At 69.3% G+C, this 55,152-nt stretch carries 58 protein-coding genes and 1 tRNA gene (2 of these 59 only partly in view); 27 read left to right on the forward strand and 32 right to left on the reverse strand.

Translation table 11 applies throughout. The features are described from left to right. Nucleotides 1-37, reverse strand: the beginning of a protein-coding gene (locus RIN46_RS04545; protein ID WP_309079770.1) for an alpha/beta hydrolase. It extends 1,256 nt beyond the left edge of the window; only the first 37 of its 1,293 coding nucleotides appear in the window; it begins with the start codon at nucleotides 35-37; its stop codon lies beyond the left edge, outside the window. A gap of 54 nt (nucleotides 38-91) precedes the next feature. Between RIN46_RS04545 and RIN46_RS04550 the strand changes: the two genes are divergently transcribed. Further along, on the forward strand, nucleotides 92-1,171 hold the full coding sequence (locus tag RIN46_RS04550; protein WP_309079769.1) for a quinone-dependent dihydroorotate dehydrogenase: 1,080 nt from the start codon (nucleotides 92-94) through the stop codon (nucleotides 1,169-1,171). A gap of 174 nt (nucleotides 1,172-1,345) precedes the next feature. Here the strand turns inward: RIN46_RS04550 and RIN46_RS04555 are convergent, their stop codons facing one another. Beyond that, nucleotides 1,346-1,942, reverse strand: a complete 597-nt coding sequence (locus RIN46_RS04555) for a DUF3043 domain-containing protein (RefSeq protein ID WP_309079768.1) — start codon at nucleotides 1,940-1,942, stop codon at nucleotides 1,346-1,348. Nucleotides 1,943-2,012: 70 nt separating this feature from the next. Here RIN46_RS04555 and RIN46_RS04560 point away from each other — a divergent pair, with 70 nt between their 5' ends. The 6 genes from RIN46_RS04560 (at nucleotide 2,013) to RIN46_RS04585 (ending at nucleotide 7,978) form a co-directional block, all read left to right on the forward strand. After that, a complete protein-coding gene (locus RIN46_RS04560) occupies nucleotides 2,013-3,416 on the forward strand; it encodes a dipeptidase (protein ID WP_309079767.1) in 1,404 nt (467 codons plus the stop codon). A 76-nt stretch (nucleotides 3,417-3,492) separates the two neighbouring features. Then, nucleotides 3,493-3,867, forward strand: a complete 375-nt coding sequence (locus RIN46_RS04565; RefSeq protein ID WP_309079766.1) for an iron-sulfur cluster assembly accessory protein — start codon at nucleotides 3,493-3,495, stop codon at nucleotides 3,865-3,867. Nucleotides 3,868-4,093: 226 nt separating this feature from the next. Continuing rightward, complete coding sequence (gene coxB, locus RIN46_RS04570) at nucleotides 4,094-4,966, forward strand: cytochrome c oxidase subunit II (protein ID WP_309079765.1); 873 nt, start codon at nucleotides 4,094-4,096, stop codon at nucleotides 4,964-4,966. A gap of 5 nt (nucleotides 4,967-4,971) precedes the next feature. Further along, nucleotides 4,972-6,693, forward strand: coding sequence for a cytochrome c oxidase subunit I (gene ctaD / locus RIN46_RS04575; RefSeq protein WP_309079764.1), 1,722 nt, complete (start codon nucleotides 4,972-4,974; stop codon nucleotides 6,691-6,693). A gap of 3 nt (nucleotides 6,694-6,696) precedes the next feature. After that, nucleotides 6,697-7,098: a cytochrome c oxidase subunit 4 gene (locus RIN46_RS04580; protein ID WP_309079763.1), complete on the forward strand. Its 402-nt coding sequence runs from the start codon at nucleotides 6,697-6,699 to the stop codon at nucleotides 7,096-7,098. A gap of 148 nt (nucleotides 7,099-7,246) precedes the next feature. After that, nucleotides 7,247-7,978, forward strand: coding sequence for a GntR family transcriptional regulator (locus RIN46_RS04585; RefSeq protein WP_309080118.1), 732 nt, complete (start codon nucleotides 7,247-7,249; stop codon nucleotides 7,976-7,978). Between the two features lie 48 nt (nucleotides 7,979-8,026). Here the strand turns inward: RIN46_RS04585 and trpD are convergent, their stop codons facing one another. Continuing rightward, on the reverse strand, nucleotides 8,027-9,079 hold the full coding sequence (gene trpD / locus RIN46_RS04590; RefSeq protein ID WP_309079762.1) for an anthranilate phosphoribosyltransferase: 1,053 nt from the start codon (nucleotides 9,077-9,079) through the stop codon (nucleotides 8,027-8,029). Between the two features lie 147 nt (nucleotides 9,080-9,226). On the opposite strand from trpD, the gene RIN46_RS04595 reads away from it, so the two are divergent. From RIN46_RS04595 to RIN46_RS04610, 4 genes are all read left to right on the forward strand, one after another. Then, complete coding sequence (locus RIN46_RS04595) at nucleotides 9,227-9,865, forward strand: heme-copper oxidase subunit III (RefSeq protein WP_309079761.1); 639 nt, start codon at nucleotides 9,227-9,229, stop codon at nucleotides 9,863-9,865. 67 nt (nucleotides 9,866-9,932) lie between these two features. Beyond that, nucleotides 9,933-10,721, forward strand: coding sequence for a c-type cytochrome (locus tag RIN46_RS04600; protein WP_309080117.1), 789 nt, complete (start codon nucleotides 9,933-9,935; stop codon nucleotides 10,719-10,721). Between the two features lie 73 nt (nucleotides 10,722-10,794). Continuing rightward, nucleotides 10,795-11,838 (forward strand): Rieske 2Fe-2S domain-containing protein, encoded by a 1,044-nt coding sequence (locus RIN46_RS04605; protein WP_309079760.1) that lies wholly within the window; start codon nucleotides 10,795-10,797, stop codon nucleotides 11,836-11,838. A 5-nt stretch (nucleotides 11,839-11,843) separates the two neighbouring features. Beyond that, nucleotides 11,844-13,514 (forward strand): cytochrome bc complex cytochrome b subunit, encoded by a 1,671-nt coding sequence (locus RIN46_RS04610; RefSeq protein ID WP_309079759.1) that lies wholly within the window; start codon nucleotides 11,844-11,846, stop codon nucleotides 13,512-13,514. Between the two features lie 317 nt (nucleotides 13,515-13,831). Here RIN46_RS04610 and RIN46_RS04615 read toward each other — a convergent pair whose 3' ends face one another. After that, complete coding sequence (locus RIN46_RS04615) at nucleotides 13,832-14,110, reverse strand: Lrp/AsnC ligand binding domain-containing protein (protein WP_309079758.1); 279 nt, start codon at nucleotides 14,108-14,110, stop codon at nucleotides 13,832-13,834. Nucleotides 14,111-14,166: 56 nt separating this feature from the next. Continuing rightward, entirely contained in the window at nucleotides 14,167-14,571 is a 405-nt protein-coding gene (locus RIN46_RS04620) for a DUF3054 domain-containing protein (protein WP_309079757.1), read from the reverse strand. A 99-nt stretch (nucleotides 14,572-14,670) separates the two neighbouring features. Between RIN46_RS04620 and RIN46_RS04625 the strand changes: the two genes are divergently transcribed. The 8 genes from RIN46_RS04625 (at nucleotide 14,671) to RIN46_RS04660 (ending at nucleotide 20,421) form a co-directional block, all read left to right on the forward strand. Further along, nucleotides 14,671-15,321: a hypothetical protein gene (locus RIN46_RS04625; RefSeq protein ID WP_309079756.1), complete on the forward strand. Its 651-nt coding sequence runs from the start codon at nucleotides 14,671-14,673 to the stop codon at nucleotides 15,319-15,321. Next, entirely contained in the window at nucleotides 15,318-15,866 is a 549-nt protein-coding gene (locus tag RIN46_RS04630) for a hypothetical protein (RefSeq protein WP_309079755.1), read from the forward strand. The genes RIN46_RS04625 and RIN46_RS04630 overlap by 4 nt, the downstream gene beginning before the upstream one ends. A 190-nt stretch (nucleotides 15,867-16,056) precedes the next feature. Then, nucleotides 16,057-16,632 (forward strand): dihydrofolate reductase family protein, encoded by a 576-nt coding sequence (locus RIN46_RS04635; RefSeq protein ID WP_309079754.1) that lies wholly within the window; start codon nucleotides 16,057-16,059, stop codon nucleotides 16,630-16,632. 54 nt (nucleotides 16,633-16,686) lie between these two features. Beyond that, on the forward strand, nucleotides 16,687-17,322 hold the full coding sequence (locus RIN46_RS04640) for a peptide deformylase (protein ID WP_309079753.1): 636 nt from the start codon (nucleotides 16,687-16,689) through the stop codon (nucleotides 17,320-17,322). 55 nt (nucleotides 17,323-17,377) lie between these two features. Then, entirely contained in the window at nucleotides 17,378-18,301 is a 924-nt protein-coding gene (locus tag RIN46_RS04645) for a putative RNA methyltransferase (protein WP_375164260.1), read from the forward strand. Nucleotides 18,302-18,460: 159 nt separating this feature from the next. Next, on the forward strand, nucleotides 18,461-18,913 hold the full coding sequence (locus tag RIN46_RS04650; protein WP_309079751.1) for an NfeD family protein: 453 nt from the start codon (nucleotides 18,461-18,463) through the stop codon (nucleotides 18,911-18,913). Nucleotides 18,914-18,975: 62 nt separating this feature from the next. After that, nucleotides 18,976-19,932, forward strand: a complete 957-nt coding sequence (locus tag RIN46_RS04655; protein WP_309079750.1) for an SPFH domain-containing protein — start codon at nucleotides 18,976-18,978, stop codon at nucleotides 19,930-19,932. A gap of 132 nt (nucleotides 19,933-20,064) precedes the next feature. Beyond that, complete coding sequence (locus tag RIN46_RS04660) at nucleotides 20,065-20,421, forward strand: RNA polymerase-binding protein RbpA (RefSeq protein WP_309079749.1); 357 nt, start codon at nucleotides 20,065-20,067, stop codon at nucleotides 20,419-20,421. Nucleotides 20,422-20,525: 104 nt separating this feature from the next. Here the strand turns inward: RIN46_RS04660 and RIN46_RS04665 are convergent, their stop codons facing one another. From RIN46_RS04665 to RIN46_RS04740, 16 genes are all read right to left on the reverse strand, one after another. After that, a complete protein-coding gene (locus tag RIN46_RS04665) occupies nucleotides 20,526-21,263 on the reverse strand; it encodes a polyprenol monophosphomannose synthase (RefSeq protein WP_309079748.1) in 738 nt (245 codons plus the stop codon). A 388-nt stretch (nucleotides 21,264-21,651) separates the two neighbouring features. Continuing rightward, nucleotides 21,652-23,289 carry an amidohydrolase family protein gene (locus tag RIN46_RS04670; protein ID WP_309079747.1) on the reverse strand — a complete coding sequence of 546 codons (1,638 nt, stop codon included), beginning with the start codon at nucleotides 23,287-23,289 and terminating at the stop codon, nucleotides 21,652-21,654. Between the two features lie 42 nt (nucleotides 23,290-23,331). Beyond that, complete coding sequence (locus RIN46_RS04675; RefSeq protein WP_309079746.1) at nucleotides 23,332-26,151, reverse strand: DEAD/DEAH box helicase; 2,820 nt, start codon at nucleotides 26,149-26,151, stop codon at nucleotides 23,332-23,334. Between the two features lie 34 nt (nucleotides 26,152-26,185). Beyond that, a complete protein-coding gene (gene tatC / locus RIN46_RS04680) occupies nucleotides 26,186-26,950 on the reverse strand; it encodes a twin-arginine translocase subunit TatC (protein WP_309079745.1) in 765 nt (254 codons plus the stop codon). A gap of 60 nt (nucleotides 26,951-27,010) precedes the next feature. After that, nucleotides 27,011-27,244, reverse strand: a complete 234-nt coding sequence (gene tatA / locus RIN46_RS04685; protein ID WP_309079744.1) for a Sec-independent protein translocase subunit TatA — start codon at nucleotides 27,242-27,244, stop codon at nucleotides 27,011-27,013. 35 nt (nucleotides 27,245-27,279) lie between these two features. Further along, nucleotides 27,280-27,663, reverse strand: coding sequence for a hypothetical protein (locus RIN46_RS04690; protein ID WP_309079743.1), 384 nt, complete (start codon nucleotides 27,661-27,663; stop codon nucleotides 27,280-27,282). Beyond that, complete coding sequence (locus tag RIN46_RS04695) at nucleotides 27,660-29,885, reverse strand: WYL domain-containing protein (RefSeq protein ID WP_309079742.1); 2,226 nt, start codon at nucleotides 29,883-29,885, stop codon at nucleotides 27,660-27,662. The genes RIN46_RS04690 and RIN46_RS04695 overlap by 4 nt, the downstream gene beginning before the upstream one ends. Nucleotides 29,886-29,970: 85 nt before the next feature. After that, nucleotides 29,971-30,366 (reverse strand): FKBP-type peptidyl-prolyl cis-trans isomerase, encoded by a 396-nt coding sequence (locus RIN46_RS04700; RefSeq protein WP_309079741.1) that lies wholly within the window; start codon nucleotides 30,364-30,366, stop codon nucleotides 29,971-29,973. Nucleotides 30,367-30,436: 70 nt separating this feature from the next. Continuing rightward, nucleotides 30,437-31,393 carry an FKBP-type peptidyl-prolyl cis-trans isomerase gene (locus RIN46_RS04705; RefSeq protein ID WP_309079740.1) on the reverse strand — a complete coding sequence of 319 codons (957 nt, stop codon included), beginning with the start codon at nucleotides 31,391-31,393 and terminating at the stop codon, nucleotides 30,437-30,439. A 99-nt stretch (nucleotides 31,394-31,492) separates the two neighbouring features. Next, on the reverse strand, nucleotides 31,493-32,860 hold the full coding sequence (gene pafA, locus RIN46_RS04710) for a Pup--protein ligase (RefSeq protein ID WP_309079739.1): 1,368 nt from the start codon (nucleotides 32,858-32,860) through the stop codon (nucleotides 31,493-31,495). Nucleotides 32,861-32,862: 2 nt separating this feature from the next. Next, nucleotides 32,863-33,087, reverse strand: a complete 225-nt coding sequence (locus tag RIN46_RS04715) for a ubiquitin-like protein Pup (RefSeq protein ID WP_309079738.1) — start codon at nucleotides 33,085-33,087, stop codon at nucleotides 32,863-32,865. Between the two features lie 91 nt (nucleotides 33,088-33,178). Continuing rightward, nucleotides 33,179-34,798 (reverse strand): depupylase/deamidase Dop, encoded by a 1,620-nt coding sequence (dop, locus tag RIN46_RS04720; protein WP_309079737.1) that lies wholly within the window; start codon nucleotides 34,796-34,798, stop codon nucleotides 33,179-33,181. Continuing rightward, nucleotides 34,795-36,594, reverse strand: a complete 1,800-nt coding sequence (gene arc, locus RIN46_RS04725) for a proteasome ATPase (RefSeq protein ID WP_375141826.1) — start codon at nucleotides 36,592-36,594, stop codon at nucleotides 34,795-34,797. The genes dop and arc overlap by 4 nt, the downstream gene beginning before the upstream one ends. Before the next feature lie 108 nt (nucleotides 36,595-36,702). Continuing rightward, complete coding sequence (locus tag RIN46_RS04730; RefSeq protein WP_375141825.1) at nucleotides 36,703-37,878, reverse strand: tRNA (adenine-N1)-methyltransferase; 1,176 nt, start codon at nucleotides 37,876-37,878, stop codon at nucleotides 36,703-36,705. A gap of 107 nt (nucleotides 37,879-37,985) precedes the next feature. Continuing rightward, nucleotides 37,986-39,182, reverse strand: a complete 1,197-nt coding sequence (locus RIN46_RS04735; protein WP_309079736.1) for a site-2 protease family protein — start codon at nucleotides 39,180-39,182, stop codon at nucleotides 37,986-37,988. A 4-nt stretch (nucleotides 39,183-39,186) separates the two neighbouring features. Continuing rightward, nucleotides 39,187-39,969 (reverse strand): HAD family phosphatase, encoded by a 783-nt coding sequence (locus RIN46_RS04740; RefSeq protein WP_309079735.1) that lies wholly within the window; start codon nucleotides 39,967-39,969, stop codon nucleotides 39,187-39,189. A 114-nt stretch (nucleotides 39,970-40,083) separates the two neighbouring features. Between RIN46_RS04740 and RIN46_RS04745 the strand changes: the two genes are divergently transcribed. Then, a complete protein-coding gene (locus RIN46_RS04745) occupies nucleotides 40,084-40,989 on the forward strand; it encodes a PAC2 family protein (protein WP_309080114.1) in 906 nt (301 codons plus the stop codon). On the opposite strand, the gene mshC is transcribed toward RIN46_RS04745, so the two are convergent. The 3 genes from mshC to RIN46_RS04760 form a co-directional block, all read right to left on the reverse strand. After that, nucleotides 40,986-42,245 carry a cysteine--1-D-myo-inosityl 2-amino-2-deoxy-alpha-D-glucopyranoside ligase gene (mshC, locus tag RIN46_RS04750; protein WP_309079734.1) on the reverse strand — a complete coding sequence of 420 codons (1,260 nt, stop codon included), beginning with the start codon at nucleotides 42,243-42,245 and terminating at the stop codon, nucleotides 40,986-40,988. The two genes, RIN46_RS04745 and mshC, sit on opposite strands and share 4 nt — an antisense overlap. Nucleotides 42,246-42,304: 59 nt before the next feature. Further along, nucleotides 42,305-43,141, reverse strand: a complete 837-nt coding sequence (locus RIN46_RS04755; RefSeq protein ID WP_309079733.1) for an undecaprenyl-diphosphate phosphatase — start codon at nucleotides 43,139-43,141, stop codon at nucleotides 42,305-42,307. Between the two features lie 95 nt (nucleotides 43,142-43,236). Continuing rightward, on the reverse strand, nucleotides 43,237-43,515 hold the full coding sequence (locus RIN46_RS04760) for a hypothetical protein (protein WP_309079732.1): 279 nt from the start codon (nucleotides 43,513-43,515) through the stop codon (nucleotides 43,237-43,239). 125 nt (nucleotides 43,516-43,640) lie between these two features. Between RIN46_RS04760 and RIN46_RS04765 the strand changes: the two genes are divergently transcribed. Then, nucleotides 43,641-43,895: a DUF5703 family protein gene (locus tag RIN46_RS04765; RefSeq protein WP_309079731.1), complete on the forward strand. Its 255-nt coding sequence runs from the start codon at nucleotides 43,641-43,643 to the stop codon at nucleotides 43,893-43,895. 24 nt (nucleotides 43,896-43,919) lie between these two features. Here the strand turns inward: RIN46_RS04765 and RIN46_RS04770 are convergent, their stop codons facing one another. Both RIN46_RS04770 and RIN46_RS04775 read right to left on the reverse strand, forming a co-directional pair. Next, the gene (locus RIN46_RS04770) at nucleotides 43,920-45,086 is read right to left on the reverse strand and encodes an acyl-CoA dehydrogenase family protein (RefSeq protein ID WP_309079730.1); all 1,167 of its coding nucleotides are present in this window, start codon (nucleotides 45,084-45,086) and stop codon (nucleotides 43,920-43,922) included. Nucleotides 45,087-45,133: 47 nt separating this feature from the next. After that, nucleotides 45,134-46,453, reverse strand: a complete 1,320-nt coding sequence (locus tag RIN46_RS04775; protein WP_309079729.1) for a M20/M25/M40 family metallo-hydrolase — start codon at nucleotides 46,451-46,453, stop codon at nucleotides 45,134-45,136. Between the two features lie 159 nt (nucleotides 46,454-46,612). On the opposite strand from RIN46_RS04775, the gene RIN46_RS04780 reads away from it, so the two are divergent. Continuing rightward, nucleotides 46,613-46,697, forward strand: a tRNA-Leu gene (locus RIN46_RS04780). 544 nt (nucleotides 46,698-47,241) lie between these two features. Here the strand turns inward: RIN46_RS04780 and RIN46_RS04785 are convergent. Further along, nucleotides 47,242-47,547: a hypothetical protein gene (locus RIN46_RS04785; protein ID WP_309079728.1), complete on the reverse strand. Its 306-nt coding sequence runs from the start codon at nucleotides 47,545-47,547 to the stop codon at nucleotides 47,242-47,244. A 103-nt stretch (nucleotides 47,548-47,650) separates the two neighbouring features. Beyond that, nucleotides 47,651-47,962 (reverse strand): hypothetical protein, encoded by a 312-nt coding sequence (locus RIN46_RS04790; RefSeq protein WP_309079727.1) that lies wholly within the window; start codon nucleotides 47,960-47,962, stop codon nucleotides 47,651-47,653. 127 nt (nucleotides 47,963-48,089) lie between these two features. On the opposite strand from RIN46_RS04790, the gene RIN46_RS04795 reads away from it, so the two are divergent. The 3 genes from RIN46_RS04795 to RIN46_RS04805 all read left to right on the forward strand — a co-directional run bounded on the left by RIN46_RS04795 (nucleotide 48,090) and on the right by RIN46_RS04805 (nucleotide 50,271). Then, nucleotides 48,090-48,362, forward strand: coding sequence for a glutaredoxin domain-containing protein (locus RIN46_RS04795; protein ID WP_309079726.1), 273 nt, complete (start codon nucleotides 48,090-48,092; stop codon nucleotides 48,360-48,362). 173 nt (nucleotides 48,363-48,535) lie between these two features. Further along, a complete protein-coding gene (locus tag RIN46_RS04800; RefSeq protein ID WP_309079725.1) occupies nucleotides 48,536-49,639 on the forward strand; it encodes an S-(hydroxymethyl)mycothiol dehydrogenase in 1,104 nt (367 codons plus the stop codon). Between the two features lie 2 nt (nucleotides 49,640-49,641). Continuing rightward, entirely contained in the window at nucleotides 49,642-50,271 is a 630-nt protein-coding gene (locus RIN46_RS04805; protein WP_309079724.1) for an MBL fold metallo-hydrolase, read from the forward strand. Between the two features lie 36 nt (nucleotides 50,272-50,307). Here the strand turns inward: RIN46_RS04805 and RIN46_RS04810 are convergent, their stop codons facing one another. Beyond that, nucleotides 50,308-51,051, reverse strand: coding sequence for a lipoate--protein ligase family protein (locus RIN46_RS04810; protein WP_309079723.1), 744 nt, complete (start codon nucleotides 51,049-51,051; stop codon nucleotides 50,308-50,310). Nucleotides 51,052-51,075: 24 nt separating this feature from the next. On the opposite strand from RIN46_RS04810, the gene RIN46_RS04815 reads away from it, so the two are divergent. Further along, nucleotides 51,076-51,678, forward strand: a complete 603-nt coding sequence (locus RIN46_RS04815) for a uridine kinase (RefSeq protein WP_309079722.1) — start codon at nucleotides 51,076-51,078, stop codon at nucleotides 51,676-51,678. 41 nt (nucleotides 51,679-51,719) lie between these two features. On the opposite strand, the gene RIN46_RS04820 is transcribed toward RIN46_RS04815, so the two are convergent. Next, complete coding sequence (locus RIN46_RS04820) at nucleotides 51,720-52,541, reverse strand: thioesterase family protein (RefSeq protein ID WP_309079721.1); 822 nt, start codon at nucleotides 52,539-52,541, stop codon at nucleotides 51,720-51,722. A 98-nt stretch (nucleotides 52,542-52,639) separates the two neighbouring features. Between RIN46_RS04820 and RIN46_RS04825 the strand changes: the two genes are divergently transcribed. Next, entirely contained in the window at nucleotides 52,640-53,056 is a 417-nt protein-coding gene (locus RIN46_RS04825) for a DUF2809 domain-containing protein (protein WP_309079720.1), read from the forward strand. A gap of 84 nt (nucleotides 53,057-53,140) precedes the next feature. On the opposite strand, the gene nrdF is transcribed toward RIN46_RS04825, so the two are convergent. Beyond that, nucleotides 53,141-54,115, reverse strand: coding sequence for a class 1b ribonucleoside-diphosphate reductase subunit beta (nrdF, locus tag RIN46_RS04830; RefSeq protein WP_309079719.1), 975 nt, complete (start codon nucleotides 54,113-54,115; stop codon nucleotides 53,141-53,143). 91 nt (nucleotides 54,116-54,206) lie between these two features. After that, nucleotides 54,207-55,152: the end of a class 1b ribonucleoside-diphosphate reductase subunit alpha gene (gene nrdE / locus RIN46_RS04835; RefSeq protein ID WP_309080113.1), read on the reverse strand. It continues 1,196 nt past the right edge of the window; 946 of the gene's 2,142 nt are visible here — the last part of the coding sequence; its start codon lies off the right edge, out of view; the stop codon is at nucleotides 54,207-54,209.

The following is a 55,152-nucleotide window of genomic DNA, read 5'->3' on the forward strand; positions in this document are numbered from 1 at the left end:
GCGGGTATCGCTGCGCGGCCGCGTGCTTGGAAGACATGGGACGAGCATAGCGATTCGCCCGCGCGGCTCCCGGTGGGCGAAAATACAACCCATGCGCATCTATCCCGCCGTCTTCCGGCTCGTCTTCACCCGCATGGACCCGGAGACCGCCCACCGCCTCGCCTTCCACGCCGTCCGCCTGGCCGAACGCGCGCGACTCTCCTCCGTGTACCGCGGGCGCGTCCGGCCGGCACCGCAGTTGGCGCGGACCGTCATGGGCCTCGACTTCCCCTCCCCGTTCGGTCTGGCCGCCGGGTTCGACAAGGAGGGCCACGGGGTCGCCGCGCTGTGCGATCTGGGCTTCGGCCACGTCGAGGTCGGCACCATCACCGGGCAGGCGCAGCCGGGCAACCCGAGGCCGCGCCTGTTCCGCCTCGTGGACGACCGTGCGGTGATCAACCGGATGGGATTCAACAACGACGGCGCCGCGGCGGTCGCGCCGCGGGTCGCCGCGGTCCGCGAGGTCCTCGGACGCCGCTTCGGCCGGCGCCGCCCGATCGTGGGCGTGAACATCGGCAAGACGAAGGCCGTCGAGCTCGAGGACGCCGTCGAGGACTATCGCGTCAGCACCCGGCTGCTCGCCCCCCACGCCGACTACCTGGTGGTGAACGTCAGCTCCCCGAACACGCCGGGGCTCCGGCTGCTGCAGAGCGTCGACACGCTGAGGCCCCTGCTGACCGCCGTGCGCGAGGAGTCCGCCGCGGCCGCCGGCCGGACCGTGCCGCTGCTCGTCAAGATCGCCCCGGATCTCAGCGACGAGGACGTCTCCGACGTCGCCGCACTGGTGCGGGACCTCCGTCTCGACGGGGTGGTGGCGACCAACACCACCATCGGGCGCGACGGGCTGCGCGCCGACCCCGCGCGGGTCGAGGAGATCGGTGCAGGCGGCCTGTCCGGGGCGCCGCTGAAGAAGCGGTCGCTCGAGGTGCTCCGCCGTCTCCGCTCCGAGCTCGGCAGCGACGTCGCCGTCATCTCGGTCGGCGGGGTCGAGTCCGGGGCGGACGTCCTCGAGCGCATCCGCGCCGGCGCCGACCTGGTGCAGGGGTACACGGCCTTCCTCTACGAGGGTCCGCTCTGGGCGGCGCGGATCAACCGCTACCTCGCCGAGCACCTCCCGGTCCGACCGGTCTAGACACTAGGGAGTGAGGGCTCGGCTCCAGGACTCCGGAAGGCCCGGCACAGCAGAAACGACGGCGGCTCCCCCTCCGCGCCGGTGAGCGCGGGCGGGGAGCCGCCGTCGTCTGTCGATCCACCGGAGCCGGCCGCCGGCCCTTCGCGGGGGCGGGAGCGGCACCGGCTGCCCGACTCAGTCGCGGGGCGCCCCGCCGCGCTTGACCATGGGCTTGGGCAGACGCATCTTGCGGAACTGCAGCCCCCGCATCGCTGCGTACCAGAGGACGCCGCGCTCGCTCTCGCCGAATTCCGCGACCAGGCGCTTCTTCAGCTGGCGGGTCATGATGAACGCATCCAGGATCGTCACGAGCAGGACCACCCAGAGCGCGATGGTCACGTTGGCCTGCACCGCCAGATTGTCGACGAAGGCGAAGGACACGATCAGGAAGGCGAAGATGATGATCATCAGGAACTCGCCGATCATCCAGCGTGCGTCCACGAAATCGCGCGCGAACCGCTTCTGCGGACCCTTGTCGCGCGGCATCATGTAGCGATCGTCACCGGTCTCGTTGGCCAGGCGGAGCCGCTCCTGGGCCTCGATGCGGCGCTGCCGCTCCAGCTCGCGGCGCTCCTTCTTGTCCGAGGAGACCAGGGGCCGCTTGTTGCGGGCGACCTGCTCGCTGCGCCGCGGCGTCGGGGCGCCCTTGCCCCCACTCGGCGGCTCGTTCGATGCCGGGGCTTCAGCGGCCGTGGGCTCGGCTGTGACCTTGTTCCTATTGCGTCCAAACACCCCAGAAGTCTAGCGGCACCGGAGCGTGAGGTAGAAAACAGCCGGGCGCGAGCGGGGATAGTCTGAAGCCATGACTTCGTACAATCACGTCGACGTGGCAGCCATCGCCGCACGCGTCGAGCAGGAATTCCAGCAGACCGTCGCGGAGCTCAAGGAGCTGGTCGCGATCCCGGGCATCGCGTGGGAGGCGTTCGACGCCCGCGAGCTCGACCGCAGCGCCGAGGCGGTGCGGGAGCTGATCCGGACCACCGGCATCAAGGACGTCCGTGTCCTCACCGCGCCCACGCCCTCGGGAGTCGCGGGCAGTCCGGCCGTCGTCGCGCGTCGCCCCGCCGCGCCGGGCAAGCCCACCGTCCTGCTCTATGCGCACCACGACGTGCAGCCGCCGGGGGACCCGGCGCTCTGGAACACGCCCGCCTTCGAGGCCACCGAGATCGACGGGCGGCTCTACGGGCGAGGCGCGGCGGACGACAAGGCCGGGATCATGGCCCACGTCGCCGGGCTGCGCGCGGTGCTGGACGTCGTCGAGGACTTCGGGGTCGGCGTCACCTTCTTCATCGAGGGGGAGGAGGAGCACGGCTCGCCGAGCTTCCGGAACTTCCTGGAGGAGTACCGGGACCTGCTGGCGGCCGACGTCATCGTCGTCGCGGACTCGAGCAACTGGCGGATCGGCACGCCTGCGCTCACCACCAGCCTGCGGGGGATGACTGCCGCCGAGATCGAGGTCCGGGTGCTGGACCACGCGGTCCACTCCGGCATGTTCGGCGGCCCCGTGCTGGATGCGCCGACCATCGCCGGCCGTCTCATCTCCACCTTCCACGACGCCGACGGCAGCGTCGCCATCCCCGGCCTCGTCGCGGAGGAGAACGCGACCGTCGACTACCCCGAGGTGGACTTCCGCCGCGACGCCTCGACGGTGGACGGGCTGCGTCTCGCGGGGACCGGGCCGCTCACCGACCGGCTCTGGAACAAGCCCGCACTGTCGGTCATCGGGATGGACATCCCGACCGTCGCGGTCTCCTCCAACACCCTCGTCCCCGTCACGCGGTTCAAGGTCAGTCTCCGCCTCGCGCCCGGGCAGGACGCCGAGGCGGCGGGCGAGGCCCTGCGCCGCCACGTCGAGCAGCAGGACCTCTTCGGAGCGGCCGTCACGGTGGAGGTGACGGAGCGGGGGAGCGCCTTCTCCACGGACACGACGACGCCGGCCGCCCAGGCGTGCCTCTGGGCCCTCGAGCATGCGTGGGGGACCTCGGCGGTGGAGACGGGCATCGGTGGCTCGATCCCGTTCATCGCCGATCTGACCGAAGTCTTCCCGGAGGCCTCGATCCTGGTGACCGGCGTCGAGGACCCCGACTCGCGAGCGCACAGCGCGAACGAGTCCCTGCACCTGGGCGAGTTCCAGCGGGCGGTCACGGCGGAAGCACTGCTGCTGGCCCGCCTGGACGCGGCGGACGCCGGGCCGACGACGGCTTGATCCCCGGCGTAGAATGGACGTCGAAGGGAACCCGGCAGCAACGCCGGCACCCGACACCATCAATGGAGGACTGATTATGACCACCACCGCAAACGAGGCCGCGGCGGACGCGACCGAGATGCCGACCCACGGCGTCGAGCTCTCCGATGTCGCCGCCGAGAAGGTGCGCAGCCTGCTGGAGCAGGAAGGGCGCACCGACCTCCGACTGCGCGTCGCCGTACAGCCGGGCGGTTGTTCGGGCCTCATCTACCAGCTCTACTTCGACGAGCGCATCCTCGACGGCGACGCCGTGCGCGACTTTGACGGCGTCGAGGTCGTCATCGACAAGATGAGCGTGCCGTACCTCAACGGGGCCTCCATCGACTTCGAGGACACCATCTCGAAGCAGGGGTTCACGATCGACAACCCGAATGCGGGCGGGTCCTGCGCCTGCGGCGACTCGTTCCACTGAGCCGCCCCGCACAGCGACCAGAACAGCACTGAAACTCCGGCGTGACCTCGGATTGGCGACATATCCGGGCCGCCGGAGTTTCTTTCTGCAAAGACGGCCCTCACGCGGTAAGCTCTACAGCGAGTAGTAGAACTAGGCTTCCTTCGTGCGTGCCCTCATCCGGCGTCGGATGGACGGGTCCAGACGAAGAATCATTCAGCACTAAAACAAAGAGGAAGGGCCGTCTGTGAGTTCGCAAGACCGAACCAACAGCCGCCGGCGGACAAGGACCCAGGTCCTGGCGCTCGCCGCGACGGGTGCGCTGTTGTTGACGGGGTGTTCGGAGCAAGCCCAGCGGGGCTGGCTGCCGAACGAGGATCGTGACACCACCAATCACACCGGGATGCTGCAGGATCTCTGGGTCAACTCCTGGATCGCAGCGCTCGCCATCGGCCTTCTGACGTGGGCGCTGATCATCTGGTGCATCGTCGCCTACCGTCGTCGCAAGAACGACACCGGTTACCCGCGCCAGCTCAGCTACAACCTGCCGCTGGAGATCTTCTACACGGGCGTGCCGCTGATGCTGGTCCTGACGCTCTTCTTCTTCTCCGACAACACCCAGCGGACCGTCAACGAGCCCGTCGACTCGCCGCTCGTCGTCGACGTCCGCGCCAAGCAGTGGGCGTGGGACTTCAACTACTCGTACGAGGGCCAGGAGAACTACTTCGCCGGCAAGCAGGCCCACCTCACCGGCGAGACCGGCGTGGAGGAGGAGCTCCCGACGCTGTACCTGCCCGTCGATGTGCCGGTGGAGTTCCAGCTCAACAGCCGCGACGTCATCCACAGCTTCTGGATCCCGGCCTTCCTGCAGAAGCTGGACATGATCCCTGGACGTACCAACTACATCCACCTCACCCCCCAGGTGGAGGGGACGTTCCAGGGCAAGTGCACCGAGCTCTGCGGTGAATACCACTCCGAGATGCTCTTCAATGTCGAGGTCGTCTCCGAGGCCGAGTTCACGGACTACCTGGCCACGCTCCCCGAGGGCCACCTCGGCGAGGAATACGACCGGAAGCCCGACGAGATCGCCCGGCTGTCCAGCCACGGCGAAGGGGAGTAGGACCAATGACCACCTACGAATACGCCACGGACGAGGCCAAGTCCCTCGCGCCGCGAGTCGTCCCGGTGTCCAAGGGACGCATCGTCGTCAACTGGATCACGTCGACGGACCACAAGACCATCGGGTACATGTACCTGATCGCCTCGTTCATGTTCTTCTGCATCGGCGGCGTCATGGCGCTGCTGATCCGCGCCGAACTCTTCGAGCCGGGCATGAACATCCTGCAGACGAAGGAGCAGTACAACCAGCTCTTCACGATGCACGGCACGATCATGCTGCTCATGTTCGCGACACCGCTCTTCGCGGGCTTCGCCAACGTGATCATGCCGCTGCAGATCGGTGCGCCCGACGTCGCGTTCCCGCGTCTGAACGCGCTGGCGTTCTGGTTCTTCCTGTTCGGCTCCTCCATCGCCGTCGCCGGCTACCTCACCCCGCAGGGTGCCGCCTCCTTCGGCTGGTTCGCGTACGCGCCGCTCTCGAGCACCACCTTCAGCCCGGGCGTCGGCGGTGACCTCTGGGTCTTCGGCCTGGCCCTCTCGGGCTTCGGCACGATCCTCGGCGCTGTCAACTTCATCACGACCATCATCTGCCTGCGCGCACCGGGCATGACCATGTGGCGCATGCCGATCTTCACGTGGAACACGCTGATCACGGCGATCCTCGTCCTGATGGCTTTCCCGCCGCTGGCCGCAGCCCTCTTCGGGCTCGGCGCCGACCGCCGCTTCGGCGCGCACATCTTCTCGCCCGACGCCGGCGGACCGGTCCTGTGGCAGCACCTGTTCTGGTTCTTCGGCCACCCAGAGGTCTACATCATCGCCCTGCCGTTCTTCGGCATCGTCTCCGAGATCTTCCCGGTGTTCAGCCGGAAGCCGATCTTCGGCTACAAGGGCCTCGTGTACGCCACCATCTCCATCGCCGCGCTGTCCGTCGCCGTCTGGGCGCACCACATGTACGTGACCGGCGCCGTGCTGCTGCCGTTCTTCGGCTTCATGACGATGCTCATCGCGGTCCCGACCGGTGTGAAGTTCTTCAACTGGATCGGCACGCTCTGGCGCGGTTCGATCACGTTCGAGACCCCGATGCTCTGGAGCATCGGCTTCATGGCGACGTTCCTGTTCGGCGGCCTGACCGGCATCATCCTGTCCGCCCCGCCGCTGGACTTCCACCTCTCGGACACCTACTTCGTGGTGGCGCACTTCCACTACGTGGTGTTCGGCACCGTGGTCTTCGCGATGTTCGCCGGCTTCTACTTCTGGTGGCCGAAGTGGACCGGGCGCATGCTCAACGAGCGCCTGGGCAAGATCCACTTCTGGCTCCTGTTCCTGGGGTTCCACGGGACGTTCCTCATCCAGCACTGGCTCGGTGTCATCGGCATGCCGCGACGCTACGCCGACTACATGGTCGAGGACGGGTTCACCACCATGAACCAGTTCTCCACGGTCTTCGCCTTCGTGCTGGGCGCGTCCATGATCCCGTTCTTCTGGAACGTCTGGGTGACCGCCCGGCATGCCAGGAAGATCGAGGTCGACGACCCTTGGGGCTTCGGCGGTTCGCTCGAGTGGGCCACGTCCTGCCCGCCGCCGCGCCACAACTTCCATTCGATCCCGCGGATCCGCTCTGAGCGCCCGGCGCTCGATCTGCACCACCCGGAGCTGACCGGCCGCTCCACGCCGGACAGCGTGGCGGGGCGGGTCTTCGGTCCGGCCGACCAGAAGGACAAGGGCTAAACCATGAAGATTGAATCCTGGCTGTTTCTGGGCGGCGTCTTCTTCTTCCTCCCCGTCGCGATCGTCTACGGCGTGATGACCGAGTGGAACGAGTGGGTCGGCTTCCCGGCCCTGCTCATGCTGGTCGCCCTGTCCATGATGATCGGCGGCTACCTGCTCTTCACGGCGCGACGCGTGGGCCCGCGCCCCGAGGACCGCCTCGACGGCGAGATCCACGAGAACGCCGGCGTCATCGGCGCCTTCTCGCCCTGGAGCTGGTGGCCGATCTTCCTGGCCGCCGCCTGCGCGATCAGCTTCCTGGGCCTCGCGGTCGGCTGGTGGGTCCTCTACATTGGCGCCGGCTTCGCCGTCGTCGGTGTGATCGGCTGGACCTACGAGTACAGCCGCGGCGACCACGCCCACTAGCACCACGTAGCGCCGCATCGAGCGGGGCGGCGGCTCCCCATCGGGAGCCTGCCGCCCCGCTCTTCGCATCCCCGGACGGAGGAGGACAGCCCCAGTGGCGAAGATCAGGGCCGCCGCCATCAGCGGCGACATCGACGCGGACTCCCGGATGCCCAAGCACCTGCAGCTGCGGGAGATCCTCCATGAGTACGTCCGGTCGGCCTGCAAGCCGGGTGACCTCCTGCCCTCCGAGCGCGAGCTCACGGCACGCTTCGGCGTCGCGCGGATGACGCTCCGCCAGGCGATCGATGCGCTCACCGCTCAGGGGGTCCTGGAGCGTGTGGTCGGGCTGGGCACGTTCGTCGCCCGGCCGAAGATGGACCTCCAGGTCAAACTCACGTCCTACAGCGAGGAGATGCAGCGACGCGGCATGGTGCCCGCGGCGCGTGTGCTCCGCTTCGACGAGGTCCCGGCGGCCGGCGGGCTCGCCCGCGAGATGGAACTGGCCGACGGGACCCCCGTGGTGCGTTTCCGGCGCCTGCTCCTGGCCGACGGGATGCCGATGAGCCTGGACGAGAACTATCTGCCCAAGCACCGCGTACCAGGCTTCCTCGACGAACCGGCGCCCACGAGCCTGTACAGCAGCCTGGAGGAGCGTTACGGCCTGGTCATGGAGTGGGGAGAGGACCAGATCGAGGCCACAGCCGCCACCGCCGGGAACGCACAGCTCCTGGCCGTCGACGTCGGCTCGCCCCTCCTGAAGATCCAGCGGCACGCGTATGTGCGCAGAGAGCTCGTCGACTACTCGATCTCCTACTACCGCGCCGACCGCTACAAGCTCTGGGTGCCGCTGCAGCGCCCCGGAGTTCGGCGCACGCCGGGGCAGGAGCACCCGCAGTAGGCGAGCGGCCTGCCATGGCGCGGGGGAGCCGTTCGTTCCGCAGGGCCCTCAGCGGGTCGCGTCGATCCAGCGCTCGAGCGCGCCTGCGGCCGCCCCGGAGTCGATGGACTCCTCCGCCCGACGCAGGGCCGCCGCCAGACGCGTCTCCAGCGGTCCCTGCGCGGCGTCGTCGTACGCGAGGAGGCCCGCGGCCGCGTTGAGCACGACGGCGTCCCTCACGGGGCCTCTGGCGCCCTCCAGGACCCGTCGGACCACCTGGGCGTTGAAGGCCGAGTCGCCGCCGCGCAGATCCTCGATCGTCACTCGTCCCAGGCCGAGCTCCCGGGGGTCGAGCGTCGACTCGGTGACCTCCCCGGAACGGACCTCCCAGACGCGGTTGCCCGACGTCGTCGTCAGCTCGTCGAGCCCGTCGTCGCCACGGAAGACCAGACCTCGACGGCCCCGCGAGGCGAGGACGCCGGCGATCAACGGTGCCATGCGGGTATCGGCGCAGCCGATCGCCGACGCCGTGGGGTTGGCCGGGTTCGTGAGCGGGCCGAGGAAGTTGAAGACCGTGGCCGTGCCGAGCTCGCGGCGGGGGACTGCCGCGAAGCGCATCGACGGGTGGAAGACCTGCGCGAAGCAGAACGTGATGCCGGCGGCGTCCAGGACGCCCGCCAGGGCCTCGACCGGGACGTCCAGGCGCACTCCGAGGGCCTCCAGGACGTCAGCCGACCCCGAGGCGGAGGAGGAGGCACGATTGCCGTGCTTGACGACGCGCGCGCCGGCCCCGGCACTGACGAGCGCCGCCATCGTGGAGATGTTCACCGTGTTCTGCCGGTCGCCGCCGGTGCCGACGATGTCGAGCTTCTCGCCCGGGATCTCCAGCGGTCGGGCGACGCCGAGCATAGACTCGACCAGGCCCGCGAGCTCCTCCACCGTCTCGCCCTTGGCACGGAGCGCCACGAGGAAGCCGGCCACCCTCACGTCGGAGGTGTTGCCGGCCATGATCTCGCTCATCGCCCACGCCGCGTCGGCCTGGGAGAGGTCCTGTCCGGCGAGCAGCGAGGAGAGGATCGACGGCCAGTTTCGGAACTCTGGGGCGGCGCTGAACGTTGACACGCCAACAGGTTATCTACGTTTTGTAGAAAGCGCGCAAATGTTTCTGCCCCGTCATTCCGCGGATGTAGCGCCTGACCGGCGGAAAAACGGGGCTGTCGGGCCCTGCCGCATTGGTGCGGAGGCCCTCCGGATAGGCATAATGGGGCTGTGACAACTGCGACTCATGCCCTCAATGCCCCGGTGCACGCTGCACCGAACCGTCCCAACATGGTGTCGGTGGGAACTGTCGTCTGGCTTGCCAGCGAGCTGATGTTCTTCGCCGCGCTCTTCGCCATGTACTTCTCGCTGCGCGCAGCAGTGCCCGAACTGTGGGCGACCGAGAGCGCCAAGCTCAACGTCCCGTTCGCTCTGATCAACACGATCATCCTCGTCTCGAGCTCCTTCTCCTGCCAGTTCGGCGTCTTCGCCGCTGAGAACCTTCAGCCGCGCCGCACCGGTGGACTGATGAACCTCAAGAAGTGGGGCATGGTCGAGTGGTTCATCCTCACGTTCATCCTGGGCGCCATCTTCGTCTCGGTTCAGGCGTACGAGTACACCGAGCTGGTGCACCACGGCGTCTCGCTGAGCTCCAACGCGTACGGCTCGGCGTTCTACATGACCACCGGCTTCCACGGCCTGCACGTGACCGGCGGCCTCATCGCCTTCCTGCTGATCATCGGCCGCGCGTACATCGCGAAGAAGTTCGGTCACTTCGAGGCCACCTCGGCGATCGTGACGTCCTACTACTGGCACTTCGTCGACGTTGTCTGGATCGCGCTGTTCGCGATCATCTACTTCCTGAAGTAGCCGGCCCCGGCCTCCCGGCCGGACACGCTCCACCAACTTCCAAGAAAATTTAGTGAGGAACCAGCAAGTGAAGGCACTTTCGCAAAAGCGCCGGCATCCGCTCGCCGCTGTAGCGCTGCTCCTGATGGGTCTGCTTGTCACCGGTGGCCTGTACGCCGCCGCCAGCAGCGTCAATGAGGCGCAGGCCGCCAGCGCCTACAGCGCGAGCGACGTCGAGGAGGGCAACAAGCTCTTCCTCGCCAACTGCGCCACCTGCCACGGCCTGAACGCCGAGGGCACGGACTCTGGTCCCTCGCTGATCGGTGTGGGTGCCGCGTCGGTCGACTTCCAGGTCGGCACCGGCCGTATGCCGATGCAGATGCAGGGCCCGCAGGCGCAGGCCAAGCCGGTCCAGTTCGACGAAGAACAGACTCGCCAGCTCGCCGCGTACGTCGCGTCCCTCGCTCCCGGCCCCGCAGTGCCGGAAGCCGAGTGGCTCGACGCCAGCCTGGGCAATTCGGCCGAGGGCGGGGAGATCTTCCGCGTCAACTGCGCCATGTGCCACAACGCTGTCGGCGCCGGCGGTGCGCTGACCCGGGGCAAATTCGCCCCGTCGCTGGGCGGCGTCTCGGAGAAGCACATCTACGAGGCCATGGCCACTGGTCCCCAGAACATGCCGGTCTTCAACGACTCGAACATCACCCCCGAGGACAAGCGCGACGTGATCACGTTCCTCAAGGAAGTCGAGGCGAACGGCTCGCCAGGCGGTGCCCAGCTGGGCTCGCTCGGGCCGGTTTCCGAGGGCCTCTTCGTGTGGACCGCCGGCCTGGGCATCATCATCGCCTTCACCATCTGGCTGACCTCGCGTCCCTCCTGAGCCGTGGCGACGGGCCTAAGCGCCGCCTCACTACGTACCGAGAACATTTTTGAGATAAAGGATGAGAGACAACATGGGCGACCAGAGTCACGGCAGTCCGCAGGGAGCGGGTGCCGTCGCTAAGGCTCAGGCCGGCTCCGTGGACACGATCCAGGATCCGGGCCTTCCGCCGCACCGACCCCGTTTGACGGATACTGAGCCGCGGGCTGCCAAGCGAGCAGAGCGCCAGGTCGGCATTCTGTTCGCGATCTCCATGATCGGGACGATCCTGTTCCTCGTCGGCTACTTCGCCGTCGGGCACCCGGAGTCGATCGCCGAGACGCGACTGCAGAACATGCTGCTGGGCCTCGGCACGGCCTTCGCCATGCTGGGCATCGGCGTGGGCATCGTCCACTGGGCCCGTACCCTGATGCCCGATCACGAGATCGCCGAGTCCCGGCACGAGGTGCGTACCGAGGAGGACCGCCGCGACGCCGAGGAGATCATCGACACGGTTCTCGAGGAGTCCGGCATCAAGCGCCGCCCCCTGATCCGCAACACCTTGATCGGTGCGATCGCGCTGGCACCGCTGCCCGCGCTGTTCATCCTCCGCGACCTGGACCTCACGAAAGCCTCCGCCGGTGAGATCGTCGAGCGCCTGCGCCACACCGCCTGGGACGAAGGCGTCCGCCTGACCCGCGACCCCGTCGGCACGCCGATCAAGGCCTCCGACGTCCAGATCGGCTCCGCCTTCCACGTGATCCCCGAGGGTCTCAACGAACTCGAGGATCCGCTGAACGAGAAGGCCAAGGCCGTCGTCCTCCTGATGCGCCTGAACCCGGAGGATCTGAACATCTCGCCCGAGCGCGAGGACTGGCACTACGACGGCATCGTCGCCTACTCCAAGATCTGCACGCACGTCGGCTGCCCCGTGGCCCTCTACGAGCAGCACACGCACCACCTGCTGTGCCCGTGCCACCAGTCGACCTTCGACCTCACCGAGGAGTGCAAGGTCATCTTCGGCCCGGCCGCGCATCCGCTGCCTCAGCTGCCGATCACTGTGGACGACGAGGGCTACCTCGTCGCGCGCAGCGATTTCCATGAACCTGTCGGACCCGGCTACTGGGAGCGTGGTTAATCCTCATGAGCACCCCTTCACATCAGTACCGGCCGGCGACCCGGACGGGTCGTATCGCGGACTTCGTCGACCAGCGCGTCGGCGCGTCCGGCATGGTCAAGGAGTTCGGCCGCAAGATCTTCCCGGACCACTGGTCCTTCATGTTCGGCGAGGTGGCGCTGTACACCTTCGTCATCCTCCTGATCTCAGGGACGTTCCTCACGCTGTTCTTCGATCCGTCGATGGCGCACACGACGTACACGGGCTCCTACGATCCGCTGAAGGGCGTCGGCATGTCCGTCGCCTACCACACCGCCCTGGACCTGAGCTTCGACATCCGCGGCGGCCTCTTCATGCGCCAGCTCCACCACTGGTCGGCGCTGCTGTTCGTCGCTGCCGTCTCCGTGCACATGCTGCGCGTCTTCTTCACGGGCGCCTTCCGCAAGCCGCGCGAGCTGAACTGGGTCGTCGGCGGCGTGCTGCTGGTCCTGGCGATGGCCGCCGGCTTCACCGGCTACTCGCTTCCGGACGACCTGCTCTCCGGTAACGGCCTGCGGATCATCGACGGCATCATCAAGGCGATCCCGGTCGTCGGCACCTACGTCTCGGCGTTCATGTTCGGCGGCGAATTCCCCGGCACCGCGATCGTCGGCCGTCTCTACATGCTGCACATCATGCTGATCCCCGCCCTGATCCTGCTCATGGTCGCGGTGCACCTCTTCATGGTCGTCGTGCACAAGCACACGCAGTGGGCCGGTCCGGGTCGCACCGAGGACAACGTCGTCGGCTTCCCGGTGGGCCCGGTCTACGCTGCCAAGGCCGGTGGATTCTTCTTCATCGTCTACGGCGTGGTCGGTCTGATCTCCGGGTTCTTCACCATCAACCCGATCTGGAACTACGGCCCGTACGACCCGTCGCCGGTGTCCGCGGGTACGCAGCCCGACTGGTACATCGGCTGGGCTGACGGCGCGCTCCGACTGATGCCGGGCATGCTGGGCGACTTCAGCTTCGACTGGATCATCCCGTTCCCGTGGGGTGACAACACCCTGGCCATGGGTGTCCTGGTTCCCGCGCTAGTCCTGGTGGGCCTGCTCGGCGCCATGTTCGCGTGGCCGTGGGTCGAACGCTGGGTCACCAAGGACGACCGCGAGCACCACCTGCTCGACCGTCCGCGCAACGCCCCGTTCCGCACGGGCGTCGGCGTCGCCGGCGTGGTCTTCTACTGCGTGCTCTGGGCCGCGGCTTCGTCCGACCTCATCGCAACGCACTTCCACGTCGCGCTCAACGACGTCACCTACTGGCTCCGGACGCTCTTCTTCCTGGGTCCGATCCTCGGGTTCATCGTCGCCCGCCGCATCGCCCTGGCGCTCCAGCGCAAGGACCGCGAGATCGTCCTGCATGGCCGTGAGGCCGGCATCATCGAGATGTCCCCGGAGGGCGCCTTCTCCGAGCGCCACGAGCAGATCGACGACTACAAGCTCTACAAGCTCACGTCGTTCGAGTCGTACGAGGTGCTGCCGCCGCAGGCCGACCGGGCCGGACACGTCAGCCGCTCGGAGAAGCTCCGCGGCAAGGTCTCGAAGTTCTTCTTCGAGGACCGTGTGGCACCAGTGACGCGCGCCGAGCTCGAAGAGGCACGGTCGCACCACGGTCACCACGCCGTGGCCGCGGGGTCTCACGAGGAGCTCGGCCAGTAGTCCGAGGCTCCACGGCACGGAGAAGGCGGTGGGCGGCCGGGTCTAGAACCCGGCTGCCCACCGCCTTCGTCGTCCCGCGGTTCGAGTGACCGGTGGATAAGCTCCCCGGCGCTGGACCTCGGCGGGGGGAGTGGTGGCTCCGCCGGGCGACCCTCTCGGGCATCGCAGGCACGGGGCAGCTGCGGCCATGGCTCGGCCGGGCAGTCTGGGAGACAGGCAAGGGGGCGTTCCGCCGTGATGCGGCGGAACGCCCCCTTGCCTCGTGGGACGAGGACTGGACGGACGCCGAGCGTCCGTCGTTCGGCAGCGGGAGTGCGTTACTCGAGCCCGAGGGAGAAGGCAGCATCCAAGTCGTGCTGCGAGAAGGCACGGAAGGCAAGGTGCGTCGTGGTCTCCACGACGCCGTTGGCCTTGTTCACCCGGTTGGAAATCACCTCGGCCAGATTCTCATAGTGACGGATCCTGACAATGGCGATAAGGTCCCAGTCGCCGGAGACGGAGTAGACCTCGCTGACGCCGTCGATCTCCGAGAGCTCCTGAGCACATTCCGGGATGCTGTCGGTCCGGGCCTTGATCATGACAAAAGCGGTAACCATCTCAACCTCGATCTCGTCGGTACCCCGTGTTCGGGGGCGGTTCGTCTCCGCCTATCCTAGGCGTCCGTGCGGGGGAGTGCCCGACGACGAACGGACGTCGGCTCCGCGGATCCACGGCGCAGGGCGAACCCCGAGAGCGCACGCCGGCCGAGGAGGAGGACTCCGAGGGTGATCGCGGCGACGACGATGAACGCGACGGCAGCAGTGTCGCCGAAGAGGAGACGAAGAGAGATGCCGAAGGACACGGTGCCGGCCCAGACCAGCACGCCCTGGGGCCAGAGGCGCGAGTGCGTCCTCGGAAAACGGCTCAGAGCCGACATCGCGAGGAGCGCGATCAGGAACGGGGCCGCCGTGGAGAGGAGGCCCAGCGGGGTCAAGGGTAGGTCGTGCTGCTGTCGTCCCAGCGCCGCGAAACCGACGACGAGTGCGAGATCGACGAGCAGGAGCCAGGCGGAGCGCATGCCTTCAGTCTAGTTGCGACGGCGACGGGTCCGCGGCGCGGGGGAGCAAGACAAACTCAGGGTCTTGTCGGCCGCTATACAAATTGTTATCCTTGTGGGATGTACGTGATGACGATCGACCAGCGGCGTTCCCGGCGGGGTCCGGATCGTGTGGCCGAGCTTCTCTCGACGTTGGCTTCGCAACGGACGCGCCGCTCGTTCGAACGGACGGCCGGCGACGAGATCCAAGGCGTCCTGGACGATGCCGAGACTGTTGTCCGGATCGCCCTGGATCTGGCCTCCGGCGAGGCCTGGAGCGTGGGGATCGGGGTCGGTTCCGTTGAGACGCCGATGCCGGAGCAGACCCGTGCCGGCAGGGGCCCCGCGTTCGAGTATGCGCGGGAGGCCGTCGAGCGCGCCAAGACGTCCGGCGGGCACATCGCAGTCGCGGGGGAGTCGCCGGAGCTGGAGCGAATCGAGGCGGAGCTCCAACTGATGGGAGCAGTCGCGGCCCGGCGCACCCAGACCGCCGTCGAGGCGGGCCTGCTCGTCCGGTCCGGGAAGACGCAGAGCGATGTGGCGCAGGCCCTGGGCATCAGCCAGCAGGCCGTCTCCAGCCGTCTGGCTCACGGACTCTGGTACGAGGTCGAGCATCTCCGCCGGTTGACCGTCCTCGCGCTAGAGGACGTACACGCCACGCTGGAACGCCCGGTGACCACTGCGGCCACCGGGCGAGACACGCCTTTCCGAGAAGCAGGGGAGACCCTGTGATACTGACCGCCGCCCTCTTGATGCTGGTCATCTCCCTGATCGGCGTCGTCTTGTTCCTACCGCCAGGCGCAGCGCTCTTCAGGCGCCAGCCGACGGCCTGGGCCATCGCACTGATCGGCCTCTTGGCAACCTCCGGTGTCCTCGCCGCCGCGGGTAGCGTCGACGGCCCCGGGCTCAATTTCGTGGCGGCGATCCTCGTGAGCGTCTCAGCCGCCCTGTTCGGCGGCAGCCATGTGACCGAGGCCGTCTTCCGCTGGGCATCGTTCAAGGGGCCCGACGGGACCCCGCATCCGGTCGGCGAGCCGAGCAATCCCGGGATCCTGCAGGGCGGGCTGTGGATCGGGCTGCTCGAGCGTGTGGCCATCGCGGCGACCCTCTGGGCCGGCTGGCCGGAAGGCCTGGCTGTGGTGCTGGCCGTCAAGGGGCTCGGACGCTTCGCCGAGCTCAAGGACCATGCCGCGGCGGAGCGTTTCATCCTGGGCACGTTCGCCAGCGTGCTCTGGGCTGCCGGTTGCTACGGCATCGGTCGTCTCCTCGGATCCTGACGGGGGGGGCCGCGGTCGCCTCGACGCTCACCGCGGTCGGGGACCGTGGGTCGCGAGACCGGCGCCAACCCAACATTCAAGTTGACATAATGTACATTATCGGCGGCAGATGTCTGGGCTGAGAGGGAGGCCTTCCACACTGTTCCGCACCCGACTAGTCTGGCTCTCGGTCGACAACTCGAGGAGAGTCATGGGACAGCTGATTGCCACTGCCTTCGTCTCGCTGGACGGCGTCATGGAGGCACCGGGCGGCGAGGACGGGTATCGAAATGCCGGGTGGACGTTCGATGGGATCGACTTCGTCGAGGAAGCCTACGAGCTCAAAGCGGCCGAACAGGCGCAGGCCGGTTCGCTCATGCTGGGCCGTCGCAGCTACGAGGCGTTCGCACCGGTCTGGCCCTCCATGGAGGATGAATTCCCGCGCTACAACGCCATGCCGAAGTACGTCGTCTCCACGACGCTCGATCCCGGGCAACTCGTCTCCGACTGGGGTCGCATCGAGATCCTCCGCAGCGCAGACGACGTCGCGGCCGTGAAACAGTCATCGATCGATCCGATCATCATCCATGGCAGCGGCGAGCTCGTGCGCAGCCTGACGGATGCCGGCCTGGTGGACAGGTTCCACCTGCTGGTCTTCCCGAAGCTGCTGGGCGCCGGCAAGCGGTACTTCAGCGAAGCGGACAAGGCTGCCCAGAATCTCCGGCTCGTCGAGAGCACCGCCTATTCGAACGGCGTCCAGAAACTGATCCTCGACCTCGTGCACTGAGCCCTGCGAGCGACTGAATCCGCGGTGCACGTGCGAGTCCGGCAGAATGGGCGTGTGAGCCCTGCACCCTGGATCGACCCAGCCCGCCGACTGATGGACGCCTACGATTCGGGCGAGCTGCCGACCATCGTCCAGCTAGGGCACCCAGTTCTCCGTGCCCCAGCACTCCCCTACGACGGCGAGCTCGACGCCGGGGGCCTCGCCCATCTGTTGGAGATGATGCGCGCGACGATGCACGAGGCGCCCGGCGTCGGCCTGGCTGCACCGCAGCTCGGCCTCGGAGTGCGCATCGCCGTCCTCGAGGACCCGGCCGTCCTGGCCGATCCCGACGTCGGACGCCAGCGCGAACGCTCGCCGCTGCCGTACTTCGCCGCAGTGAACCCGGCCTACGACGCGGCCAGCGATCGCCGGGCGGTGTTCTTCGAAGGCTGCCTGTCCTTCGCCGGCTACCTCGGCGTCGTCGATCGACCGGCGGACATCCAGGCGCGGTACACCACTCCTTCCGGCGAATCCGTCGAGCGGGAGCTGCGCGGCTGGCCCGCCCGGATCTTCCAGCACGAGACGGACCACCTCGACGGCACGGTGTACGTCGACAGGGCCATCACGCGCAGTCTCACCTGCACGGCAGAGTATGCCGACCGATGGGCCGCCCCGGGCATCGAGCCGGCGCGCCGGGGCTTGGGCTTCTGACATGACCGACTCCACGCCTCAGCCGGCCGCCATCCAGCCACGGCCGCGGCAGACGATGCTCGCCTGCCCCGTGTGCCGGGAGTCACTCCTCTGCGCGGAGGAGCCCCGCCGCTTGATCTGTCCGACGGGACACCGCTACGACGCGGCCAAACAGGGCTACTTCAACCTGCTCACCGGTCGGGGCACAAAATTCCGCGAGGACACCGCGGAGATGGTCGCGGCGCGAGCCTCCTTCCAGACCGCGGGCCACTACGAAGCTCTCGCCGCTCAGGTCGCGGCCACGGTCGTCCGCCACCTCGACCCGGTTGGCGCGACGGACGCGGAGGCGGTGCGGATCGTCGACGCCGGTGCCGGGACGGGCTACTACCTCGACCGGGTGATCGGAGCCCTCGAGTCCACGGCCACCCGTCGGGATCATCCCGAGCAGCGGCAGGGGCAGGAGCACTGCGGGTCGGCCGTGCGCGTTCCACCACAGCTGGAGGTCCAGGCCATCGCCCTGGACATTTCGCGCTACGCGATGCGTCGGGCGGCCCGGATCCGGCGCACGACCGCCCTCGTCTGCGACCTCTGGCAGCCACTCCCCCTGCACGATGCCGGCGTGGACGTCCTGCTCAACGTCTTCGCTCCGCGCAACGGCGCCGAGTACGGACGCGTCGTGCGTCCCGGCGGCCTCGTCGTCGTCGTCACGCCGCTCCCCCATCACCTCGGCGAGGTCCGCGCCGTGCTCGGCCTCCTCGGGATCGCCGAGGGCAAGGAGAACGCGGTCGCCGAGCGCCTGACCGGCGCGTTCGAGGAATGTGGTTCGCTCACCGTGGAGACGGCACTGGAACTGGGCGCGGACGACGCCGTCGACTTGGCGATGATGGGGCCTGCAGGTCACCACAGTGACCGGGCGGGGATCCGGGCGCGGATCGATCCGGCGGCGGCGCCGTTCCGGACGACGGCGGCGTTCCGGGTGCAGGCCTTCAGACGTCGGTGACCGTGCGACCGAGGACGGCGACGACCGCTGGCGACGGGTCCACGCGACACGGCACCCGAAGATCGTCCTCAGGACGGAGAGACGAGGGGGTCGCCATGCGGCAAGATGGTGGTATCGAGGGCGGCGAGTGCCCTCCCGAACGCGATGCGGTGACGAGCGATGCTTGAATGGATTGTCGCCAACAGCTGGGCCTTCTGGCTCTCGATCTTCCTGATCCTGGCGGTCATCGAAGTCATGTCCCTGGACCTGTACTTCATCATGCTGGCCACCGGCGCCCTGGGGGCGGTGTTCGTCGACCTCGCCGGCGGCCCCTTCTGGCTGCAGACACTGGTGTTCTGCGTGCTCTCCGCCGTCACCATCCTCTTCATCCGGCCCATCGCCATCCGACATCTGCGGCGGAGTCCGGCCGACCAGCTCACCAACGTCGACCGGCTGATCGGCCAGGACGCGCTCGTGCTCGAACCGACGTCGCGCCTGAGCGGCCGCGCCAAGATCGGCGGCGAGACCTGGACCGCTCGCATCGAGGGCGACACCACGCTCGAGCCGGGGGCCTATGGGCGGGTCATCCGGATCGATGGCGCGACCGCCTACATCGTGGAGCGCCGAGCATGAACACCCGGCGTCCGGTCCGCGGCCGCAGGCCGTCGTGCACTCCATCCAGAAAGAGGTAGACCATGTCCAACTCGAACAGTCTGGGGACATCGATCGTCCTGATCGTCCTCGCGATCTTCGTGATCGTGATCCTCATCCGGTCGATCCGGATCGTGCCGCAGGCGCGCGCCGGGATCGTCGAACGGCTCGGCAAGTACCAGCGGACCCTCGGGCCCGGACTGACGATCCTCATCCCGTTCGTGGACCGGCTCCTGCCGCTCCTGGACCTCCGCGAGCAGGTCGTCAGCTTCCCGCCGCAGCCCGTCATCACCGAGGACAACCTCGTGGTGTCCATCGACACTGTGGTGTATTTCCAGATCACCGAGCCGCGCGCCGCCACCTACGAGATCGCGAACTACATCCAGGCGGTCGAGCAGCTGACCACCACGACGCTGCGTAACGTCGTCGGCGGCCTGAACCTCGAGGAGGCGCTCACGAGCCGCGACCAGATCAACGGGCAGCTGCGCGGCGTGCTCGACGAGGCCACCGGCAAGTGGGGCATCCGCGTCTCGCGCGTGGAGCTCAAGGCGATCGATCCGCCCCTCTCGATCCAGGACTCGATGGAGAAGCAGATGCGTGCCGAGCGCGACCGTCGCGCGGCCATCCTCACCGCGGAGGGCACCAAGCAGTCGCAGATCCTCACCGCCGAAGGCCAGCGGCAGGCGGCCATCCTGGCGGCCGAGGGCGACGCGAAGGCATCGGTCCTGCGCGCCGACGGCGAGGCGCAGGCCATTCAGCGCGTCTTCGACGCGATCCATGCCGGCAACCCGGACCAGAAGCTGCTGGCCTACCAGTACCTGCAGACGCTGCCCAAGATCGCCGAGGGCGACAGCAACAAGCTCTGGATTATCCCGAGCGAGGTGGGCGAGGCCCTCCGCGGCATCGGGGGCGTGCTCGGGAACATCCAGCCCGACGCCGAGGGGACGCCGGGCCGTGGCGGAACCGCGCCGTCCGCGGGCCAGCCGAGTCCCGGGGTCTGACTCCCGGCGCGACCCGCGGGCGGCCCAGCCCGTATACTGGTGCGCTGGACAGAAGCCGGTGGGGAATTCCATCTCTCCCCCGGCCGTTAACTCCATCGTCGTCAAGCGTTCCTAGACGCAGTAGGGAGAAAAATGAGCGATCGCAGTCTGCGCGGTATGCGCCTGGGCGCACAGAGCATGGAGTCCGAATCCGGTGTCGAGCCGGCGCCGCGCCAGCGTGTCGAGTACCGCACCGAGGATGGCGAGCAGGTCTTCGTGACCTTCGCTGCCGAGGCCGAGATCCCCGCCACCTGGGTGTCCAAGAGCGGCAAGGAAGCGCTCCTCGTCAACGGCGAGCGACCGGACGAGTCGAACGAGAAGCCGGTCCGCACCCACTGGGACATGCTCCTGGAGCGGCGCTCGACCGAGGAGCTCGAGGAGATCCTCCAGGCCCGCCTCGAGAAGCTGCGCACCGCCCGCGGCGAGGCCGTCGAGGCACAGAAGAAGTAGGGCTGGGCGCGTCGAGCGCCCCCGCGGAAGAGCCCCGCACCGACGCATTCACGCGTCGGTGCGGGGCTCTTTGTCGTCTCGTCAGGGTCCGGGCGAGCCCGTGGTCAGGCGCGCCGGCCGAAGCGCTCCGACAATCGGCTCGCGCGGGCGCGCAACCCCCACTTGGTCACGTTGAGCATGGCCTCGATCACGATGTTCCCGCTCATCTTGGAGACGCCCAGCTCGCGCTCCACGAAGGTGATGGGAACCTCGACGATCCGGCGGCCCATGCGCGCCACGCGGAAGGTCATGTCGACCTGGAAGCCGTAGCCGACCGACTCGATCTGGTCGAAGTCGATGGCCTCGAGGGTCTCGCGCCGGAAGGCGCGGAATCCCGCGGTGATGTCGCGGACACTGAGCCCGAGCATGGTCCGCGAGTAGAGGGAGCCGGCCCTCGAGATCAGCTTCCGGTGCAGGGGCCAGTTGACCACGCTGCCGCCCGGGACCCAACGGGATCCGATCACCAGATCGGCGCGGTCGACCTCGGCCAGCAGGCGCGGCAGGTCCTCCGGGCGGTGGGAGCCGTCAGCATCGAGTTCGACGACGACGTCGTAGTCCCGCTCGAGCGCCCACCGGAACCCGGCGATGTAGGCGGCTCCGAGGCCCTCCTTGCCCTGGCGGTGCATGACGTGGACCTGGGGATCCTCGGCGGCGATCCGGTCGGCGAGCTCCCCCGTGCCGTCCGGGCTGTTGTCGTCGGCGACCAGGACGTCTGACTCGGGGACCGCGGCGCGGAGCCGTGCCAGTGTCACCGGCAGCGCCTCGAGTTCGTTGTAAGTCGGGATGATCGTCACTACGCGCACGCGGGTCTGTGTCCTTCTGAACGGGGAGATTGCCAGTGACACAGTATACGGGGAGCGGCCTGGAGGGCCGCTGGGAGCCGTGCCGTCGCCCAGTCCGGGGCACCGGTGCCTCGGGTAGGTCTGCGCGCGGCAGCGGGGTGAACCCCGACGGCTTCGGACCAGCATGATTCGGCATCGAGCTGTTTTCTAATGCCGTCGGGGCTCCCCCGTGCCTTTGACGCTGGATGTCCAGCGCGGCAACACCTGTGGCGCCTCGAGCGCGGTAGCGGGATGGTTGCCGTGATTCACCAGCCTAGTGCGTGACCGAACCGTGTCAACCTGTCGTTGACCACCGAAAACGGGCGTCCGGCCTAGTCAGCATCGCTTTGGGTGACAGGTTAATTCACGGTCACCGCGCGTGCGACGGATGCTCGGCATTCCGGAGGGCGGCCGCTTCGAAGAGGATCCGTCCGTCCCGAACGGTCTGGAGGCACTCCGGTGCGGCACTGTCCATCGCCGGGAGCATCGGGGTGCCAGCGCGCGCATCCGTGCTCCAGGCCGCCACCCGGGAGTCGGGCGTCTGCACCATCAGCTCCGAGGCGCTCCACACCGCGAACGTCGCGGCGGCGCCGGGAACCAGCTGCCCCGCGAACGGGATCTCCACGCCCGCGGCACGGTAGCCGGCCCGCGTGTGGGCCACGAAGGCCGCGCGGGCGGAGATGCGGGACGCGACATCCACGAGCTCCAGGCACGCCTTGACGTTCCCCCACGGGTCGATCGGCAGGACGGGGGCATCGGAGCCGACGCAGACGGGTACCCCGGCGGAGAGGAGGCGTCCGGCCTGGTTCATGGCGCCGGCCCGGTCGGCCCCGAGCCGTTGCTCGTAGAGGCCCCCCGGGTCGCCCCAGCGCGCGTCGAACCCGGGCTGCATGGACACGGTGACACCGGCCTCCAGCAGCGTCGCCAGCACCTCGGCGTCGATCATCTCGGCATGCTCGACGCGGTGGCGCAGGCCCTGGACGCGCTCGGCGCCCGCACGCTCCATCGCGGTCTTCAGGCCCTCGGCGAGGACCCGCGCCGCTTCGTCTCCGATCACGTGGAAGGCCGCCTGGACACGGGCCTCGGTGCAGGCCGCCACGTGCTGGGCGATCTGCTCGGCGGAGAGCATCAACGTCCCCCGCTCCCCCGGGGCGTCGGCGTAGTCGCTGGTCAGGGCGGCCGTCCGCGAGCCCAGCGAGCCGTCGACATTCAGGTCGCCGCCCAATCCGGCGAATCGCGGGCCGAAGGAGTCGGCGAGCTCACGCGCCACCTCGGCGGACGCGACGAGCTCCCCCCAGTACAGCCGGACCAAGGGCAGGTCCGCACCGTCCGCGTCCAACAGCTCGAGGAGCTGGCGGGCATCGTGGGCACCGCTGATCTGCGGGGCGGCCATCTCCGCCACGCCGGCCACGCCCCGTGAGGCGAGCTGGGCGAGCGCCGTCCGCTGGTAGCGACGGCGGGTGGCGTCGTCGTAGTCCAGGGCACGACGGCGCAGCTCGGCATGCCGCTCGCCGGTCACGTGGGCGCTGCCCAGCCCGGCGGAATCGCCGGCGGGCAGAAGGCCGCTCGCCAGGGCGGAGTGGACGTCGGCCCTGGCGAGGTACACCGGCGCGCCGCCGGCGGCGGCCGAGAGCTCGGCGGCAGTCGGCAGCACGGGCGAGTCCCAGCCGCTCTCGTCCCACCCGGACCCGAGGACCGGCCCACCGGGGATCGCAGCGGCACGGGCGCGCACCGCCGCGAGGACGTCCGCGGAGCTGCGCGCGGAACCGAGGTCGAGCTGCTCGAGCGATGCGCCCAGCTCGGTCAGATGGACGTGCGAGTCGAAGAACGCGGGCGCGACGAGGCCGCCGCGCAGGTCCACGACCTCCATCCGCTCGTCCAGCAGCGACTCCGCCGCAGCCTCCTGCCCGACCCAGGCGACGGTGCCGTCCTCGACGAGCAGTGCGGTGGCGAAGGGGTCCGTGGGCGAGTAGACGGAGCCGTTGCGGTACATGACCAGATGGGCCAAGGGTTTCCTCTCTGCGGAAGTTCGGGCCGGGCCGACGGCGGCTCAGTCGGTGACGCTCGAGTAGGCGACGACGCCGCGGCGGACCAGATCGATCGCTTGACGGCACGTCGCCGCGAAGCGGGGCGGGGTGTCCGGGACCTTGGCGAGCTGGTCGAGGGAGTCGATGACCTGCTTGGCCCAGCGGACGAAGTCTCCGGCGGCGAAGTCCACTCCGCGCAGGCACTCCTTCAGGTCCTGGCCGCGCACCCACTTGTACATGGGCCAGATGAGCCCGGACTCTGGTTCGGCGGTCTCGGGCAGCCGGTGCTGCTCCTCGGCGTCGGTCAGGTCGCTCCAGCACTGCACCGCCGTATCCCAGGCGGTGCTCATCCGGCGTGACGGGAGCTTCGGGTGCACGCGCGGGTCTGCACGCTTTGCCTGGTAGACCAGGGCCGTGATGAAGGCGGCGAGCTCGGCGGCGTCCAACTGGTAGAGCACCCCCGACTCCATGACCAGGGAGATCAGCAGGTCCCGCTCCCCGTAGATCCGCCGCAGCCGGTCCCCCGCCGGAGTGGTGTGGATCGCGCCGGACTCCGGATCGGTGTGCAGGTAGTCGTAGGAGTCGAGGACCGCGCACACGCGGTCGAACGTCTTGGCGATGGTGTTGGTCCGACCGTTGATCTGGGCGACGAGCCGGTCCCGCTCGGCGCGGAGCTTCCACCAGCGCTCGGCCCAGCGGGCGTGGTCCTCGCGCTCTCCGCATCCGTGGCACGGGTGGCGCTTGAGCTTGCGCCGCAGCGCGGTGATGCGCTCCTCGTGGCGGGCGCCCGGGCCGTAGTCGAAGCCGACGGCGTCCCGCCGCGGCGGCCGGTGGTCGTGGACCGCGTTGCGCAGCGAGGCGGCGAGGTCCTTGCGCTCCTTGGGCGAGCGGCCGGTGAACGACTTGGGCACCCGGATCCGCGAGATGATGTCGACGGGCCCGTCCAGGTCGCCGGCGTGGAGCCGGCGGACGTGCTTGTCCTCGGTCAGCACGGTCGGGGCGGGGTCCCGCCCGTCGGAGAGCTGGATCACCACGCAGCGGCCCAGTCGGCGCGGCCCGTGGACCTCGAGCACGTCCCCGACGACCAGTTGCTCCAGGGAGCGTTCCGCGGCAGAGGCCCGCGCGCGGCTGGCGCTGCGCGACGCGTCCTTCTCCGCCTGCGAGAGCTGGTACCGCAGCTTCGCGTACTCCTCGAAGTCGCCGAGGTGGCACTCCATCGCCTTCCGGTATCCGGCCAGGGATTCCTCGCGACTGCGCACCTGCTTGGCCAGCCCCACCACGGAGCGGTCCGCCTGGAACTGTGCGAAGGAGGACTCCAGGATGGAGCGCGCTCGGTCGCGTCCGAACTGGGAGAACAGGTTCAGGCTCATGTTGTACGTCGGCCGGAAGCTCGAATCGAGGGGGTAGGTGCGACGCGAGGCCAGGCCGGCCACCGCCGTCGGATCCGTGCCCGGCTGCCAGAGCACGACGGCGTGGCCCTCCACGTCGATGCCGCGGCGCCCCGCCCGGCCGGTGAGCTGGGTGTACTCCCCCGCCGTGATGGTCACGTGCTCCTCGCCGTTGAACTTCTCGAGCTTCTCCAGAACCACCGAGCGGGCCGGCATGTTCACGCCGAGCGCGAGGGTCTCAGTGGCGAAGACGACCTTGATCAGGCCGCCGGCGAAGAGTTGCTCGACGAGTTCCTTGAAGATCGGGAGCATTCCCGCGTGGTGGGCGGCGAAGCCCTGGACCAGCCCCTCCCGCCAGGACCAGAAGCCGAGGATCTCCAGGTCGTCCCTCGGCAGCTCGTAGGCGACCGCGTCGACGGCACGTTGGATCTCCTCCGCCTCCTGGGCGGTTGTGAGCGAGAGCCCGCTGCGGACGCACTGGTCCACGGCGGCGTCGCACCCCTTGCGGGAGAAGATGAACACGATCGCCGGCAGGAGTGCGGCCTGGTCGAGGGAGAGGACCATCTCCGGCCGGGACATCTTGAACTTCTGCACGCCCTCGTCCGGGCGCCGATCCGCCGGCCTGCGTCCCCCGCGACCGCGTTGCGGCCGGGAGGAGCGGAAACCGGAGCGCAGGTCGCGCTGTGCGAGCTTGAGCAGCTCGGGGTTCACCATCGCGCGGATGTCGGTTTCACGGCCGTCCGCGACATCGTCGGCGATCTGGTCGAAGGCGAGGTCCCCGGCGAAGAGGTCGATGACGCGCCCGCCGGCCATGACGTGCTGCCAGAGCGGGATGGGGCGGTGCTCGGAGACGACGATCGCGGTGTCGCCGCGCACCGTGTCCAGCCAGCCGCCGAACTCCTCGGCATTGGAGACGGTCGCGCTGAGCGAGATTACCTGCACCGAGTCCGGCAGGTGGATGATGACCTCTTCCCAGACCGCACCCCGGAACTTGTCCGCGAGGTAGTGGACCTCGTCCATCACGACGAAGCCGAGTCCGACCAGCGTGTCCGAGTCCGCGTAGAGCATGTTGCGGAGCACCTCGGTAGTCATCACGACGACGTCGGCCTCGGGGTTGATGCTGGTGTCGCCGGTGAGCAGGCCCACGCGCTCGCTGCCGTGCCGGGCGGCGAGGTCGGCGTACTTCTGGTTGCTCAGGGCCTTGATGGGCGTGGTGTAGAAGGCCTTCTGGCCTCGGGAGAGGGCCAGATGGATGGCGAACTCGCCGACCACGGTCTTCCCTGCGCCGGTGGGCGCGGCCACGAGGACCCCGCGGCCGGCCTCGACGGCCTCGCAGGCCTCGATCTGGAAGGGATCGAGCTCGAATCCGAGGCCGCGGCGGAACCCGAAGAGCTCGGTCCTGGCCTCCGCGGCCCGTTGCTTCGCGGCGGCATATCGTTCGGCGGGCGATCCCATGGTGCGCTGTCGCCTCCTTCGAGTCGGGTGTGGTCTACTCCGGCAGGTCGCTGGCCCGTTGCGCGGACCGTTCGTACTCCTCCGCCAGATCGGCCGCCCGCTTGGCCCGCCGCTTGTCGTTGTAGAGGCAGAACCCGGTCGCCGCCGCGAAGAGCAGCAGCAGCGGGCCGGCGAGGACGAACATGGTCAGCGCGTCGCCGCCCGGCGCCGCCATGGCGGCGACCAGACAGATGAGGAAGACCGTGATCCGCCAGTTCTTGATGATGGTGCGCCCGGGCAGGATGCCGATCATGTTCAGCCCCACCATGAGCACGGGCAGGATGAACGCGATGCCGAACGCCAGCAGGAGCCGCAGCACGAAATCGAGGTACTCGGGCATGGTGATGAGATTGACCGCGTTGCCCGGAGTGAGGCCGATGAAGAAGAGCAGCGCGAACGGCAGCGCCCAGAACCCCAGGACCACGCCGCCGAGGAAGAGCGGAACAGCTGTGCCGATGAAGCCGACCGCCGTCCACTTCTCCTTCTTGTGGAGTCCCGGGACGATGAACGCCCAGAGCTCGTAGAGCCACACGGGCGAGGAGATGAGCAGACCCAGGAAGACCGACACCTTGATCATCAGGTCCAGCGGCGAGACGGCGGACGCGAAGTTCGCCTGGCCCCCCGCATCCAGCAGGGGCTGCGTCAGGATCTCCATGACCGGGTTGTACAGGAAGAACCCGCCGACGGTCGCCAGGAGCAGCGCCGCGAGCGCTACGAAGAGCCGGTTGCGCAGCTCGATGAGGTGCTCTTTGAGGGACATGCGCCCCTCGGGATCTTTTCTACCTTTCAGTGCCACGAATCAGTCGATATCGAGTCGCGCTCAGGCGTTATCGCGGTTCGGCTTGTCGCGGTCGTCGACCACGTGGCCCTCGACCGGGCCCTCACGGCCCTCCCGCTCGGCCTGGGGATCGTCGTCCTTCATCTGGCGGACCTCCGTCTTGAAGATGCGCAGGGACTGACCCATCGACCGCGCCAGGCCGGGGAGCTTGGGAGCCCCGAACAGGAGCAGGACGAGAGCGATGATGATGAGCCACTGCCAGCCCTGAATACCCATAGGAGATAGTCCTTTCGTAGGTTTACGATTCTACGTCACTCGGCGAAGACATCGCCGTAGCGTTGCGGCTGGCCGGATGAACGTTTCCTAGCGATGCGGCGACGGATCCGTGCCGCGCGCCGCTCCTCCCGACCGGCCGCGAAGTCCTCCCGGGCCTGCCCCGGATCCACGAAGAGTGCCGCCACGCCCACGACCGGCCCGCCGGCGCGGGCCCCCGCCTCGTCCTGCGGGTCGGCCTCGTCGGGCCCGGGGGCGCCGGCACCCTGCAGGATGCCTCCCAGATGCTCTGCTGCGCTTCCGGCCGCGTCGACGGTGGCCATGGCCTTCCGGAAGAGGTAGACCGCGCCGACGGCCAGGAGGATCAGCGCCAGCAGCGCCAGAACCGTCCAGAGCAGAATCCAGAACCACCACGGCATCATGTCCGTACTCCTTCGTCGGCCGCCGGGCCGGCGGCGCTTCCTGTCGAATCCGTTGGTTGTCCTGTTGCAGCGGCGGAGCCGGTGTAGACGCGGAGCGCCTCCTCGAGCCACGCCGTCACGCTGCGGGTCAGCCCCTCCGGGGCGACGACGGTCAGGTCTCCGCCGTGCTCGGCGACCATGCGCCGCAGCGTGCCCGGGTCGGCGATGCGCACCTCGCAGAACGTTCGCTCGTCGCCCGGCAGCGTGCCGGTCCGCAGCGGGGAGAACTCCTGCTGCAGCGGCGCCAGGCGGGGCGCGAAGCCGAGTACGGCCACCAGGTCGTCCTTCCGGGGCGTGTAGTGCTCGGGGTCGACGGCGTGCCGCTCGCCCGGCGTGTACATCTCGTCGAGCGGCTCGGCCTCCACGATCCGGTCCAGCCGGAACCGGCGGGAGTCACCGGCGCGGCGGCACCAGGCGTGCAGGTAGGCCCGGTCCCCGGTCTCCTCCAGCTGCACCGGCTCGACGAGCCGCTCGGTGATCTCCTCGCGGGCGGTGCTCACGTAGCGCAGACGGACGACGCGGCGTTCCTCGACGGCGGCGGCCAGCAGGCCGCTGAGACCGGCGTCGTCGGCTGCCCGGCTGCGGGGGGCCACGAGGTCGAACAGCCCGTCCAGGTGCTCGGTGGCACCGCGGAGCTTGCCCAGGGCGCGGCCGGCGGCCTCCGCGGAGGCGGCCGGAACGGTACTCAGGAGCTGCAGTCCGGTCCCGAGCGCGAATGCCTCGGCGAAGTTCAGGCGGATCGGCTGGGCCAGCCCGTCGTCCTGGGACAGCACGATCGTGTCCGTCTCGTCATCGATCCAGATGTCCACGCGCGAGCCGTAGTCCCAGCTACCGGGTCCGCAGAGCTGGAGTCGTTCGATGTCCTTCCTCAGGGTCCTCCGGGGCACCCCGAAGTGCTCCACGGCCTCCGCGACCGTGGGCGCACCCGCCTGGCGGACGTACGCCACGAGGTCGAGGGCCCGCGCGGCGACTGCGGTGGCGGGCGCACGGCCGGCGTGACGCCGCTCCTTCAGCGCTGGATGCGGGGCGGGTCGGCGCTGGGCGGCCAGGGTCCGCTCCAGACGGCGGACGACGGCGGCGCGCAGCTCCTCGGGAGCGAGGACCTCGGCCGCGGACCCGAGGGCTGCGATCTCCGCCGAGGCCGCCTCGCCGTCGTGGTAGTCGAAGGCGATGACGTCGCCGGGAGCATTCGCGCCGTCCTCCCGCCCGGTCGGGGACGGCGGGGCTGGGGACGGCATGGCCCCGTCCTGAAGGGCCCCGTCCAGCAGGGCGCCCGGGTCGACGGCGCGGCGGCGCAGGTTGGCCCCGCGTCCGGGAGCGAGCCGCACGACGGCGGTGGTCATCGCGGCGGCCGGGTCGAGGTGTGCGAGGGCTCCCGTCGCCGTGAAGCCGGCGGGCCGCGGTTGCACGGCGCACTGCTCCGGGCGCAATTCGGTGATCCCGCCGATGATCCGGGAGAGCCGGAAGACGCGCTCGGCGTCCCGGTCGTGGTCGTGCCCGATCAGATACCAGTGGCCGAATCTGCTGCCGAGCCCCCAGACGGAGACGGTGCGGTCTCCCTCGACGCCGTCGACGGTCCGGTAGCGGAAGGCGACGACCCGCCGTTCCTGGGCCGCGGTGGCGAGCGGGCCGAACAGGACCTCCTCGGCGGCGATCTGGACGCCGAAGGGCGAGGCGGCGTCCTCGGTCGAGGCCGGTACGAAGCCGGGCGCGCCCTCCGGGCCGGACGCGGCGGACTCCGCGGGCTGGGCCACCGTGCGGCGGCCGCGAAGCAGGCCGCGGGCCGCCGGGGCGTTCCCGGTGATGCGGCTGAACGCCCGCAGCGCGGCGGAGCCGAGGGCCGGATCGCGCCAGAGCCGGGCCGCCAGGGAGAGTGCGAGGACCTCGTCGGCGGCGAATTCGATCTCCGGGAGCCGGTAGGCGGCCGGATCCACCCGGTAGCGGAGAGAGTCCGTGCCCTGGCCCAGGCGGTCCGCGTCCTGCGGGCTGTCCAGCGGGACGCCGAGCTCGCGCAGATGAGCCTTGTCGCGTTCGAAGCTGGCCTCGAAGTTCTCGTCGCTGAGGTGGGCGTATCCGTCGACGGCGGCGCGGATCTGCTGCTTGGTCAACCCCACGCGGGTCTGCAGGAGCGTGCTGAGCAGGCTCAGCAAGCGCTCGGAGTTGTCCACGTTCTGTTCAGCCACACCGGCCACGTTACTACGAAGAAGGCCGGTGGGTTCCGCTGCAGGAGCGGGACCCACCGGCCTTCGGAGGGGAGACGTACCGGGGCTAGCGTGCGCCGACCAGATCGACCACGAAGATCAGCGCCTCGTTCGGGCCGATCGCCGAGCCGGCCCCGCGCTCCCCGTAGGCGAGCTCGGACGGGATCTCCAGCCGGCGGCGGCCACCGACCTTCATCCCGAGGAGGCCCTGGTCCCAGCCCCGGATGACCTGGCCGATGCCCGCGGTGAAGTCGAGCGGCTGACCCCGGTTCCACGAGGCGTCGAACTCCTCGCCGGTCGACCAGGCCACACCCACGTAGTGCGCCGAGACGGTGGTGCCCGGCTGCACCTCCTTTCCGGTGCCCTCGATCAGGTCGTGGATGACCAGCTGCGACGGCGGCGTCTCGCCCGGGAAGTCGATCTCCGGCTTGGTGCGGTCGAAGTTGCGCTGTCCGAAGGACATGTTCTCCTCGTTTCGTTCGTGCCGGCCTGGCCGGCGGTCAGACATTCGATGGTGCGTGCGGTGGACGATCCTACTTCGCCTCGACGATCTCCACCACGAAGACCAGAGTGCCCGCGGGGCGGCCCTGGGCCTCCTCCTCCGTCGTGCCGTAGGCCAGCTCGCCCGGGATCGTCACCAGGACCTTCGAGCCGACCTTCTCGCCGGCGAGTCCCATGGTCCATCCCTGGATGACGCCGCCGGCGAGATCGGCGTCGAACGTCTCGCCGCGGTCGTAGGACGAGTCGAAGACCTCGCCGTCGTCCCAGCGGACGCCCGAGTACTTCACGGTGACGGTGCTCTCGGAGGTGACCTCCGCGCCGTCGCCCTCCTCGAGGACCTGGACGGCGACGCCCTGCGGCGGCTCCTGGCCCTCGGGGATCGTGATGGCCGGCTTGCCCGCCTCGTCGAACTCGGCGGACGGCAGCGCGCCGTCCTCCTCGAGCTGGGCGACCTCGTCGTCCGAGAGCTTCTGCGGGATGTCCTCGACACCGGTGATCTTCAGGACGAGGATCTCGGTTGCGTTCTCCGGGGCCGCCGGTGCGGAGGAGGAACCCTCCGCCGGAGGCTGCGCCGCCGGCTCCTGCGCCACGGCGATGTAGGAGCCGACCTTCGCGCCGACGAGGATCTCGTAGACGACCGGGAGGGTCTCCTTCAGCTCCGGCGTCGTGGGCAGCGGGCGCGGATCCTGATCGAAGGTGTCGCCGATGATCTCGCCCGTCTCGGTGTCGAAGGCGGCGAGGCTGACGTTGACGTTCTGATTCTCCGTCACGGCCTCGCCGTCGCCCTCGACGACGATCCGGGCACCGGACTCGCTGGTCTCCAACGGCGTGTCGAAGCTGACCGCCGGCGGCTCCAGCTCGTCGGAGTTCGGTTCGACGGTGATGCTCTCGAGTGGGGACGCGTTTCCGGCGGACTGGTCTTCGGAGGCGCCGCAGCCGGAGAGAGCCAGCATGGACGCCGCAGCGACGACGGAGAGGAGCTTGCGCACAGGTATGTCTTCCTTCGGTGGTTCGGGTGCTTCGGGCCGCGGGCCGAGAGCCTCGTCAAGCCTAGGCCGTTGTGCTGTGAAAGCGCTGAGGCCGCGCCGTCACCGGTGGATCGATTCGATGAGCGCGTCGACCCTCGCGTCGGTCGCGGCGAACGGGTCCTTGCAGGCGACAGCCCGTGAGGCGCCGTCCTCGAGCTTCAGATGGACCCAGTCGACCGCGAAGTCCCGGCCGGCCGCGCGGGCCGCGCGGACGAAGTCGCCGCGGAGTCGGCCGCGCGTTGTCTCGGGAGGATGCTCGACCGCATGGCGGACGGCTTCCTCCGGCACCACGGTAGCGGCCCTCCCCCGCGCCCGGAGGAGGTTGAAGATCCCCCGGCTCGGAGAGATGTCGTGGTAGGTCAGGTCCAGCTGCGCGAGGCGCGGGTGCTCGAGGCCGAGCCCCTGGCGACCGGCGTAGCCGTCCAAGAGCCGGCGCTTGACCGCCCAGTCGATCTCCGCGTCGATCCTGGAGGCATCGCCGGATTCCACGGCGTCCAATGCCCGCTCCCAGAGGTCGAGCACGCGCGGCAGGTGCGGCGCGTGGGCTCCCTCGCGCGCCACGAAGGCCGCGGCCTTCTCCAGATAGACGTGCTGGAGTTCGACCGCGCTCATCGAGCGGCCGTCCGCGAGCCGGATCCGGGCGCGCCCGGTGATGTCGTGGGAGACGTCGCGGATCGCCCGGATGGGATTGGCGATGCTGTAGTCGCGCATCGGGACGCCGGCCTCGATCATGCGCAGGATCAGGTCCGTGGTCCCGATTTTGACCAGCTGGGTGGTCTCGGACATGTTCGAGTCGCCGACGATGACGTGCAGCCGACGGTAGTACTGCGCGTCGGCGTGCGGCTCGTCGCGGGTGTTGATGATGGGACGCGACCGGGTGGTGGCGTTGGAGACGCCCTCCCACATGTGGTCCGCGCGCTGGGAGAAGACGTAGCGGTGCTCGCCGTCGACCTCGAGGATCTTCCCCGCACCGGCGATCAGCTGCCGGGTGACGAGGAAGGGGATGAGGATCTCGGCGAGCCGGGCGAACTCGACGCGGCGCGGGATGAGGTAGTTCTCGTGGCTACCGTAGGAGTTGCCAGCCGAGTCGGTGTTGTTCTTGAACAGGTAGACGCTGCCCTCGTGCCCGTCGGCGGCCAGGGCCCGCTCCGCGTGCACGGCGAGATCGTGCATGATCAGCTCCCCGGCCCGGTCGTGCGCGATGAGCTGGACGACGTCGTCGCACTCCACCGTGGCGTACTCGGGGTGCGAGCCGACGTCGAGGTAGAGGCGGGAGCCGTTGTTCAGGAAGACGTTGGAGCTGCGGCCGAACTCGACCACGCGCCGGAAGAGGTACTTGGCGGTCTCCTCGGGGGTCAGCCGGCCGTGCCCCGCGGGCGAGTAGGCCAGGCCGAACTCGGTCTCGATCCCGAAGATCCGGCGCTCCACGCCTACTGGCCGCCCTTCTGGACGAACCCGCGGACGAACTCCTCCGCGTTCGTCTCCAGGACGCCGTCGATCTCGTCCAGCAGGTCATCGACCTCCTGGAGCTGCGCCTGCTGCTGCGCGCTGGCCTGCGCGACCGGCGCGTCCAGCCGATGCGTCTCCTCCGACTGCTGGTTCAGACCCTGCCGGGCCGAGCCCTGCTGGCTCTGGCTGGACTGCTGCTCCGCCATGGTGTGCTCCTTCTCTCGCTGCTTGTCGATTCCAGTATCGCCGCGTCGGCGTGCCCCGTCATGTGCGCGCCGAGCAGACGACGGCGGCCTCTCACCGCCGGGTGAGGTCCTCCGGGGCGAGCCGGTCCAGGAACTCGCCGACCTCCAGTTCCGCGTCGAACAGCGCGCCCGTCCGGTGGCGCGTCGCCGCGAGCGGCTCCGGCAGGCGGATCCGGTGGAGCCCGCGGCGGCCCGGGACGCTGAAGACCACGGAGTCCCAGTTCGCTCCCACCACGTCCTGTCGGTACCGGGTCAGCGATTGACCGCGGAAGTAGGCTCGGGTGTCCTCCGGGGGCGCCGCCACCGCGGCCGCGATGCGTCCCGCGTCGACGAGGCGTTCGATGCGCCCCCGGGCCTCGAGCCGGCGGAACAGTCCGCGGTCGGGCCGCAGGTCCGCCCACTGCAGGTCCATCAGGGCGATCCGGGCGTCGTCCCAGCCGAGCCCGTGCCGCTCGCGGAACTGCGTCATCAACTGGAGCTTGGCGACCCAGTCCACGGTGGCTGCCTGGGAGAGGACGTCGGCGCGCAGCCCGTCGAGGGTCGCCTGCCAGCGCGCGAGCACGTCCAGCGTCTGCTCGTCCGCCTCCCCGCGATTCTCGCAATGCGCGCGAGCCGCGTCGCAGTAGGCCTGTTGGACGTCCAGAGCGGTGATCCGCCGTCCGTCGGCCGTCTCGACCGTCGCGGTCAGGCCGGGGTCGTGGCTGATCTGCTGAACGGCACGCACGGGGTCGCGGAGGTCCAACGGAGGCTCCTCGCCGGCCTCGATCATGCTCAGGACCAGCGCGGTGGTGCCGACGCGGAGGTAGGTGGGGACCTGGCCGAGGTTGGCGTCGCCAGCGATCACGTGGAGCCGGCGGTAGCGGTTCGCATCGGCGTGCGGCTCGTCGCGCGTGTTCACCAGCGGGCGCCGGACCGTCGTCTCCAGCCCGACCTCCGCCTCGAAGAAGTCCGCACGCTGGCTGACCTGGAAGCCGGTGCTGCGACCGGTCGCGCCCCGGCCGACCCGCCCGGACCCGCAGAAGACCTGTCGGGTGGCGAAGAACGGCAGCAGCCCGCGGGCGACGGCGTCGAACTCGACGTCGCGCCGGACCAGGTAGTTCTCGTGCGCGCCGTAGCTGGCGCCCTTGTTGTCCGTGTTGTTCTTGTACAGCAGCAGCTGGTCGAATCCGGGCCGCTCGTTGACGTGCTCCATGGCGGCCAGGACGACGGCGTCGCCTGCCTGGTCCCACACCACCGCGTCCAGCGGGTTCGTGGTCTCCGGCGACGAGTATTCGGGGTGGGCGTGGTCCACGTAGAGCCGCGCCCCGTTGCCGAGGACGAGGTTCATGATGACGTGCCCCGCGCCGGCGGGCTCCGGCTCCCCCGCGTAGAGCGTGGATCCGGGCCGGGCGTCGAGGAGCGCGACCTCCTCGGCCGTGAGCTCCCGGGCCTCGTCGGTGAGCTGGCTGGGATCCGCCTCGGAGCGGCCCACGGACCAGCCGCGCGCGTCGAGCAGCGGCGACTCGTCCGAGTAGTCCCACTGGGTGCCCGCGAGCGATCCGGTCCCGGCCCGGATGACCTCCGCGTAGGCGTTGACGACCCGCGCGGAGAGCACGGTGGCGTTCGCGTTCGGCGCCTCCGGCGCGAGCACCCCGTACTCCGTCTCCAGGCCCATGACGCGGTGGACGCTCATCGGTCCCCTCCCCCGTCCGGGGCGTCCGGAGGTGACGCGTGGGGGACGGCGCCGACGGGGACGTCGAGGGCGACCGGCGCGCCGTCGTGCAGGATCGGCCGCAGGTGCGTCACGCGCAGGCCGCGCTGACCGGTGATGCGGGCCCAGTCGTCGGGGTTGGACGTGTTGGGCAGGTCTTCGTGCTCGCGGAACTCCTCCGTCACGGCGGCCAGCAGGTGGCGCTCCCGCACCCCTCGCTCCCCCGAGGTGAGCAGGTCCTTGATGGCGTGCTTCTTGGCCCGGTCCACGATGTTGCGTAGCACCGCGCCGGAGGCGAAGTCGCGCACGTAGAGCATCCGGGTGCTGCCGTCGGCGAGGGTCAGCTCGAGGAATTCGTTCTCCTCCGACGCCGCGTACATCCGGCCGATCGTCGTCGACACGAGCCGGGACACGGCGGCAGCGCGGTCGCCGCCGTCGTGCTCCACCTCCTCGGCGTGCAGGGGCACGTCCATCGTGAGGTACTTGGAGAGGATCTCCGCGGCGCCTTCCGCGGTGGGCCGCTGGATGCGGATCTTCACGTCCAGCCGGCCCGGGCGGAGGATGGCCGGATCGATCATGTCCTCGCGGTTGGAGGCACCGATCACGATCACGTTGTCCAGCTTCTCGACGCCGTCGATCTCGGTGAGCAGCTGCGGGACGATGGTCGTCTCGACGTCGGAGGAGACGCCGGAGCCGCGGGTGCGGAACAGGGCGTCCATCTCGTCGAAGAACACGACGACGGGGTCGCCCGTGCTGGCCTTCTCCCGGGCCCGGGCGAAGATGAGGCGGATGTGCCGCTCCGTCTCGCCGACGTACTTGTCCAGGAGCTCGGGTCCCTTGATGTTGAGGAAGTGGCTGCGCACGCCCTCGCCCTCGCTCAGCTCGGCGGCGCGCTCGGCCAGCGAGTGCGCCACGGCCTTGGCGATGAGGGTCTTGCCGCAGCCGGGCGGGCCGTAGAGCAGGATGCCCTTGGGGGCGCTGAGTCCGTGCTCGCGGTAGAGGTCCTGGTGCAGGAACGGCAGTTCGACGGCGTCGCGGATCTGCTCGATCTGGGGCCCCAGGCCGCCGATGTCGCTGTAGGCGATGTCCGGGACCTCCTCGAGGACCAGGGACTGCATCTCCGTGAGCTGCACGCGCTCGACGGCGAGCCCGGTCTTCGGCTCGAGCACGATCGCGTCGCCGACCCGGAGCCGAGCCCCCGCCAGCGGGGCGGCGAGTCGCACGACGCGCTGGTCGTCGCCGCGGCCGAGCACGACGACGCGCCCCGCGTCGAGGAGCTCCTTGACGGTGACGATCTCCCCGCTCGCCTCGAAGCCGAGTGCGGCGACGATGGCGAAGGCCTCGTTGAGGAGCACCTCCTGCCCGATCCGCAGACCGGCGAAGTCGATCAGCGGGCTGACCGACACCCGGATCTTCCGCCCGCCCTGGACGACGTCGGCGCTGGCGAGTCGGGTGGTGGAGATGGCACTGCCCGGCTCGGGCCGACCGGCCGGGTTCAGGGCCACGATGGTCGCGAAGCTGAAGGGCGCCTCGCCGTCCCGGTCGAGCCCCTGGCGCAGCGTCGCGATCTCCTCGCGGGTCCGCTCCAGCATCTCGGCCATGCGCCGGTTGTTGGCCCCGGCGGCCATGAGCTGCCGGTCCAGGGTGCGGGCCTTCTCGCGCTGGACGTTCACCTCGCGCTCGGCCCGGGCCGCCTGCTCGCGGGCCCGCTGCAGCTCGGCGCGTGCATCGTCCGGGGCCGCCTCCTGCCCGTCTCCTGCGGTGGGGTGCTCGTTCAAGATGCTTCCTCCTCGCTTCCGCGCATCGTCGACGCGGGTGGTGTGGTGCCCGGCCCCGCAGACCGGCGAGCGTCCCGCGCGGCAGCCGGCCGTTCGGGGCGGGTGCGACTAGTGCTCGGTGCTGCTGTCTCCGGGGCCGTCGGGGCCGGTGCTGGTCGGTTGCCCCGGGCTGTTCGCGCCGTCGGGGCCGTGGTCCGTGCCCGCCGCGGACCGCACCGCCTCGCCCTCGGCTGCGGCGCCGCTGATGGCGGCGGCCTCGCGGCCGGCTCGGCGGATCTTCTTGTCGGAGACGTTCCGCTGCCCGAAGGCCTCCGGCGTCCAGGCGTCCTCGCGGTGGTCGCGGGTCCAGGCGCTGACGTCCTCGGGAGCGAACTCCGCATTCTTCACGCGGCGCGCGCCGGGGATGCCGTCGGCACCGTCGGCCAGGCGCCGGCACGTGATGAGGAACGCCGTGTGGGCGACCATCCGGTGATCGGGACGGACGGCGAGTCCGTCGACGTGCCAACCGCGGACCATGGTCTCGAACGCCTCCGGCTCGGTGTACCGGCCGGTGGCCCTGATCGCCTCGACGACGCGGGACATCTGCGTCACGGTGGCCACGTAGTTGACCCACACCCCGCCGGGGGCGAGCACGGTCGTGACGGCGTCGAGGCACTCCCACGGTGCGAGCATGTCCAGGACCACCCGGTCCACGGACCCGGGCTCCTCGGTCTCGACGACCTGCTCCTGAAAGTCCCCGAGGGAGATCCGCCACGCGGGGTGTGGGCCGGCGAAGGCGGCTTCCACGTTGTCGCGGGCGATCTGGGCGAATTCCTCGCGCCGTTCGAACGAGTGGAGGTAGCCACCGTCGCCGACCGCCCGCAGCAGCGACATCGACAGCGCACCGGAACCGACGCCGGCCTCGACGACGCGCGCCCCGGGGAAGATGTCGCCCATCTGGACGATCTGGGCTGCGTCCTTCGGGTACACCACGGTCGCCCCGCGCGGCATCGACAGGACGAAGTCCTTCAGCAGCGGGCGCAGCGCCTGGTAGCGGTGGCCGGCGGAGTTCTCCACCACGGATCCGTCCGGCAGGCCGATCAGCTCGTCATGGGCGAGGATGCCGCGGTGCGTGTGGAACTCGCCCCCGGTCCGCAGGGTGATGGTGTTGATCCGGCGCTTCTCGTCGGTGAGCTGGACCCGGTCCCCCGGACGGAACGGTCCACGGCGGGCGGTGGCCCCGTGGACATCGCGTCCGGCTCCGGCCGACTGGTCGGCGGTGGGAAGGGAGGAATCGCTCATCATGCTCGTTTCTCGCGCGCCCCGGAGCCGGGATCACGCGCTGTGGTGGACTTCAAAACTATCGTCGGGCTCCTATTGTGGCCCAAAGTGTTGCGCGGCCGGTGCCGCCCCTAGACGCCCCGGGTGAGCGCACGGACCACCCGCTCCTGGCGCAGCAGTCCGACCACGCGGCCGCGCAGGTCGACGACGGCGTACTCCCCGCCGGAGAGCGAGGCCAGGTACTGCAGCAGCGGCTGGCCGGCCGCGTCCTGCCGGACCACGGCCCCGGAGGCGAGGGCGCGGGCAACGCTGCTCGCCGGCGTCGTCCCGTGGACCGACGGGTCCACCCGCCCCAGGGAGGCCTGGTCGACGACGGCCTCCGGAGCGCCAGTGCGTCCGATGAGGATCAACTGCACGGAGCCGTGCTCGGCGCCGGGACCCGCCTGGGCCCGGCGGTGCACGGAGTTCTCGGCCCGGTCGCGGGCGACGAGCAGCTGGGCGACGGTCAGCGTGGCGGGCACGCCGATGGCGGGCACGGCCAGGCTGCCCGCCGTCAGCTGCGGGAGCCGGAGTCGCATCCGCGCATCGCGCAGCGACGCCGTGGCCCCGGTGAAGAGGAAGCCAGCGACCAGGAGCGTGATGAGTCCCAGGTACAGGTCCACCCGGCCGTACGCGACGAGGGGCCAGCCGATCAGTCCGAGTACCAGCAGGACGGCGATGACCCGGCCGGTCCATGCCGCGGCGACCGTGCCGCGCTCCTGCGAGCCGGTGAGCTTCCAGACGAGCGACTCGACGAGCCGTCCGCCGTCCAGCGGCAGGCCGGGCAGCACGTTGAAGACGGCGACCAGGAAGTTCGCCAGCACGAGGATGCCGAGCAGGAGCCCGACGACCCCGCCCGGCTCGAGGAGGACCAGGAGGAGTTGGCCCGCGCCGGCGATGATGAAGTTCGCGGCCGGACCGGACAGCGCGACGGCGAGGGAGCGGCCCGGCGTCGTCCGGAACTGGCCGAACTGGGTGTGCCCGCCCCAGAGCGTCAGGACGATCCGGGCGCCCGGCCACCCGTAGGCCTTGGCGCACCAGGCGTGCGCGAGTTCGTGCACCAGCACCGAGAGGAGGAGCAGGACGGCGTAGACGAGCGCGACCAGGTAGGCACCGTTGCCGATGCCGGGCAGGGCACGGCCGACGTCCGGGGCGAAGGCGACGACGACGAACGCGGCGATGACGAACCACGACCAGGCGAGGGTGACCGGCACGCCGAGGATCGAGCCGAGAGGGATGCCGTTCCGCAGGCCTCCGGAGGTGGCGTCCGCGCGGGGAGTTTCCGCCATGCCCCTACTCTCCCGGGCCATCGGCGGCGGCGCCGCTGGCGACGGTAGCGCCGGAGACGAGGGCGCGGACGTGCGCATCCAGGTCGGCGGCGGTGCGCCCCTGCAGGGTCTCCCAGACGGTCCAATTGCGCGGCGCGGGCAGCGGCACCACGTGAGGGACGGCGATAGTCGTCGCGCCGCTCGCGGCGGCGGAGGCGACGCCGGGAATCGAGTCCTCGAGCGCGACGACGCGGGCGGGGTCCAGGTCCGGGACGAGGCCGCGGAGGCGCTCGAGCCCCGCGAGGTAGGGTTCCGGGTCCGGTTTGCCGCGGCTGACCATGTCACCGGTGATCTTGAACTCCATGGTGCCCTCGGGCAGCGCGGAGAGGATGGTGGAGGCCAGCGGCCCCTCCGACATCGTGACCAGGGCGCAGGGCACACCGGCCGAGTTCAGGTCCTCGAGCAGCTCGCGGGCGCCCGGACGCCACGGCACGGCGGTGCGGACCTGCTCGATCACCCGGCTCGAGAGGGTGTCGATGATGGTCCGCGGCTCCACCACGGGTCCGCCCTGACGGATGATGCTCTCCTGGAGGACGGCGGCGCTGACGTCGAGCGCGTTGCCGACCATCGACATCGCGTCCTCGTCGGTCCAGACGCCGCCGTGGGCGGCGACGAGCTCCTTCTCCGCGGCGATCCAGTAGGGCTCCGTGTCGACGATCGTCCCGTCCATGTCCCAGAGGACCGCCTGCAGCCCGCCGTCTGCGAATCGGGTGCTGGTCTGGGCGGGGGCGGGAGTCGTCGCAGGCATGCCGACAGTCTATCGGCGCACGGCGCGCGCGGCCGAAGTGTGTGGTCCAGACACCTTTACGCCGTCCGCTGGCGCGTTAGTGTGTGTGACGTGGGAGAAAAATCGCTGCTCGCCCTGTTGACCGAGCTCGGGACGCCGTCGGAGGTCTCCGGCGCGGAGCCGGCGCCCGGCAAGCGGCCGGCCGTCATGCTGGTCGCCTTCGAGGGCTGGAACGACGCCGGGAGCGCCGCCAGCGACGCCGTCGCACTGCTCGAACGGGAGCTCGAGGCCGAGTCGATCGCGACCATCGGCGACGACGACTACTACGACTACCAGTTCTCCCGCCCGTCGGTACGGCGGACCAGCGCCGGCCAGCGGTTCATCCAGTGGCCCACGACCCGCTTCCTGCGCGCGGCCCGGCCCGACCGAAGCCACGACCTGCTGCTGGTCAGGGGCGTCGAGCCGACCTACCGGTGGAAGGCCTTCTGCGCGGAACTGCTCACACTCGCCGAGGCGCAGAACGTGCAGGCCGTGGTCCTGACCGGCGCCCTCCTGGCCGACTCCCCGCACACCAGGCCCGTGCCGCTGAGCGTCACGAGCGATGACGCGACGGTCCGCGAGGGCCTGGGTGCCGAGTCGCCCGGCTATGAGGGACCGACCGGTATCGTCGGTGTCCTGGCAGCCGTGGCGGAAGCCGCCGGCCTGCCCACGGTGTCCGTGTGGGCCGCGGTCCCGCACTACGTCGCCCAGTCTCCCTCCCCCAAGGCCACCTACGCGCTGCTGCGCCGACTGGAGGACCTGCTGGAGATCGAGGTGGACCTGCATCTGCTCGGGGAGGACGCCGAGGCCTGGGAGCGCGGCGTGGACGAGCTCGCCGGCGAGGATCCGGAGATCGCCGCGTACGTGAAGCAGCTGGAGGAGGCGCAGGACGCCGCCGAGCTTCCCGAGGCGAGTGGCGAGTCGATCGCTCGCGAGTTCGAGCGCTACTTGAAGCGCCGGGACGACGGCAGCGGGGACGGCGGACGCCCGCCGCGGTCCTAGAGCCTGATCCCGAGCAGCGCGTCGACCGTGTCGACGAGCTCATCGGTGGCGGTCCCGGCTCCGCCCGCCGGCTCGGAGGCCGCCCACGCGTCGAGCGCCGCGAGCGCTCCCGGGGCATCGAGGTCGTCCGCCAGGCGCTCGCGCAGCTCAGTGGCGAGACCGGCCACCTCCGCGGGCGACGCCGTCGCACTGCGCCGGCGCCACGCGGCGAGCCGGGTCTCGGCGGCGGCGAGCAGCTCGTCCGTCCAGAACCAGTCGGTCCGGTAGTGCTGGCCGAGCAGGACCGAGCGGACGGCCATCGGGTCCACGCCTCGCTCGCGCAGCCGGGAGACGAGGACGAGATTGCCCTTGGACTTGCTCATCTTCTCGCCGTCGAGGCCGACCATGCCCGTGTGGACGTAGAGCTCCGCCAGCGGACGGTGATCCTGCGCGCTTGCGTGGCCGGCGGAGAACTCGTGGTGGGGGAAGACGAGGTCACTGCCGCCGCCCTGCACCGTGAAGGGCGCGGGCAGGTGACGGCGCGCGATGACCGAGCACTCGATGTGCCAGCCGGGACGCCCGGGCCCAAGCGTGCGGCCGTCCCAGGACGGCTCGCCGGGCCGTTCGACGCGCCAGAGCAACGGGTCCAGGGGGTCGCGCTTGCCGGGCCGGTCCGGGTCGCCCCCGCGTTCGGCGGAGAGCGCGAGCATGGTGGCCCGGTCGTAGCCGCTCACGTCGCCGAGGCTCCACCCGTCGACGGCGAACGTCGAGTCGAAGTAGATGTCGCCGTCGGGCCCGCCCTCGCTGCCGGGCACGCGGTAGGCCGCGCCGACGGCCAGGAGCTCCTCGACCCCGTCGACCACCAGGTCCACCGTCTCGACCACGGAGACGTAGTGGTGCGGCGGCAGGACGCGCAGCGCCTCCATGTCGGCGCGGAAGAGGTCCACCTGCTCGGCGGCGAGCTCGCGCCAGTCGACGCCGGTTGCCTCCGCCCGCTCGAGCAGCGGGTCATCGACGTCAGTGACGTTCTGGACGTAGGTCACCTCACGACCGTCCGCCAACCACAGCCGGTGGAGGAGGTCGAAGGCGACGTAGGTGGCGGCGTGCCCCATGTGCGTCGCGTCGTAGGGGGTGATCCCGCAGACGTAGAGGCCGGCTCGGTCCCCGGCCGGGACGGGGACCGTCTCGCGGCGAGAGGAGTCCATCAGCGAGATGCCCCCGGCTGCGACGCCGGGGCGGGTCAGGGTGGGCACAGCAGGGGCCGGCCAGGCGTGCACGGAGTGTCCTTTCGACGGGGAGAACGAGGGAGCACGTGGGCTCCCCCGGGTTCAAGCGTTTAGACCGGCTGAATAATTCCGAGGCCCAGCAGGACGAAGAGCGCCAGGCCGAGCGCGATGCGGTACCAGACGAACGCCCGGTAGCTGTGCGTGGAGATGTAGCGCAGGAGCCAGGCGACCACCGCGTATCCGACGACGAAGGCGACGCCGGTGGCCAACAGGGTCTCCCCCAGGCCGTAGGGCCCGCTCATGGCGTCTGGACCGATGGACTTCGCCAGCTTGTAGAAGCCGGAGGCGACGACGGCGGGAATCGCCAGCAGGAACGCGTACCGGGTGGCGGCCTCGCGGGTGTAGCCGAGCATCATGCCGCCGGTGATGGTGCCTCCGGAGCGTGAGACGCCGGGAATGAGGGCGAGGGCCTGGAAGAGGCCGTAGATGATGCCGTGCTTGTAGGTGAGCCGGTCGAGCTCCCGGTCCTGGCGGCCGAGCGCATCGGCCAGGGCGAGGAAGATACCGAAGACGATCAGCATGGTCGCCGTGATCCAGAGGCTGCGGAACGTCGTGTCGATGTAGTCCTCGAGCAGCAGGCCCAGGACGGCGATGGGCACGCTGCCGATGATCACCAGCCAGCCCATGCGGGCGTCCGGGTCGTTCCGGGCCACGCGGCCGACGAGCGAGCCCGCCCAGGCCTTGACGATCCGGACGATGTCCTTCCAGAAGTAGATGACCACGGCCGCCTCGGTTCCGAGCTGCGTGATCGCCGTGAAGGCGGCGCCCGGGTCCTGCGCATTGGGCATGAACTCCCCGACGATGCGCACGTGCGCGCTCGAGGAGATCGGCAGGAATTCGGTGAGGCCCTGTACCAGGCCGAGAATGATGGCTTCGATCCACGTCACGGAGACGACCCTACTGGAGGAACGTCCCGACCTCGTTCAAGGTCCAGCGATGTTGCCCCAATTCAACCCGTGGCGGCACTCACGTCAGGAAGGGATCATCCCGAGGGCTGATCCTCGTCCTCCCCCGCCTCGTCCTCCTCCGCGTCGCCGTCGTCCGATTCATCGTCCTCGGAGTCGTCGTAGAGCTCCAGTGGGGTGACTTCCTCGTAGGCGTCGTACAACGCGTCCTCGTAGGCCTCGAACGCGTCGGCCACTGCGTAGAAGGCCGACTCGACGGCGGGATCGGCATCGCTGCGCCGAGAAACGATGGCAGTCAGGTGCTCGTCGAGCGCCGACTTGAGCAGTTCCAGTGCAACTCGCGGATCGGTGGTCATGCCCAGAACGTTACCGTCTGCGCGAGGCTCTGGATAGGGGCGATCGGGGCCCTTGAGGAGGCCTTGCGCGGACGGTGCGGAGGGGTGTTCGACAAGGCCGCGCCGCGGAGTATGGTGGCCTCACCATGAAGCAACCGCCACAGCCGCCGACCCCGCTGCCCCGGGCGGAAAGGGTCCGCGATCCGCACGAGCCGTACGAGTACCTGATCGTCACGGTGCAGCCCGGCCAGTCCCTCGCGGAGGCCAGGCGCGCCATCGTCGAGCACGCCGAGTACGGCAAGTGGGAGCTCAAGCGCACCTCGAAGTACCGCGGCGGCGTGCACAAGTACTGGCTCCGCCGCCGCATCACGCGCGTCGAGCGCACCCTGACCGTCTACTGACCACCCACCGACGTCGGCGGAGGGCTACTCCAAGGGGCCGAGAAGCCAGGAGGCCAGGGTCCCGTGGGCCGACTCCGCGTCGGAGGGGTGGTAGAGGCTGGCCAGGACGTCGCGATACAGCCGCTCGAGCTCGCTGCCGGCGAAGTACTGCCCGCCGCCGGAGACCTTCAGCGCGGCCTCCACGGTGGAGCGAGCAGTGTCCCCGGCGCGCGTCCGCAATGTCACGAGGCGGGGGAACCAGCCGGCGCCGTGGTCGACCAGCCCGTCGAGGTCCGCCGTCGTCTGACGCACCAGCGCATCGAGCGCCAGGACGTCCATCCCGGCGTGGGCGACCTGCCAACGGATATCCGGGTCCTGGTCCAGGGTCGCCCCCTGCTTCAGCGAGGTCCGGCGGGCCGGCAGCTGCGTCGCCAGCTCCAGCGCCCGGTCCGCGACGCCCGCATAGACCGACGCCGTCAGGGTCAGGAAGGAGGCGAAGATCCCGAAGACGAGCGCATCGGCCTGCGGCCCGACCGGAAGCCGGGTATGGATCCAGCCCCCGGGCACGAAGGCTCCGTCCAGCCGCGTCGAGTGCGACTGCGTCGCGCGCATCCCGAGCGTGTCCCAGTCACTGGCGCTGGAGACCCCCGCGTCGGCGCGGTCGACGAACCCGTGCACCAGTTGCGCGTCGTCCCCAGCCCCGAGCTTGCCGAACACGCCCAGGCGGGTCCACACGGGCGAGAGGGAGGTGAAGATCTTCCGCCCCGTGAGGCGGACCCCGCCGTCGTACTCCTCGGCCACCGTCAGCGAATCGAAGAGGACCTGATCGTTGCCCGGCTCCGAGATCCCAAACGCCATCACGTGCCCATCGCGGATCCATTCCTGCACGAATCGCAGGCGGTCGTCGCCGCGGGCACTCAGGATCTGCGCGACGCCGGCCCAGACCTGGTGCATGTTCACCGCCAATGCGGTCGCCGGGGCGTGCGCCGCCAGTAGTCGCTGCGCGGTCGCGAGGGTGCCCAGGTCCCAGCCCGCCCCGCCATCGGCGACGGGGAGCAGTGCTTTCAGGTACCCCGCGGCGGTGAGCTCCGCGAAGTCATCGTCGGCGAAGCGGTTCTCGCGGTCGTAGTCCGGCGCCCGGGATCGGATCCGCTCCAGCAGATCGTCAGAGAGCACAGTGCGCACGCGGTCGGGCACGTCCAGATGCTTCAAGGGGTCCTCTCGAGGTGGCGTCGGGCGCGGTCTGCGACCCGAACGGGTCAGTAGGTGCGCAGGAGCCGGTGCAGAACCCGGGTCCCGAATTTCAACGAGTCCACCGGCACGCGCTCATCGATCCCGTGGAACATACCGGTGAAGTCGAGTTCGGGCGGCAGACGCAGCGGCGCGAATCCGTAACCCGTGATCCCGAGCCGAGCCAGCGACTTGTTGTCGGTGCCGCCGGAGAGCATGTAGGGCAGCACGACGGCGTCGGGGTCCTCCGCCGCCAGCGAGCCGATCATCGACTCCACCAGGTCGCCCGAGAAGGGGACCTCCAGGGAGATGTCCTCGTGGTCTGCGACGATGTCGACGCCCGGCCCGGCCAGCCTGCGGATCGTCTCCCGCAGGATCTCCTCCTGCCCCGGCAGGGTGCGGCAGTCGATCAGGGCCTCGGCCGTTCCCGGGATGACGTTGTGCTTGTACCCCGCGCTCAGCGCCGTCGGGTTCGAGGTGTTCTGCAGGGTCGCCCCGACGAACCGGGCCACGGTGCCGAGCTGGTCGAGCAGCGCCTGCGGATCCGACTCGTCGAACTCCACGCCGGTCAGGTCCGAGACACCCTCCAGGAACGCCCTGGTGGTCTTCGTGTACTCGATCGGCCACTGGTGGGCGCCGATGCGGGACACGGCGTCCGCCAGCCGGGTCACCGCGTTGTCGTCATTGATCTGCGAGCCGTGACCGGCGCGTCCCGCTGCCGCGAGGCGAAGCCAGGCGATGCCCTTCTCGGCGGTCTGCAGGAAGTAGGCGCGCCGCCCGTTGATCGTCGAGGAGAATCCGCCGACTTCGCTGATCGCCTCGGTGGCTCCGGCGAAGAGTTCGGGGTGCTTTTCGACCAGCCAGCCGGCACCGTAGTCGCCCCCGGCCTCCTCGTCGGCGAAGAACGCATAGACGATGTCGCGGCGGGGGCGCTCGCCGGCCCGGGCCATGTGCCGCATGACGGAGAGGATCATGGCGTCCATGTCCTTCATGTCGACCGCGCCACGGCCCCAGACCATGCCGTCCGAGATCTCTCCTGAGAAGGGGTCGACGCTCCAGTCGGCCGCCTGGGCCGGGACGACATCGAGGTGCCCGTGCACGACCAGCGCCGGGAGGCTCGAGTCCGAACCCGCGACGCGCGCCACGACGCTGGCGCGCCCGGGCGACGACTCGAGGATCTGCGGATCAGCCCCTGCGTCGGCCATCAGGCTTGCGGCGTACTCGGCGGCACGGCGTTCACCGCGGGAATCGTTGTTGCCGAAGTTGGACGTGTCGATCCGGATGAGGTTGCGGCAGATGTCCACCACTTCGTCCTCGGCGGTGACCTCGGACGCGGATACGTTGCTCATGGCGACTCCTTCTGGGCGGCTGGGACTGCCTCCAGCGTAGCGACGGACGCCACACTCCGGCCGAATTGGTCAACGCCCCGAAGTGGTGTTAGAGTATTTCTCGCTGCAAACGCACGGAAACGAGTCCTAACCGACTTCTGACTTGCGGAAACATCACCTGCGCGGGTGGCGGAATAGGCAGACGCGCTAGCTTGAGGTGCTAGTCCTCGGATAGAGGGTGGGGGTTCAAGTCCCCCTCCGCGCACTGAAAGAACCCCGGTTTTCCGGGGTTTTTTTATGCCCTCGTTACCTTCGGCCTACCGACCGACGTCGGCACGCTCCGCGGGGGCGAGCGCGTGATGCGCACCGCCGCATAGGCGCCTGAGGGCAGCGTCGAGGCGAAGAGGGAGGTGCACCTGTACTGGTGTCGATCCTCCACACCGTCCCCCCGGCGCTCTGGGGGCGGAATCGTCGAGTGGCTCATCGGCCTCACCCGGCACTTGAGTCGTTGCGCGCGGATCTGCTGGCGTACAGCGACGTCATGGTCCCGTTCCTCGCCGCGCTGCTGGTCGGCCTCTGGACGCGGCCTGGCGGTGGCTGGAGCCGCGCCTGCCAGCGTGGCTGGTGCGCCTCGTCCTCGGCTCGGCCCGGACCCGCGCAACGATCCGCCGGTGACCTCCGGCGACGTGGACCAGACCGCCCCGACGGGCTGGCCGAGGTCGACCGGATAGTTGACGCTCAAAAACGCGGCGGCGTACCGCCCCATATTCGGGGTGGCACGCATTCTCCTTCTGATGATGCAGCCCGGCTCAGAGCCAACCCGTGCGCTCGGCAGAGAACTCGAGGGCCGTTGCATGATCAGGTGCCGTCAACGCGATTTCATTGACGCGGGTCGTGAACATGTCGATCGGGCTGACCCCCACCTGCTTCGCAGCAAGCTTGTTATCGCGGCTCTGCACCCACTTTTCAATCTCGCGTAGCGGCGTCACGAATGGGAAGCGCTTCCCCAGACGATCCACAACATACGTCAGCGTGTAGTCTCCGCCTTGCCTCGATTGGATTTCATAGTGGCCGTCGCCGTCCTTGAGCCCGTCCAATTCGTGCAGAAGCCCCATTTCATCCCTTTCGTCCCAGCCTACTTGGAGTAGAAGGACGGATGACCCAACCGGTACCCTCAACGCGTATAGCTCGCACCCGCGCGTTCCGCCCTCTGCGCAACTAGACCCAACCGACGCGCTCAGCGGAGAATTCCAGACCGGTTGCTTCATCAGGGGCCGTCAAGGCAATTTCGTTGACGTAGACCATGAACATGCTGATTGGACTCACGCCTACGTCTTTCGCCCCAGCGACGTTGCCACTGCTCCGCACCCATTTCTCAAGGTCGCGAAGTGGATTGACGAACTGGAACCGCTTGCCATCACGGTTCAGCACATACGTGAGGGTGTAGTCGCCACCTTGGCGCGGTTCGATTTCATAGCGGCCGTCCCCATCTTCGCGGCCGTCCAACTCGTGAAGCAGTCCCATCGCCATCGGCTCCTCTTGTACGGTTCCGTTCCCCACGCTACTCCGCCCGGCGTCGCGGGGCGTCGGCGTGGCGGCGGTAGGCTGTCCAACGGCCTCGGGAAATACGTCGCCCCTCGGAAAGGTTGAGAGAGACATGAGCGAATCTGCACTGAACGAGTACATCCCCGCCACTGGCGTCACGATGTTCACCACCACCTGGTGCGGCTACTGCCGCAACCTCAAGCGCATGATGGAGGCCGAGGGCATCCAGTACCGCGAGGTCAACATCGAGGAGACCCCGGGCACCGCCGAGATCGTCGAGTCGTTCAACGGCGGCAACCAGACCGTGCCGACCCTGATCTTCCCGGACGGCTCCGCCGCCACGAATCCCCTCATCGACGAGGTGCGCTCGCGCCTCGGCGCGTAACTCCCCGAAGTTCTCGCGGCGCCCCGCTTGTCCCCGAGCCGAGGGGCGATGCCGGTCGGCGCCGTCCGGTCTGCGAAACCCCTTGCGCACACCGCTCCTGCCCGTGATTGGATGACGGTGGCGTCCTGCAAAGGACGCCACCGTTTCCATGCACGAAGAATCCAGGAGAGCACATGCCTCAGCAGGTCAAGGGCGTCGTCGCCACAGCCAAGAACGCACCCGTGGAGTTGACGACGATCGTGATCCCGGATCCGGGGCCGGGAGAGGCCGTGGTGGACATCCTCACCTGCGGCGTCTGCCACACGGATCTGCACTACAAGCAGGGCGGGATCGGTGACGAGTTCCCGTACCTCCTCGGCCACGAGGCCACCGGCGTGGTCTCGCAGGTCGGCGAGGGCGTCACCGAGGTCGCCGTCGGGGACCGCGTCATCCTGAACTGGCGCGCCGTCTGCGGCCAGTGCCGCGCGTGTGCCAAGGGCCAGCCTCAGTACTGCTTCGACACCGCCAACGCCGCCCAGAAGATGACGCTCGAGGACGGCACCGAGCTCTCCCCCGCCCTCGGCATCGGGGCCTTCGCGGAGAAGACCCTCGTCGCCGCTGGCCAGTGCACCAAGGTGGACGACGACGTGGACCCGGCCGCCGTGGGCCTGCTCGGCTGCGGCGTGATGGCCGGCATCGGTGCCGCGATCAACACGGGCGAGGTCAAGCGCGGCGAGTCCGTCGCAGTCATCGGCTGCGGCGGGGTGGGCATCGCCGCGATCGCCGGCGCAGCTCTCGCCGGCGCCACGACGATCATCGCCGTGGACATCGACCCGGAGAAGGTCGAGATGGCCCAGAAGCTCGGTGCCACCCACGGCGTCAACTCGCGTGAGCAGGATCCGGTCGAGGCCATCCGCGAGCTCACGGGCGGATTCGGCGCGGACGTCGTCATCGAGGCCGTCGGACGGCCGGAGACCTACGAGCAGGCGTTCTACGCCCGGGACCTCGCCGGCCGCGTCGTGCTCGTCGGCGTCCCCACCCCGGAGATGAAGCTGGAGCTGCCGCTGCTGGACGTCTTCGGCCGCGGCGGTTCCCTGAAGTCGTCCTGGTACGGCGACTGCCTGCCCAGCCGAGACTTCCCGATGCTGGTGGACCAGTACCGGCTCGGCCGGCTCGACCTGGACGCCTTCGTCACCGAGCGGGTCGAGCTGACCGACGTCGAAGCCGCGTTCGAGAAGATGCACGGCGGCAAGGTGCTGCGGTCCGTCGTCGAGCTCCCCGCAAGCCAGGAGGTCTAGCCATGACTGCACGCGTAGAGAACCTCGTCACGTCCGGTACCTTCAGCCTCGACGGCGGGACCTGGGACGTCGACAACAACGTCTGGATCGTCGGCGACGATTCCGAGGTGATCGTGATCGATCCGGCACACGACCCCGACGCCGTGGCCTCCGCCGTCGGCGACCGCAGGGTCAAGGCCGTCCTGCTCACCCACGGGCACGACGATCACATCCGCCATGCCCGCTCGGCCGCCGAGAAGCTCGACGCCGAGATCTGGATGAACCCCGCCGACCAGATGCTCTGGGAGGCCGTCTTCCCGGGCACCCGCCCGGATCACGAGATCGCCGACGGCGATCGCTTCGAGATCGCCGGGACCGAGCTGCTTGCACTGCACACCCCGGGTCACTCCCCCGGCTCGACGTGCTTCTACGCGCCGGGGCTCGGCACCGTCTTCTCCGGTGACACGCTCTTCAACGGCGGTCCCGGCGCGACGGGCAGGTCCTACAGCGACTTCGGCACCATCGTGGAGTCCATCCGGACGCGGCTGCTCGAGCTGCCCGAGGATACGGTGGTCCGCACCGGTCACGGTGACACCACCCGGATCGGGGACGAGGCCCCGAATCTTCAGGACTGGATCGACCGAGGCCACTGACCACGACGCCTGGCCGATGCTGCCGACCGGCCGCACTCAAGCGCCGGTCGGCAGCGCCAACGGCAGGTGGGCGGCGTACGCCGTCAGGAGCGCGTCCTCTACCTGGGCGACGGTGACGCCCGGCACCAGATCGTCGACGGCCCCGACCGTCGACGGTTCGAGGGGCATCCCCAACGCGTCGTAGACGTCGGACAACACCCGCCTCAGGGGCTCCGAGTCCTCGACCACGAAGACCGAGGCGAAGAGCCAAGCCCCGGCAACGACTCGTTGCGCCGTCCCGACCAGCTTGACCGGGCCGCCGGCCGAGCCTGCCGGCCGGCGGCCGTGCACGCTGAACTCCCCGGGGCAGTACTCGCCGGGGATCTCCCCGACCCGGGCGTCGACTGCGAGCGAGGCCAACGCCTCCGCGTAGAGCCGGCCGAGCTGCTGGAAACGCGCCTGATGGCCCAGCATCGCCTCGCCCGCCGGCTCGGCGTGGTCCACGATCAGTGTGCCACGGTGATAGGCCGCGGCCCGGCCGCCGGCCTTCCGGACCACCGGCGCGAAGCCTGCCGAACGCGAGAGCTGCACGGCGTCGTCGTATCCCTCCAGACGCACGTCCCGCTGGCCGAAGGCCATGGTCGGGGCCGGCCGATAGATGCGCAGCGTGGGTCCGCGGCGGCCGTTGCGGACCTCCTGCAACAGGTCGACGCCCCCGAGCAGGTCCCGTTCCGGGTCGGCGGAGGCCGAATCCCGGACGACAGTGAGCGGACCGACAACCCCGGGATTCCAAACAGTCATGCGTCTGATTCTAGGATGGACGCTGTGGAAACGCCCGGTAAACCCCTCGTCCTGCTCGGCGGTGCCTCCGGCGCCGGCAAATCCTACCTCGCCGGACGGTACGGCCGACCGCACGTGGTGCTGGACAACTTCTATCGCGAACTGTCAGAGCACACCGCTCGGTCGCCGTTGCCGATGACGCCGTACGGCGAAGTCGACTGGGACCACCCCGGGACGTGGAACACGTCCTCGGCGGTCGACGCGATCGTCGAGCTGCTGGAGTCGGGCGAAGCCCATGTGCCGGACTACTCGCTGGCCACGTCGAGCTACCGGGGACGCTCCCTGGTCGCGCTCGACAGCGGACCGGTCATCGCCGAGGGAATCTTCGGGGACCGCGTCCTCGCACCGCTGAAGCGGCAGGGCGTACCCGTGGACGCGATCTACGTCGACACCCCGAGGCTGCTCACCGCCGTGCGCCGCCTGGTCCGTGACGTCTCCGAAGGGCGCAAGCCGCTGCCGTTCCTGCTCAAGCGGGGATGGGCCCTATTCCGCGCGGAGGGAGCTGTGCGCCGGCGCTATCTGGAGGCCGGCTTCAGGCCGATGCCCAAGCCGGCCGTGAAGCGCTACCTGGCGGAGCTGGCCGCATAGGCGGACGGGACCCGGTTCGAACGAACCCGGTCCAATGACGCTCAGCCCAGCGGGCGCACCGTCAGGATCTGCTCGCTGCGTCCGAACGGACCCTGTTCGTCGTGCAGGACTGCGGAGGTCAGCCCGATCCCGTCGGCCCCGTAGGTCTGCTGCGACTCCAACCCCAGCCACTCCCCGACCGGGGCGCGATGCATGTGGATCTGCAGATCCAGGTTCGGGAACATCCAGGACCCCTGCCCCGGTTCGACGCGCGGTGCCACGCCGTTGGCCGTGTCGACCATGCCCATCAGATGTGTCAGCGCCGACGTCTCGTGCCCCTCGACCATCGGCAGCTCGTTGCGGAGCCAGACCACGCCCCGGCCGGGCCGATGTTCGGGGGCCACGCGGAACTGGAGCGATTCGATGTACCCGCCCGGCCACACACTCATTCCGGTCCAGTCCGGGAGCTCGTGCGGTCCCACGACGGGAGCGTCCTCGAGACCGACAACGGCGGTGGAGTCGCCTGTCTTGAGTCGCCAGGCGCGGGCGACGATGCTGGTGCGTCCCTGCGCGACCATCTCGGCCTCGACGAGCTCGATGGTGCGGCCGGGACGGATCATTCTGGTGCGGATCTCGAATTCGCCACCGCGGATGATGCCGTGGATGTCCAGACTGATGCGGGCCATCCGCAGGTCGTCTCGGGGCTGGAACTGCTCCAGGACGTGCGTCATGATGCCGGTGGCCGGCGCCATGTGCTGCTCGTGGGGATTCCAGGCCCCCTGGGCGTGAACCGTGGAGTGGTAACGCCCGCCGCCGAGGTCCTCGTAGAAGAAATCGCCCACCGATAGCTCGGGCAGGGCCTCCTGGGCCGACGTCTGTGTCATCCGCTGCTCTCCTGATCCGTACCTTGTCTCGCTTCTCATCTCAGCGCAAGCCGCGCTGCAACGCAAAACGCCCAGTGCGCCGCCGATAGGCTGAGCGAATGCCCGCCTCCCGATCGTCCCGCCCCCGGACCCGGCGCCGTCTGGCGCTCGCGTGCGCCGGCGTCTACGTCGTGCCCGTGGGTCTCGCGTCGAGGTTCCTGCTCGAGGGGTGGACCGGCGATGCGGTGGGCGGGGCGCTCTACGCCGCCCTCCTCTACCTGCTCGTCGCTCTGGTACGGCCGGACGGGAACCGGCCGACAGTCGCCGCGGTGGCCTGGGCGCTCTGCTGTGCCGTCGAGTTGCTGCAGCTGACGCCGGTCCCCCGCGATCTGGCCGCGGTCTTCCCGCCCGCGGCACTCGTGCTGGGTTCGACCTTCGTGGCGACGGACTTGCTCGCCTATGCTGCGGGCGCCCTCCTGGCCGCGCTCGCGGACCGCGCGCTCTCGCGCTCCCGTCCCCTCGATCGCGGCCATTAAGGAACCGAGCCCGGGTCCCGTTGCAGTGCGCAACGGGACCCGGGCGTCAGGCCCACCAAACCGGCGATGCCGGCCGGCGACCGGCTAGAAGTCCCAGTCCTCGTCCTCCGTGTTGACGGCCTTGCCGATCACATAGGACGAACCCGAGCCGGAGAAGAAGTCGTGGTTCTCATCGGCGTTGGGGCTCAGCGCGGAGAGGATGGCCGGGTTCACGTCGGTGACGGACGTGGGGAACATCGCCTCGTAGCCGAGGTTCATCAGCGCCTTGTTGGCGTTGTAGTGCAGGAACTTCTTGACGTCCTCGCTCAGACCGACGCCGTCGTAGAGGTCGTGCGTGTACTGCACCTCGTTCTCGTACAGCTCGAAGAGCAGCTCGAAGGTGTAGTCCTTGAGCTCCTGCCGGCGTTCCTCGGTGACCTGCTCGAGGCCCTTCTGGTACTTGTAGCCGATGTAGTACCCGTGGACGGCCTCATCGCGGATGATGAGGCGGATGAGGTCCGCGGTGTTGGTGAGCTTGGCCCGGGAGGACCAGTACATCGGCAGGTAGAAGCCGGAGTAGAAGAGGAAGGACTCGAGCAGCGTCGAGGCGACCTTCTTCTTCAGCGGATCGTCGCCGTGATAGTACGACTCGACGATCGTCGCCTTCTTCTGCAGGTTCTCGTTCTCGAGCGACCAGCGGAAGGCCTCGTCGATCTCCTTGGTGGAGCACAGGGTCGAGAAGATCGACGAGTAGCTCTTGGCGTGCACCGACTCCATGAAGGCGATGTTGGTGTACACGGCCTCTTCGTGCGGCGTCAGCGAGTCAGGGATCAACGACACGGCCCCGACCGTGCCCTGGAGCGTGTCCAACAGCGTCAGACCCGTGAAGACGCGCATCGTGAGGGTCTGCTCCTCCGGAGTGAGCGTGGCCCACGACTGGACGTCGTTGGACAGCGGCACCTTCTCCGGCAGCCAGAAGTTGTTCACGAGGCGGTTCCACACCTCGACGTCCTTGTCGTCCTGGATTCGATTCCAGTTGATGGCCTGAACGTGGCCATGCAACGCGACCTTCTCGGTCATGTCCTCCCCTGACTTCCCTGGGTTCGTGTCTTAAGCGTACGACGGCGGGCGAGCCCGCCCGCCGTCGTACCGATTGGTTGCCGCGGGGCGACTACAGCATGCAGCTGACGCAACCCTCCACCTCGGTGCCCTCGAGCGCGAGCTGGCGGAGGCGGATGTAGTAGATCGTCTTGATTCCCTTCTTCCACGCGTAGATCTGTGCCTTGTTGATGTCGCGGGTCGTCGCGGTGTCCTTGAAGAACAGGGTGAGGGACAGGCCCTGGTCGACGTGCTGCGTGGCAGCGGCGTACGTGTCGATGATCTTCTCGTAACCGATCTCGTACGCGTCCTGGTAGTACTCCAGGTTGTCGTTGTCGAGGTAGGGGGCCGGGTAGTAGACGCGCCCGAGCTTGCCCTCCTTGCGGATCTCGATCTTCGAGGCCACCGGGTGGATCGAGGAGGTCGAGTTGTTGATGTACGAGATCGAACCGGTCGGCGGCACAGCCTGGAGGTTCTGGTTGTAGATGCCGTGCTCCATGACGGACGCCTTCAGCGCGCGCCAGTCGTCCTGCGTGGGGATGTGCGTGTTCTCGAAGAGTTCCTTGACCCGCTCCGTCTTCGGCGCCCACTCCTGCTCGGTGTACTTGTCGAAGAACGCACCCGATGCGTACTCGGAGTCCTCGAAGCCGCCGAACGGGCTGCCGGTCTCGATCGCCATCTGGTTGGAGACGCGCAGCGCGTGGAACAGCACCGTGTAGAAGTACATGTTCGTGAAGTCCAGGCCCTCCTCGGAGCCGTAGTGGACGCGCTCACGGGCCAGGTACCCGTGCAGGTTCATCTGCCCCAGGCCGATGGCACGCGAGGACCGGTTGCCCTCGGCGATCGACGGGACGGACGCGATGTAGGACATATCGGCCACGGCGGAGAGCGCGCGGACGGCGGTCTCGATGCTGCGTCCGAAGTCGGGCGAGTCCATCGTCTTGGCGATGTTCATCGACCCGAGGTTGCAGGAGATGTCCTTGCCGACGACCTCGTAGGTCAGGTCCTCGTTGAACGTC

The sequence above is a fragment of the Zhihengliuella sp. genome (assembly GCF_031178195.1).
In the GTDB taxonomy this organism is placed as follows: domain Bacteria; phylum Actinomycetota; class Actinomycetes; order Actinomycetales; family Micrococcaceae; genus Zhihengliuella.

What these genes read in the sequence shown, in the direction of transcription:
- RIN46_RS04760 (WP_309079732.1), bottom strand. Translation starts at nt 43,515, where the DNA reads ATGACCACCGATCCGCGAGTTGCACTGGAACTGCTCAAGTCGGCGCTC.
- RIN46_RS04735 (WP_309079736.1), bottom strand. Translation starts at nt 39,182, where the DNA reads ATGGCGGAAACTCCCCGCGCGGACGCCACCTCCGGAGGCCTGCGGAAC.
- RIN46_RS04765 (WP_309079731.1), top strand. Translation starts at nt 43,641, where the DNA reads ATGAAGCAACCGCCACAGCCGCCGACCCCGCTGCCCCGGGCGGAAAGG.
- RIN46_RS04580 (WP_309079763.1), top strand. Translation starts at nt 6,697, where the DNA reads ATGAAGATTGAATCCTGGCTGTTTCTGGGCGGCGTCTTCTTCTTCCTC.
- RIN46_RS04675 (WP_309079746.1), bottom strand. Translation starts at nt 26,151, where the DNA reads ATGGGATCGCCCGCCGAACGATATGCCGCCGCGAAGCAACGGGCCGCG.
- RIN46_RS04740 (WP_309079735.1), bottom strand. Translation starts at nt 39,969, where the DNA reads ATGCCTGCGACGACTCCCGCCCCCGCCCAGACCAGCACCCGATTCGCA.
- RIN46_RS04825 (WP_309079720.1), top strand. Translation starts at nt 52,640, where the DNA reads ATGCCCGCCTCCCGATCGTCCCGCCCCCGGACCCGGCGCCGTCTGGCG.
- ctaD (WP_309079764.1), top strand. Translation starts at nt 4,972, where the DNA reads ATGACCACCTACGAATACGCCACGGACGAGGCCAAGTCCCTCGCGCCG.
- RIN46_RS04645 (WP_375164260.1), top strand. Translation starts at nt 17,378, where the DNA reads ATGCTCGCCTGCCCCGTGTGCCGGGAGTCACTCCTCTGCGCGGAGGAG.
- RIN46_RS04615 (WP_309079758.1), bottom strand. Translation starts at nt 14,110, where the DNA reads ATGGTTACCGCTTTTGTCATGATCAAGGCCCGGACCGACAGCATCCCG.
- tatA (WP_309079744.1), bottom strand. Translation starts at nt 27,244, where the DNA reads ATGGGTATTCAGGGCTGGCAGTGGCTCATCATCATCGCTCTCGTCCTG.
- RIN46_RS04715 (WP_309079738.1), bottom strand. Translation starts at nt 33,087, where the DNA reads ATGGCGGAGCAGCAGTCCAGCCAGAGCCAGCAGGGCTCGGCCCGGCAG.
- RIN46_RS04565 (WP_309079766.1), top strand. Translation starts at nt 3,493, where the DNA reads ATGACCACCACCGCAAACGAGGCCGCGGCGGACGCGACCGAGATGCCG.
- RIN46_RS04785 (WP_309079728.1), bottom strand. Translation starts at nt 47,547, where the DNA reads ATGGGGCTTCTGCACGAATTGGACGGGCTCAAGGACGGCGACGGCCAC.
- RIN46_RS04820 (WP_309079721.1), bottom strand. Translation starts at nt 52,541, where the DNA reads ATGACACAGACGTCGGCCCAGGAGGCCCTGCCCGAGCTATCGGTGGGC.
- RIN46_RS04690 (WP_309079743.1), bottom strand. Translation starts at nt 27,663, where the DNA reads ATGATGCCGTGGTGGTTCTGGATTCTGCTCTGGACGGTTCTGGCGCTG.
- nrdF (WP_309079719.1), bottom strand. Translation starts at nt 54,115, where the DNA reads ATGACCGAGAAGGTCGCGTTGCATGGCCACGTTCAGGCCATCAACTGG.
- RIN46_RS04585 (WP_309080118.1), top strand. Translation starts at nt 7,247, where the DNA reads ATGCCCAAGCACCTGCAGCTGCGGGAGATCCTCCATGAGTACGTCCGG.
- RIN46_RS04790 (WP_309079727.1), bottom strand. Translation starts at nt 47,962, where the DNA reads ATGGCGATGGGACTGCTTCACGAGTTGGACGGCCGCGAAGATGGGGAC.
- RIN46_RS04800 (WP_309079725.1), top strand. Translation starts at nt 48,536, where the DNA reads ATGCCTCAGCAGGTCAAGGGCGTCGTCGCCACAGCCAAGAACGCACCC.
- RIN46_RS04775 (WP_309079729.1), bottom strand. Translation starts at nt 46,453, where the DNA reads ATGAGCAACGTATCCGCGTCCGAGGTCACCGCCGAGGACGAAGTGGTG.
- RIN46_RS04620 (WP_309079757.1), bottom strand. Translation starts at nt 14,571, where the DNA reads ATGCGCTCCGCCTGGCTCCTGCTCGTCGATCTCGCACTCGTCGTCGGT.
- RIN46_RS04560 (WP_309079767.1), top strand. Translation starts at nt 2,013, where the DNA reads ATGACTTCGTACAATCACGTCGACGTGGCAGCCATCGCCGCACGCGTC.
- RIN46_RS04605 (WP_309079760.1), top strand. Translation starts at nt 10,795, where the DNA reads ATGGGCGACCAGAGTCACGGCAGTCCGCAGGGAGCGGGTGCCGTCGCT.
- RIN46_RS04550 (WP_309079769.1), top strand. Translation starts at nt 92, where the DNA reads ATGCGCATCTATCCCGCCGTCTTCCGGCTCGTCTTCACCCGCATGGAC.
- RIN46_RS04650 (WP_309079751.1), top strand. Translation starts at nt 18,461, where the DNA reads ATGCTTGAATGGATTGTCGCCAACAGCTGGGCCTTCTGGCTCTCGATC.
- RIN46_RS04655 (WP_309079750.1), top strand. Translation starts at nt 18,976, where the DNA reads ATGTCCAACTCGAACAGTCTGGGGACATCGATCGTCCTGATCGTCCTC.
- RIN46_RS04805 (WP_309079724.1), top strand. Translation starts at nt 49,642, where the DNA reads ATGACTGCACGCGTAGAGAACCTCGTCACGTCCGGTACCTTCAGCCTC.
- RIN46_RS04610 (WP_309079759.1), top strand. Translation starts at nt 11,844, where the DNA reads ATGAGCACCCCTTCACATCAGTACCGGCCGGCGACCCGGACGGGTCGT.
- RIN46_RS04730 (WP_375141825.1), bottom strand. Translation starts at nt 37,878, where the DNA reads ATGATGAGCGATTCCTCCCTTCCCACCGCCGACCAGTCGGCCGGAGCC.
- RIN46_RS04700 (WP_309079741.1), bottom strand. Translation starts at nt 30,366, where the DNA reads ATGTCCTTCGGACAGCGCAACTTCGACCGCACCAAGCCGGAGATCGAC.
- tatC (WP_309079745.1), bottom strand. Translation starts at nt 26,950, where the DNA reads ATGTCCCTCAAAGAGCACCTCATCGAGCTGCGCAACCGGCTCTTCGTA.
- RIN46_RS04795 (WP_309079726.1), top strand. Translation starts at nt 48,090, where the DNA reads ATGAGCGAATCTGCACTGAACGAGTACATCCCCGCCACTGGCGTCACG.
- dop (WP_309079737.1), bottom strand. Translation starts at nt 34,798, where the DNA reads ATGAGCGTCCACCGCGTCATGGGCCTGGAGACGGAGTACGGGGTGCTC.
- RIN46_RS04660 (WP_309079749.1), top strand. Translation starts at nt 20,065, where the DNA reads ATGAGCGATCGCAGTCTGCGCGGTATGCGCCTGGGCGCACAGAGCATG.
- RIN46_RS04810 (WP_309079723.1), bottom strand. Translation starts at nt 51,051, where the DNA reads ATGACTGTTTGGAATCCCGGGGTTGTCGGTCCGCTCACTGTCGTCCGG.
- RIN46_RS04625 (WP_309079756.1), top strand. Translation starts at nt 14,671, where the DNA reads ATGTACGTGATGACGATCGACCAGCGGCGTTCCCGGCGGGGTCCGGAT.
- RIN46_RS04635 (WP_309079754.1), top strand. Translation starts at nt 16,057, where the DNA reads ATGGGACAGCTGATTGCCACTGCCTTCGTCTCGCTGGACGGCGTCATG.